53 protein-coding genes (2 of these 53 running past the window's edge) are annotated in these 57,671 nt (G+C 50.5%); all 53 read right to left on the bottom strand.

Features of this window, described 5'->3' with window-relative positions; translation table 11 throughout:
* Positions 1-80, bottom strand: the 5' end (the start) of a protein-coding gene (gene aroB / locus DXB70_RS05490; RefSeq protein WP_118672832.1) for a 3-dehydroquinate synthase. 1,030 nt of this gene lie to the left of the window's left edge; 80 of the gene's 1,110 nt are visible here — the first part of the coding sequence; the start codon lies at positions 78-80; its stop codon lies beyond the left edge, outside the window.
* A gap of 21 nt (positions 81-101) precedes the next feature.
* The gene (locus tag DXB70_RS05485) at positions 102-860 is read right to left on the bottom strand and encodes a YlmH/Sll1252 family protein (RefSeq protein ID WP_233430144.1); all 759 of its coding nucleotides are present in this window, start codon (positions 858-860) and stop codon (positions 102-104) included.
* A 149-nt stretch (positions 861-1,009) separates the two neighbouring features.
* Positions 1,010-1,519 carry a cell division protein SepF gene (locus DXB70_RS05480; protein ID WP_118672831.1) on the bottom strand — a complete coding sequence of 170 codons (510 nt, stop codon included), beginning with the start codon at positions 1,517-1,519 and terminating at the stop codon, positions 1,010-1,012.
* A 4-nt stretch (positions 1,520-1,523) separates the two neighbouring features.
* A complete protein-coding gene (locus tag DXB70_RS05475) occupies positions 1,524-2,222 on the bottom strand; it encodes a YggS family pyridoxal phosphate-dependent enzyme (RefSeq protein ID WP_118672830.1) in 699 nt (232 codons plus the stop codon).
* 41 nt (positions 2,223-2,263) lie between these two features.
* Positions 2,264-3,667, bottom strand: a complete 1,404-nt coding sequence (locus tag DXB70_RS05470) for an HlyD family efflux transporter periplasmic adaptor subunit (RefSeq protein ID WP_118672829.1) — start codon at positions 3,665-3,667, stop codon at positions 2,264-2,266.
* Between the two features lie 189 nt (positions 3,668-3,856).
* On the bottom strand, positions 3,857-4,420 hold the full coding sequence (locus DXB70_RS05465; protein WP_117795366.1) for a cupin domain-containing protein: 564 nt from the start codon (positions 4,418-4,420) through the stop codon (positions 3,857-3,859).
* Between the two features lie 45 nt (positions 4,421-4,465).
* The gene (locus DXB70_RS05460) at positions 4,466-5,647 is read right to left on the bottom strand and encodes a MalY/PatB family protein (protein WP_118672828.1); all 1,182 of its coding nucleotides are present in this window, start codon (positions 5,645-5,647) and stop codon (positions 4,466-4,468) included.
* A 332-nt stretch (positions 5,648-5,979) separates the two neighbouring features.
* Positions 5,980-6,954, bottom strand: a complete 975-nt coding sequence (locus DXB70_RS05455; RefSeq protein ID WP_118672827.1) for an oligopeptide/dipeptide ABC transporter ATP-binding protein — start codon at positions 6,952-6,954, stop codon at positions 5,980-5,982.
* Positions 6,938-8,029, bottom strand: a complete 1,092-nt coding sequence (locus DXB70_RS05450) for an ABC transporter ATP-binding protein (RefSeq protein WP_118293701.1) — start codon at positions 8,027-8,029, stop codon at positions 6,938-6,940. The genes DXB70_RS05455 and DXB70_RS05450 overlap by 17 nt, the downstream gene beginning before the upstream one ends.
* Positions 8,030-8,042: 13 nt before the next feature.
* On the bottom strand, positions 8,043-9,053 hold the full coding sequence (locus DXB70_RS05445) for an ABC transporter permease (RefSeq protein WP_227589504.1): 1,011 nt from the start codon (positions 9,051-9,053) through the stop codon (positions 8,043-8,045).
* Between the two features lie 8 nt (positions 9,054-9,061).
* Entirely contained in the window at positions 9,062-9,982 is a 921-nt protein-coding gene (locus DXB70_RS05440; RefSeq protein ID WP_117795360.1) for an ABC transporter permease, read from the bottom strand.
* Between the two features lie 194 nt (positions 9,983-10,176).
* On the bottom strand, positions 10,177-11,838 hold the full coding sequence (locus tag DXB70_RS05435; protein WP_118472331.1) for a peptide ABC transporter substrate-binding protein: 1,662 nt from the start codon (positions 11,836-11,838) through the stop codon (positions 10,177-10,179).
* Positions 11,839-11,862: 24 nt separating this feature from the next.
* Positions 11,863-12,924, bottom strand: coding sequence for a Xaa-Pro peptidase family protein (locus tag DXB70_RS05430; protein ID WP_118672826.1), 1,062 nt, complete (start codon positions 12,922-12,924; stop codon positions 11,863-11,865).
* A 2-nt stretch (positions 12,925-12,926) separates the two neighbouring features.
* Positions 12,927-14,168: an aminopeptidase P N-terminal domain-containing protein gene (locus DXB70_RS05425; protein ID WP_118672825.1), complete on the bottom strand. Its 1,242-nt coding sequence runs from the start codon at positions 14,166-14,168 to the stop codon at positions 12,927-12,929.
* A 411-nt stretch (positions 14,169-14,579) separates the two neighbouring features.
* The gene (locus DXB70_RS05420) at positions 14,580-14,999 is read right to left on the bottom strand and encodes a hypothetical protein (protein WP_022359521.1); all 420 of its coding nucleotides are present in this window, start codon (positions 14,997-14,999) and stop codon (positions 14,580-14,582) included.
* An 87-nt stretch (positions 15,000-15,086) separates the two neighbouring features.
* Positions 15,087-16,064, bottom strand: coding sequence for a serine hydrolase (locus DXB70_RS05415; RefSeq protein WP_181986192.1), 978 nt, complete (start codon positions 16,062-16,064; stop codon positions 15,087-15,089).
* Positions 16,061-16,456, bottom strand: coding sequence for a methylglyoxal synthase (locus DXB70_RS05410; protein WP_022359519.1), 396 nt, complete (start codon positions 16,454-16,456; stop codon positions 16,061-16,063). Before DXB70_RS05410 ends, DXB70_RS05415 begins: the two co-directional genes overlap by 4 nt.
* A gap of 82 nt (positions 16,457-16,538) precedes the next feature.
* Positions 16,539-17,615 carry an FtsW/RodA/SpoVE family cell cycle protein gene (locus DXB70_RS05405; RefSeq protein ID WP_347559592.1) on the bottom strand — a complete coding sequence of 359 codons (1,077 nt, stop codon included), beginning with the start codon at positions 17,613-17,615 and terminating at the stop codon, positions 16,539-16,541.
* Between the two features lie 28 nt (positions 17,616-17,643).
* On the bottom strand, positions 17,644-17,943 hold the full coding sequence (locus DXB70_RS05400; RefSeq protein ID WP_022359516.1) for a cell division topological specificity factor MinE: 300 nt from the start codon (positions 17,941-17,943) through the stop codon (positions 17,644-17,646).
* 11 nt (positions 17,944-17,954) lie between these two features.
* Positions 17,955-18,746, bottom strand: a complete 792-nt coding sequence (gene minD / locus DXB70_RS05395; protein WP_022359515.1) for a septum site-determining protein MinD — start codon at positions 18,744-18,746, stop codon at positions 17,955-17,957.
* An 84-nt stretch (positions 18,747-18,830) separates the two neighbouring features.
* On the bottom strand, positions 18,831-19,496 hold the full coding sequence (locus DXB70_RS05390; protein WP_118672823.1) for a septum site-determining protein MinC: 666 nt from the start codon (positions 19,494-19,496) through the stop codon (positions 18,831-18,833).
* A 14-nt stretch (positions 19,497-19,510) separates the two neighbouring features.
* Positions 19,511-22,411, bottom strand: coding sequence for a penicillin-binding transpeptidase domain-containing protein (locus DXB70_RS05385; RefSeq protein WP_118672822.1), 2,901 nt, complete (start codon positions 22,409-22,411; stop codon positions 19,511-19,513).
* Positions 22,404-22,922: a rod shape-determining protein MreD gene (mreD, locus tag DXB70_RS05380; protein WP_022359512.1), complete on the bottom strand. Its 519-nt coding sequence runs from the start codon at positions 22,920-22,922 to the stop codon at positions 22,404-22,406. The genes DXB70_RS05385 and mreD overlap by 8 nt, the downstream gene beginning before the upstream one ends.
* Positions 22,903-23,757, bottom strand: a complete 855-nt coding sequence (gene mreC / locus DXB70_RS05375; protein ID WP_106999850.1) for a rod shape-determining protein MreC — start codon at positions 23,755-23,757, stop codon at positions 22,903-22,905. The genes mreD and mreC overlap by 20 nt, the downstream gene beginning before the upstream one ends.
* On the bottom strand, positions 23,754-24,500 hold the full coding sequence (gene radC / locus DXB70_RS05370) for a DNA repair protein RadC (RefSeq protein ID WP_118472324.1): 747 nt from the start codon (positions 24,498-24,500) through the stop codon (positions 23,754-23,756). The genes mreC and radC overlap by 4 nt, the downstream gene beginning before the upstream one ends.
* A gap of 67 nt (positions 24,501-24,567) precedes the next feature.
* Positions 24,568-24,822, bottom strand: coding sequence for a DUF4321 domain-containing protein (locus DXB70_RS05365; RefSeq protein ID WP_106999848.1), 255 nt, complete (start codon positions 24,820-24,822; stop codon positions 24,568-24,570).
* 135 nt (positions 24,823-24,957) lie between these two features.
* Entirely contained in the window at positions 24,958-26,256 is a 1,299-nt protein-coding gene (locus DXB70_RS05360; protein ID WP_117795348.1) for a methionine gamma-lyase family protein, read from the bottom strand.
* Positions 26,257-26,497: 241 nt separating this feature from the next.
* Positions 26,498-27,481 carry a tRNA (adenosine(37)-N6)-dimethylallyltransferase MiaA gene (miaA, locus tag DXB70_RS05355; protein ID WP_118672821.1) on the bottom strand — a complete coding sequence of 328 codons (984 nt, stop codon included), beginning with the start codon at positions 27,479-27,481 and terminating at the stop codon, positions 26,498-26,500.
* A gap of 24 nt (positions 27,482-27,505) precedes the next feature.
* Positions 27,506-29,602 carry a DNA mismatch repair endonuclease MutL gene (mutL, locus tag DXB70_RS05350; protein WP_118672820.1) on the bottom strand — a complete coding sequence of 699 codons (2,097 nt, stop codon included), beginning with the start codon at positions 29,600-29,602 and terminating at the stop codon, positions 27,506-27,508.
* Between the two features lie 32 nt (positions 29,603-29,634).
* Entirely contained in the window at positions 29,635-32,277 is a 2,643-nt protein-coding gene (gene mutS, locus DXB70_RS05345; RefSeq protein WP_118672819.1) for a DNA mismatch repair protein MutS, read from the bottom strand.
* Positions 32,278-32,379: 102 nt separating this feature from the next.
* Positions 32,380-33,657 (bottom strand): L,D-transpeptidase family protein, encoded by a 1,278-nt coding sequence (locus DXB70_RS05340; RefSeq protein ID WP_118672818.1) that lies wholly within the window; start codon positions 33,655-33,657, stop codon positions 32,380-32,382.
* Between the two features lie 13 nt (positions 33,658-33,670).
* Complete coding sequence (miaB, locus tag DXB70_RS05335) at positions 33,671-35,038, bottom strand: tRNA (N6-isopentenyl adenosine(37)-C2)-methylthiotransferase MiaB (RefSeq protein WP_347559599.1); 1,368 nt, start codon at positions 35,036-35,038, stop codon at positions 33,671-33,673.
* Positions 35,039-35,450: 412 nt separating this feature from the next.
* Complete coding sequence (locus tag DXB70_RS05330) at positions 35,451-36,029, bottom strand: 5-formyltetrahydrofolate cyclo-ligase (protein WP_118637377.1); 579 nt, start codon at positions 36,027-36,029, stop codon at positions 35,451-35,453.
* Between the two features lie 16 nt (positions 36,030-36,045).
* Entirely contained in the window at positions 36,046-36,273 is a 228-nt protein-coding gene (locus DXB70_RS05325; RefSeq protein WP_022359502.1) for a DUF896 domain-containing protein, read from the bottom strand.
* Positions 36,254-37,936, bottom strand: coding sequence for an FAD-dependent protein (locus DXB70_RS05320; protein WP_118672816.1), 1,683 nt, complete (start codon positions 37,934-37,936; stop codon positions 36,254-36,256). Before DXB70_RS05320 ends, DXB70_RS05325 begins: the two co-directional genes overlap by 20 nt.
* Entirely contained in the window at positions 37,933-39,177 is a 1,245-nt protein-coding gene (locus tag DXB70_RS05315; protein WP_118672815.1) for an NAD(P)/FAD-dependent oxidoreductase, read from the bottom strand. Before DXB70_RS05315 ends, DXB70_RS05320 begins: the two co-directional genes overlap by 4 nt.
* Before the next feature lie 84 nt (positions 39,178-39,261).
* Positions 39,262-39,639, bottom strand: coding sequence for a hypothetical protein (locus tag DXB70_RS05310; RefSeq protein ID WP_118672814.1), 378 nt, complete (start codon positions 39,637-39,639; stop codon positions 39,262-39,264).
* A gap of 75 nt (positions 39,640-39,714) precedes the next feature.
* Complete coding sequence (locus DXB70_RS05305; RefSeq protein WP_243099907.1) at positions 39,715-41,526, bottom strand: polysaccharide biosynthesis protein; 1,812 nt, start codon at positions 41,524-41,526, stop codon at positions 39,715-39,717.
* Positions 41,507-42,631, bottom strand: coding sequence for a DUF3048 domain-containing protein (locus DXB70_RS05300; RefSeq protein ID WP_118672812.1), 1,125 nt, complete (start codon positions 42,629-42,631; stop codon positions 41,507-41,509). Before DXB70_RS05300 ends, DXB70_RS05305 begins: the two co-directional genes overlap by 20 nt.
* 82 nt (positions 42,632-42,713) lie before the next feature.
* Complete coding sequence (gene ybeY / locus DXB70_RS05295) at positions 42,714-43,211, bottom strand: rRNA maturation RNase YbeY (protein ID WP_022359625.1); 498 nt, start codon at positions 43,209-43,211, stop codon at positions 42,714-42,716.
* Positions 43,208-44,242, bottom strand: a complete 1,035-nt coding sequence (locus tag DXB70_RS05290) for a PhoH family protein (protein WP_233430141.1) — start codon at positions 44,240-44,242, stop codon at positions 43,208-43,210. The genes ybeY and DXB70_RS05290 overlap by 4 nt, the downstream gene beginning before the upstream one ends.
* Complete coding sequence (locus DXB70_RS05285; protein WP_182431287.1) at positions 44,217-45,506, bottom strand: sporulation protein YqfD; 1,290 nt, start codon at positions 45,504-45,506, stop codon at positions 44,217-44,219. Before DXB70_RS05285 ends, DXB70_RS05290 begins: the two co-directional genes overlap by 26 nt.
* Before the next feature lie 9 nt (positions 45,507-45,515).
* On the bottom strand, positions 45,516-45,788 hold the full coding sequence (locus DXB70_RS05280; protein ID WP_118293687.1) for a YabP/YqfC family sporulation protein: 273 nt from the start codon (positions 45,786-45,788) through the stop codon (positions 45,516-45,518).
* A 65-nt stretch (positions 45,789-45,853) separates the two neighbouring features.
* Positions 45,854-47,728 (bottom strand): DUF6020 family protein, encoded by a 1,875-nt coding sequence (locus tag DXB70_RS05275; protein ID WP_118672811.1) that lies wholly within the window; start codon positions 47,726-47,728, stop codon positions 45,854-45,856.
* A 97-nt stretch (positions 47,729-47,825) separates the two neighbouring features.
* Entirely contained in the window at positions 47,826-48,002 is a 177-nt protein-coding gene (rpsU, locus tag DXB70_RS05270; protein ID WP_003504099.1) for a 30S ribosomal protein S21, read from the bottom strand.
* Between the two features lie 137 nt (positions 48,003-48,139).
* On the bottom strand, positions 48,140-50,749 hold the full coding sequence (alaS, locus tag DXB70_RS05265; RefSeq protein WP_227589512.1) for an alanine--tRNA ligase: 2,610 nt from the start codon (positions 50,747-50,749) through the stop codon (positions 48,140-48,142).
* Positions 50,750-50,963: 214 nt separating this feature from the next.
* Positions 50,964-51,806, bottom strand: a complete 843-nt coding sequence (locus DXB70_RS05260) for a lysozyme inhibitor LprI family protein (RefSeq protein ID WP_118672810.1) — start codon at positions 51,804-51,806, stop codon at positions 50,964-50,966.
* 252 nt (positions 51,807-52,058) lie between these two features.
* Positions 52,059-52,532: a ribonuclease HI gene (gene rnhA, locus DXB70_RS05255; RefSeq protein WP_022359619.1), complete on the bottom strand. Its 474-nt coding sequence runs from the start codon at positions 52,530-52,532 to the stop codon at positions 52,059-52,061.
* Positions 52,533-52,565: 33 nt separating this feature from the next.
* Positions 52,566-54,173, bottom strand: a complete 1,608-nt coding sequence (locus DXB70_RS05250) for an MBL fold metallo-hydrolase (RefSeq protein WP_117795317.1) — start codon at positions 54,171-54,173, stop codon at positions 52,566-52,568.
* 208 nt (positions 54,174-54,381) lie between these two features.
* Positions 54,382-55,857 carry a stage IV sporulation protein A gene (gene spoIVA, locus DXB70_RS05245; protein ID WP_106999830.1) on the bottom strand — a complete coding sequence of 492 codons (1,476 nt, stop codon included), beginning with the start codon at positions 55,855-55,857 and terminating at the stop codon, positions 54,382-54,384.
* 94 nt (positions 55,858-55,951) lie between these two features.
* Positions 55,952-56,662, bottom strand: a complete 711-nt coding sequence (locus DXB70_RS05240) for an ABC transporter ATP-binding protein (protein WP_022359704.1) — start codon at positions 56,660-56,662, stop codon at positions 55,952-55,954.
* A gap of 13 nt (positions 56,663-56,675) precedes the next feature.
* Positions 56,676-57,434: an ABC transporter ATP-binding protein gene (locus tag DXB70_RS05235; RefSeq protein WP_118672809.1), complete on the bottom strand. Its 759-nt coding sequence runs from the start codon at positions 57,432-57,434 to the stop codon at positions 56,676-56,678.
* 3 nt (positions 57,435-57,437) lie between these two features.
* A protein-coding gene (locus DXB70_RS05230) for a branched-chain amino acid ABC transporter permease (RefSeq protein ID WP_118293682.1) crosses the window boundary here: on the bottom strand, positions 57,438-57,671 show its end. Its footprint extends 831 nt past the window's final position; the window shows 234 of its 1,065 coding nt (coding positions 832-1,065); the start codon falls outside the window, past its right edge; its stop codon occupies positions 57,438-57,440.

The following is a 57,671-nucleotide window of genomic DNA, read 5'->3' as shown; positions in this document are numbered from 1 at the left end:
GTCATCACAATATCATAGATCGGCTTCTCGTCCAGGTGAACGGTTACGCGATTCATTTTCTCATTCTTTACTGCTGTCATTTGTTTTCAGTCCTTTCTTTTTTACACATATTTATCCGCATAAACATACAGACGTCCCTTTTTCGACAATCCCCCGCTCCCGGCAAAGCGGAATTTTCCCATGCCGCGCACAGATACAATCTCGCCCTCTTTAAGCTGCACCGCCGGGGAAGTCACCTGTTTCCCGTCAATAAACACCTTTTCGCCCTCAATGAGCGGCAGTATCTTCGTGCGGGAGGATGAAAATACCATCGCGATCACACTGTCAAGACGCGGTGATGCAACGCTTCCACTCACGCGCTCCATCTTCGGTGTGATCGGCTCCGTCGCGTCCGCCTTGCGGCAGATCACTGAGGTGTGGCGCACCATCGTGAGTTCCTGGCAGAGATAATCCGCCATCTTTTCCTGGCAGAAGACGCAGCAGCCATTTTCCTTCATCAGAATATCCCCGATGCAGCTGCGCTCAATCCCCAGGTTCATGAGCGCCCCGAGATAATCCCGGTGCGTCAGCGCCTCACTGTAACGCAGGTTTGCCGGAATGACCTCCAACACGGCGATCGGAAGTCCAAACTCCTCATCGTCATACGAAGCCAGAAAACAAAGAAGTTTGCGCTCTGCGCCCTCAAAGCCGCCCGTCAGGCAAGTCCGCACCGGCGGCAGCGTCTTCTCGATCGAGTGAAAGATCGTCTGTTCATTTAACGACAAAAAGCCGGTACTTGTCTGTATATCGCGCTGATAACAGAGTCCGGCCAGTTCTATCATTCTCTTTTTTAAAAGTTGTTCTTCTTTTTCCTGCAGCATCGCGTGTTTCTACTCCTGTTCGAAAGTGCTTATATAAAGTGTGCTCCTGCCCGAAAAGCCTGTATACAATCAGAAATCACACAAATTTCCGATTGTATAATAAATACTCCCAGGTTCAGATATATAGCGAACCTGGGAGTATATCAGTATCAGAAGTGGAGATTCATCCCGGAAACATTCACGGAACCGTCTGCTAAGAGTTCGGGAAAGTCGCCGGACAGCTCAACCGATGACGGTGTCGCAATAAAAATGTAATTGGAAATCTTCTGGAGATTTCCATCCATCGAATAGGTCGCGCCACAGGTAAAATCAATGATACGCTGTGCAACCTCCATGTGGATTCCTTCCATATTTAAAACAACAGCTTTTCCAGCCAGCAGGTAATCGCAAATCTCTCTCGTATCCTCCATGGAAGTAGGTTTGATCAGAGATACTTCCATGCTGCGGCGCATCTGCACTACCTTGTTGTTAGAGGAACGTGGCAGAAAACGCGGCTTAGATTCCTCCTCGTGGCGGTAATCATCCACCTCTTCGTCCCTCTTGCCGAAAGAACGCTTCTTAATCACCGGTTTTTCTTCTTCGTAATCTTCCTCATCGAAGTAATCGTCATCATTCTCTGTGAGACGCATTGTATCCATTAATTTGTTCAGAATACTCATAACCCTATTTCTCTCCTATCTTTGCCCTGGTTCCAAAAATGCCCGTACCGACTCTTACCATAGTTGCACCTTCTTCAATCGCTGTCTGATAGTCTCCGGTCATTCCCATCGAAAGGACATTCATAGTAACATTATCAATGTTTTTCCGTTTCATGTCAACATATAATTCATATAATTTTTTAAAAACACCACGATTTTCTTCTGAATTCTCTACAAATGGTGCAATCGTCATAAGTCCCTGTATGTGGACATGCGGGTACTTTGCAATTTCGCGTGCCGCTTTCTCGACTTCTTCCGGGGCAAAACCAAATTTGGACTCTTCTCCGGCGACATTGACCTCCAGAAGAATAGAAACGTCCAGATCACGTTTGACCGCTTCTTTTTCGATCTGCTCTGCCAGTCCCACCGTATCGACGGAGTGAATCAGAACTACCTTGTCAATTACCTGACGGACTTTATTTTTCTGTAAATGTCCAATCATATGCCAGCGGATATCAGATGGCAGCTGCGGTTCCTTCTCCAGAATCTCCTGCACCTTGTTTTCGCCGAAATCTCTGGCGCCGGCATCATATGCCTCTTGAAGCATCGGCACCGGCTTTGTCTTACTGACCGCGATCAGCGTGACATCCTCCACCTTCCGTCCGCTCCGCTCGCAGGCGTTCCGTATATTCTGACGTACTTCTTCTAACTGTTCCTGAACCATATGTGATACACCTTCCTTATCTCTATATTTTGGAAATATCATTACTGATATACGATCTGGCCATCCGATACGGTGCTGGCATCCAACACGATATGGTCATAAACCGATAATCCATATTTGGTTCCTTTTTCTACAATGTAATATTCACCGCTATTTGCAAGTTCTTTCACCTGCTTGAACACCGCGTATCCCTTATTAATATTGTAAGCACCTGTCAGCTTTGCCGTCGGTCCTACCTGGAAGCGCTCGTTTGAATCCGGCTTCACCAGATAATCGCCGCTCTTTAACAGCCCATCGTCGCTCTTCTCGACATAATAATACTCATCGGTCGAGCTGTAAATCTCCGGCGTGACAAATTCAATCGACGCCTTTCCGCCTTCGCCGTAAACTTCTTTATTGAAGCCAGCCTCATCTTCAGTAGCGTTACCGCCCGTTGTCATATAATCAACTGGAATGGTATAAAATTCCTTCTCCATCACCGATGATACCGGAATTTTAAGTCCCTGCGTTTCCTCGCTGGAGATCTCGAAGTTCATAAAACGCTCGGATTCAAACTGGATCATGTAACGGTCCAGATCCAGGCGTCCATACAGATTGCCATCGGAACCGGTAAACATCGAATAATTCCCCCGGAATTTCATATCACTTCCCAACGGCTCGATCGTCAGTGTATCTTGATCGGCAAACTGCTCTTTATCCTTTTCATCCATCTGAAACACGATACTCCAGTTCTCCGATGTGATGATCTTGTACACCGGCGTGCCCGCCTCGATCAGTTCCCCAGCTCGTCCCACCTGCCGCGTATATTGACTCCGGTCAAACGAATCCGCCGTCACCTCCTCCGGCGCGACCCCCTCAAAAGAATCGGTCACATAGGAAATAATACCCGGCTGGGGCGCCGATATCTGTTTGTAATTGATACCCTGTGCCTGAAGCTGTGCATCCATATCGCCCAGCGCATTGAAATTCATATACTCTGCAACCGAAGCCTGCAAAGAATATTTGGCGTCGTAGACGCTTTCAAAGCGCTGATCGTTGTAGGATAAACAGAACGAACTGAGTTGTTTCTTCAAATCAGCCAGATTTTCTGCTGACAGGGACATCCCAGAGGACTGATTTTCTTCCAAAAATTTCCCCAGCTCGCCGGTCTCATCTAGCGAATAGACGCGCGATCCAGCGCCTGCCCGCTTTCCCTCGCGCACATAATAGTTGACGTACCCGGTCTGCGGTGCATTTTCCACTGTCTCATCCCGAAACAGGATTCCGTTGTATTCTTTATTATTTACAATACTTCCCTCGACGACCTCATAAAACTGGACGTGATCCCGCCTGAGATATGTATAGACACTGAAAGAAAGATAGACGAAAATCATGGCAAAAATGATCATGCCTACATTGATATTCAATGGCTTTCTGTAGCGTACAATTTTCTTGTTTTTGGCCATGCAGCTCTATCCTCCCTTTTCCCGATGTACTTCTCTGGCAGCTGTTTCTGCAGTTTCACAGTTACCAGACAAAAATCCACGCAAATTTGTCTACGGTCATGGACTTTTGCAATATTCTGTATAGCCCAACGTACAGCTTTTATTATACGAGTGAATTGTCCAAATTTCAAGATCAATTCATCCCGTCAATTATACAGAATCATCCATAATCTGCAGATGCCAGAAGGAGCGGCAGGGAGTATCGCCCGCATTCCGCATCGTGTGATAGAGATTCGGCTTGATATAGATCGAATCGCCCGGTCCTAAGAGATAAACCGTTCCATCCAGATTGACCTCCATCTTGCCTTCCAGAATGACTCCGACCTCCGCGTATGGATGCAGCCCCCAGGACGGCGGTGTATCTTTTGTCTCTGGATCATAGGTTGAAAACTCATAAATACCGCGTTTCTTTCCAAAATCCAGACGGCGGATTTGAAGCTTGTACTCATCATATTCATATAACTGCTGCTCTTCCTGGCGGATCAGGGTTCTCTCCTCGCCGGAAGGACTGAGCAGATCCCGGATCGAAATACCAAGCGCCACGCAGATGCGCTGCAGATTGTTCAGCGTCGGGCTTGCCTGGTTCCGCTCCAGATTGCTCAGATATCCCACTGACAGATCGGTAAACTGGGACAGCTTCTGGATCGTGATAGATTTACTCTTGCGAATCTCCTTGATCCGCTGTCCAATATTCTCCACTTCTTCAAATTCCATGCAATCCCTCCGAACGTTTTATTTTTACGGTTCTGCTATTATTCATTATGCGTTCCGTTTTTTCCATGCCGCCTCGATCTGATCGAGCGCCTGTGCAATCACACTGCGCGAACTGCCCAGATTAAAGCGCATAAATCCAGATCCCTGTTCACCCGAATGCGTGCCCGGATCCAGCCATACCTTCGCTTCATCCGAGAAGAATGCCATCAATTCATCATCCGTCATCCCCAGTTCACGGCAATCCAGCCACGCCAGATACGTTCCCTCCGGTTCTACCAGCTGAATCTGTGGCACACGGTTTTTACAGAAATCGCGCACCAGTGCCAGATTGCCAGCCAGATAGCCGATAAGCTGATCCAGCCATTCCCCGCCTCCTTCATACGCTGCACGGCAGGCGAACAATCCCAGACGGTTCATATTTTCTTGGCCAACATCCAGCAGCTCCGACCGGAATTTACGCCGCATCTCCGGATCCGGGATAAAGAGGTTTGATGTCGCTATGCCAGCCAGATTGAAGGTCTTGCTCGGCGCTGTACACATCATCGAATGAAGGCATGCTTCCTCTGAAATCGACGCATACGGAGTCTGCTCATGCCCCTGCCATACAAAATCGCCATGGATCTCGTCACTGATCACGTATACATGGTGGCGCAGGCAGATGTCAGCCAGTGCGGTCAGCTCTTCCCTCGTCCAGACACGGCCAACCGGATTGTGCGGATTGCATAAAATCATCAGTTTGACATGCTCATCCAGCACCTTCTGCTCCAGATCTTCCAGATCCATCTCATAATGTCCATCTTTTAAAACCAGCGGATTCTCCACCAGCGTCCGCTTATTGCGGAGGATCGCCCGGCTGAATGGATGGTAGACCGGCGGCTGGATCAACACCGCATCGCCCTCCTGGGTAAAAGCCCGCACTGCGATCGAGAGTGCAAACACGATACCTGGCGTGCAGGTCATCCACTCCGGCTGCAGAGTCAGATGATGGCGTTTCTGATACCACGCTGCCACCGCATCAAAGTACGACTCATCTGCCCGGCTGTAACCGAAAATCCCGTGATCTACTGCCTTTTTCAGCGCTTCAACCACGCTGTCCGGCGATCGAAAATCCATATCCGCCACCCAGAGCGGCAGAATATCATCCGCTTTCCCATTTTCTTTCTTAAAATCATGCTTGATCGACCAAGTATGGGTCCGATCGATCGGTGTATCAAAATCGTACTGCATAGAAAATCCACCTTTCTGTTATATATCGTTAAAATTTTCCAAATTCAGCCATAATTTTAAAAAAATTCTAACTAATATTTTACACCAGTCGGCGATCAATGTCTACAATTACTCCTTCAATTAGCCAAAAAACTAAGAAGCTGACGAGGACAGGGCGGTCTGGCTTTCAGCTTATCAAATTGTACGCATTTTGAGCACAGATGTCCGAATGAGGCAGATGTAAGTCCGCATCAGGCGAGCATCTGTAGCGAAAGCAAGCGAACAATGATAAGTCTGAGAAGCCAGGCTGTCCTGTCCCCGTCAGCTTCGACGCCTTCACGAATCTATTTAATTTACTTTACCATATGACAAGCCACAGAATGCCCCGGCGTCACTTCCCGGAGTTCCGGCAGCTTCGCCCTGCACTCCTCCGTCGCATACGGACATCTCTCGGCAAAACGGCAGCAGTCCTTCGGGTTGATCGGGCTTGGAATCTCGCCCTTAACCATGATACGCTTCTTCTCACGCACCAGCCTCGGATCCGCAACCGGAATCGAGGACAGAAGCACCTGCGTGTACGGATGCAGCGGATGTGCATACAGCTCTTCGGAATCGGCAAATTCAACCATCGTTCCCAGATACATAACGATAACACGGTCGGAAATGTATTTGACGACGCTCAAGTCATGTGCGATGAAGAGATAGGTCAGTCCCATTTCTTCCTGCAGTTCTTTTAACATATTTAAAACCTGCGCCTGGATCGAAACATCCAGTGCGGAGATTGGCTCGTCGCAGATTACAAACTCCGGTTCGACCGCTAATGCCCTGGCAATACCAATTCTCTGTTTCTGACCGCCGGAAAACTCATGTGGGAAACGGGACATATGGTCGCGGTTCAGACCGACGCGCTTCAGGATCGCCTCTACCTTCTGATCCACATCCTTGTCCGTCGCCAGTCCATGCAGTTTCATGCCGGAACCGATGATATCCTTGACCGTCATACGCGGGTTCAGGGAGGAATGTGGATTCTGGAAGATCATCTGCACATTCTTGCGGAATGCTTTTTCCTCTTCACGGGTGTATTTAAAAATATCTTTTCCTTTATAGGTGATCGTGCCTGCTGCCGGCTCATACAGCTTTACCAGGCACCGTCCCGTCGTGGACTTGCCGCATCCGCTCTCGCCTACCAGTCCCAACGTTTCCCCTTTATAAATCGTAAAATGCACGTGATCGACTGCTTTCAGCACCTTACCCCTGCCGACATTGAAATACTGGCAGAGATCGGTGACCTGAAACAAGGGTGTGCTCCTATCAATTCGTTTTGCCATGGTGTCCCCTCCGTTTCTCTTCCGGCAGTGCCGCAACATTTTTCTCTTCTTCCTGTTTCTGTGCCTCAGTAAGCCCCTTCATGATATCCACCTTCGGCGCATACTCATGCTGCAGCCAGCATGCACAGGTATGTTCGTCTGAAAGCCTGTGAAATTCCGGCTGTTCTTCATAACAGACCTTCATCGCAAACTCACAGCGCGCTGCAAACGGACATCCCTTCGGCGGTGCGAACAGATCCGGCGGCGTTCCGTCGATGGGCACCAGCTTCTGATTCTTGGAGGTATCCAGCGTAGCGATTGATTTGATAAGACCTGCCGTGTACGGATGTGCCGTCTCATAGAAGATCTCATCAACCGTTCCTTTTTCAGCCACCTTGCCGCCGTACATAACAAGCACGCGATCGCACATCTTGGCGATAACTCCGAGATCGTGGGTAATCAGGATAATCGAGGTGTTCATCTTATCGCGCAGTTCCTTCAGAAGATCCAGGATCTGTGCCTCGATTGTTACATCCAGCGAGGTCGTCGGCTCATCCGCGATGATGATGCTTGGCTTGCCAACCAGCGCGATTGCGATCATGACACGCTGTTTCATACCGCCGGACAGCTCATGCGGATACTGCTTATAACGGCGCTCCGGCTCATTAATGCCGACCAGACGCAGGATCTCCAGCGCCCGTTCCCTGACTTCTGCCCGGGTCATCCCCTTCCGTCCGACAAAGACCTCCTCGATCTGTTTTCCAACCGTCATGGTCGGGTTTAACGAGGTCATCGGATCCTGAAAGATAAATCCAATCTCCACACCGCGGATTTTCCGCATCTCGCGGTCTGTCTTGGTGATGATCTCCTCGCCTTTATACTTGATCGAACCGCCCTCAAAAAATCCCGGCGGCTCCGGGTTGAGCTTTAAAATGCACTGGGAGGTAACGCTCTTGCCGCATCCGCTCTCGCCTACGATTCCAAGAATCTCGCCTTCGCGTACATTAAAACTGACATCCCGGACGGATTTTACCACGCCGCCGTATGTATGGAACGAAAAGGTCAGATTCTTGATTTCCAATATATTTTTAGCCATTGTCTCCTACCTCCTATTCCGTTCCTCTCAGTCTCGGGTCAAATGCATCCCGCAGACCGTTTCCGAGCTGGTTGAGCGCCAGTACGGTTGTACAGATAAAGAATGCCGGCACGTACAGCATATGCGGCGCTGCCGTCATCATACGGGTTCCCTCTTTTGCCAGAACGCCCCAGCTTGCCTGCGGCGGGGAAATGCCGAGACCGATATAACTCAAGAACGCCTCCTGGAAGATGGCGCTCGGGATTGCCATTGTCAGGTTTGTGATCAGAAGACCCATGATATTCGGGATGATCTCACGCACGATGATTGTGAACGCCGACTCGCCCATGACGCGGGCTGCCAGTACGAAATCCTGCTCTTTCAAGCGGTATACTTCGCCTCTGGTAAAACGGCAGGTTCCCGTCCATCCAACAATAACCATTGCAATGATTAAGCTCTTAACGCCGGAACCTAATACTACCATAACCAAAATACAGACGATCAGGGATGGAATACCATAAATAACATCGATGATACGCATGACGATCATATCAAACTTGCCGCCATAATAGCCGCAGAAACCGCCCAGCACTGTACCAATTACAGTATTTAAAAGGGCTGCCAGAAGACCGATCGTCAAAGAAACACGCGCGCCCATCCAGACACGTACCCAGAGGTCACGCCCCAGAGAGTCGGTTCCCAGCCAATGAGCTGCTGAAATCCCCTTGCTCATCGAGTAGGCATCCTGCTGGTCAAATCCGTAGTGGCTGAACATCGGTGCAAAGATCGCTAACAGTCCATATGCAATCAACAGAATCAGACTGAAATATGCCGCCTTATTTGTCCGGATTCGTCTCCACGCCTCCTGCCAGAAGGTCAGGCTTGGTCGGGAGATCGATTCCATTTTTTCAATATTTTTACCTACCATCTCAAACTTGTCGCGGGTAATCGTGCGTCCATCTGTCAGGTTTTCGGATGTGCCTGCTGCTGCGCCGGAATTCTCAGAAGGCAGCACATTTCCATCTTTCATTTTCATCTCACCCATACTGCCACCTACTTTCCGCCGATCCGCACTCTCGGATCGATCACGCCATACAGAATATCAACTACCATGTTGCAGAATACCAGGAATGTGCCGTAAAACGCCGTCATGCCAAGGATCAGGGAGTAATCGTTGTTCTGCACACTCTCAACATAATATTTACCCATGCCGGGGATAGCAAACAGGGACTCGATAACAAATGTACCGGTCAGAACGGCTGCTACCGTCGGACCGAGGATCGTAACAACCGGCATGATCGCGTTTCGGATCTGATGCTTCCAGGTCACACGGAACTTGGAAATGCCCTTCGAGCGCGCCGTCTTGATGTAATCCTGCTGGACTACCTCCAGCATACTCGCACGCATGATACGCGAGACGGATGCCATCGTGTAGAATCCCAGTCCGATCGACGGCAGGATCGTGTAGGCGAAGCCCTTGTACTGCGCGATCGGGAACAGCCCCCATTTGACTGCAAAGAAATGCTGCAGCAGCGCGCCCATGATAAAGTCCGGGACACTTGTACCAAATACAGCTACAATCACAAAGATTAAATCAATTTTATTGCCACGGTTTAATGCAGAAATAATACCAAATACAAGACCAAAGGAAATCGCAAAACATAATGCGCGGATACCAAGGTCTGCCGAATACGGAAATGCGCCTGCTAACAGGTCATTGACGGTACGGCTCGGATATTTGGTAGAAAAACCGAAATTTCCATGAATCAGATTATTCAGATATGTCAGATACTGCTGGAGTAAAGGTTTATCGAATCCGTAGTAGGCACTTAAATTGGCCTTTGCGGTTGCTGACATTTTCGGATCATTGAAGGGTCCGCCCGGCATCAGCCTTGCCAGGAAAAATACAACGGATACGAGAACAAACACAGTCACAATGGATATTCCCACCCGCTTCAGTATATATTTTTTCATAGGTTCACGCTCCTTTAACTACGGGAACATCCCAAATCCGGTTGTTCCGGCCGCCGGTTACGGCTCATTCATCCGCCAGGCAGCCACCGGATATGTACTGCGCTTCAGAAATCCAGCCGCTTTGCCGGATCCTGAAGCGCAGGTGCTTCAATCATCTTCTAAGGTTTTTCAATATGTTTTGGATAGATGATGGATTAGTTTGTGATGTCCACATACATATAGTCATAGTTCAGTCCAACAAAGTATGCGCCCAGATTCTGTACACGGTCAGATACCATATACGGAACCTCTCTTAACTGAAGCGCTACCAGTGCGCCGTCTTCCAGGAGTGTCTTCTCTGCATTGAACAGATTGTCCATACGCTCTTTACCGGAAGTTGTCTTGGAAGCGTCGATGTACTTATCGTATTCATCACTGTGGTAATTTAAGTAGTTGTAGCCGGAGGTGCTGTACCAGAGCTCCAGGTAGCTGTACGGGTCAGAGTAATCCGGTGCCCAGCCGCTCATGATGATATCGTACTCATCACTGTCCGGAACCAGGAGTGCGTTTTTCGTTGCGTACGGAACCATGTTGATATCTACGTTGATACCCAGGTTGTTCTTCCACTGGTTTGCAACAACCTCTGCCTCTTTCTTCGCTGTGTCAGAATCGGATACAACCAGTTTCAGGGAAATATCAGAAGCACTGGAAAGACCTAATTCAGATAATGCCGTATCCAGATACTCTTTTGCCTTATCCATATCACCCTGAAGTGGGAATGCCTCTAACGGATACTCGGTGCCGTACTCGCCGTCCACGCCGCGAACCTGCGGAAGCACATATCTCTGGTTAGCCTGATATAAGCCATTGTGGGTCAGAAGAATGTACTCTTCACGGTTGACTGCGTAGTTCATCGCCAGACGCAGGTTCTTGTTTGCCAGATATTTATTCCGGTGATTCAGTGCCGCATAATCGTCTGCGCCGTTGTAGTAGGACTGTGTCTTGCCCTCATACTGCGCTGCCAGCTCGGTTGGAACCTCTGCCAGATCCAGCTCGCCTGCATCGAACATCGAAACAGCAGTAGTCTGATCGGCTACGGTCAGAATCTCAACGCCGTCCAGACTGATCTTTTCATTGTCATAGTAATCTGGATTCTTCGTCAGTTCTACCTTGCCGTTACTGTATTCACTTACAACGAACGGTCCATTGTAAACCTGTTTATCGGCACTTCCGCCGAACTCATTGCCATATTTCTCAACCAGGTCTTCACGTACCGGCATGAATGCACTCATGCTTGTCATGCTGACAAAGTAATCAGCCGGATTCTCAAGCGTAATCTCCAGGGTAAAGTCATCCAGTGCCTTGACTCCCAGTTCATCCACCGGAAGTTCACCCTCACTGACCTTGGCACCGTTCTTTAAAACAGCACCCAGATAGCTGGCAGGGCAGGCTGCTGCCGGATCGCAGAGACGCTTCATACCGTACTCATAATCCTTAGCCGTAACAGTCTGTCCATCACTCCACTTTGTATCCTGACGGAGTTTGAAAGTATATACGAGACCATCATCGCTGACTTCATAGCTCTCAGCGGTTGCCGGCTGAAGCTCGCCCTGTACGTTGCGGTACAGACCATCATAGATATGATAGGAGACGGTCGCGTCTGCTACGGAGTTTGTCTTATCAGGGTCAATCGTCGCGATATCCGCCGTGTTGGAATAACGGAAAATCTTTTCGCCCGCTGCTGCTCTCTGGGAACTGTCACTTCCCGATTCAGCTGCCTTCGTATCATCCACCGAAGCGCTCGGAGTGGAACAGCCCGCTACACTCGCTGCCATCAGTGCAGCTAATCCCAGTGCAAGTAGTTTGTTTTTTCTCATAATATTCCTCCTTGTCCTTTTTTATTAAAGCTCAATCAGTTCCTTGGTGGCGCTGATCAGGTTTTCATTGCCTGTCTCCGTGATGAGAAGCTGATCCTCGATGCGGATACCGCCCCATCCTGGAATATAGATACCCGGTTCCACGGTCATGACATTATTGGCATGCACAATATTTTTAGAAACAGGGCTCATAAATGGAATCTCATGGACAAACATGCCGACGCCGTGTCCGATTCCTGTGTAGTGATATGGAAAATACTCGGTCCCCTCGATGATCTTCGTGGATTCATAATATGCATCTGATGCCGAAACCCCGTCTTTTAAGAATCCTTCCACCGCGGCGACCATCTGCTGCTCAATCCTGTATACTTCCTTCTGCTTCGGCGTTGCGCGTCCGACTACCAGGGTACGCGTCATATCAGACAAATAACCGTGATACTGGCATCCATAATCCATCAGGACCAGATCGCCGTACTCAATCGCTTTCTGAGACGGGATTCCATGAAGCAGGGACGTTCTCGCACCGGAGATGAGGATATTGCCGTATGGCTGTGTATCCGCACCCTCCAGAACCATATAGAGGCTTAAACGCGCCGCCAGCTCTTTCTCGGTAATGCCGACCCGGATATCCTTCTGGATCTTTTCATATGCCCTTGAAGCAATATCACAGGAGATACGCAGGCACTCAATCTCTTCCGGCCTCTTGATGGAGCGGAACTCCTCAATGATACCGTCCGCCGGTACCAGCTCTGCTTTTACCTCCGACTGGAGATTCTGGTACTGTTCAACGGTCAGGTGGGATGCTTCATAGCCGATCGTCTTTGCTCCAACCTTTCCCGCCGCGTAGGCAAGTGCCTTTCCGATGGAACCATAGGTATCTCTCCAGTTCAAAATCGTGTAATCCGGGCACTCATAGGAAACCTGCTCGGTGTAGCGCGGATCTGTCAGAAAGAATTTTTCCTGCTCCGTGATAAAAAGCCAGGAATCTTCGCCGGTATAATGGCTGACATACTTTACATTGACCGGGCGGCTGATGAACATGCCATCCAGGTGCTCTTTCTGCATATACGCAAGTAACTGTTCCATGCTTACTCTCCTCCCATCACTGATTCTATTTCTTCTATCGTTCTGGGGATGGATGCTGTCAGATTCTCACAGCTATCCTCCGTTACCAGGCAGTTATCCTCGAGGCGGAAGCCGATGCCCCATTCCTCGCAGTAGATGCCGATATCCACGCAGAAAACCATACCCGGCTCTACGATATCGACATCGACCAGATCATGTGTGTCCCAGCCAACATGGTGGGCGCCGCCGTGCCAGATATATCTGCCGACATCCTCATACCGGTCACATAAGCCGATCGCTTTGAGCTGTTCGAAATTGTATTCCCTCGCCAGCCGATCCACGTCTGCCATCTTCATTCCCGGCCGGATGATGGAGAACATGTGCTGCGAGGTCCGGTATGCACATGTGTAAAGAAGTCGCTGCCGTTCGGAAAACTTTCCGTTGCACGGCCAGCCGCGCGATACATCATTGAAGAGGTGGTCGTACTGGGCGCCTACGTCGTTGAGAATCATATCGCCGTCCTTCGCCTGCCCTGTGTACTCATAATAGTGAATACAGAAATTATTGGCTCCCGCGGAAATGATACTCGGAAATGCCGGTGCAAGGCATCCGTGCTGCGCCAGTGCGTAGTCGAATTCAGCTTTATACTGGTATTCGTACATTCCCGGCTTTGATGCCTTCATCATCGCCAGAATGCCGTCCCTCGTAATCTTGACTGCCTCCCGCATCGCCTCGATCTCACACGGCTGCTTGATGGTGCGCTGGCGGCGTATCTGACGGGAAATATCCGTGAGTGTGGCTGCCGGGTACCACTTTCCAAGTCTCCGTGCCATCCGGATACTCTCGGTATCTGCATCCTCCGGATCGTGCCGGTACAGATCCATCGCAATCCGCTCAAACCGTCCGCTCCGCATCAGAAGTTTCAGACGGTTTTCCCACTCGCCGCTCGATGTGATCTGCGCGGCCCCGGATCGCGCCCTGGCCTCCTCCGGTGTGAACCGTTTCCCGGTCCACCGCTCTGCCAGCATATCCGGCGGAAGTATGTAAAGTGTTTCCTGTACCTCTTCTCCGTCTTTCTCTGCCATCAGGACTGTGTGTTCCTGCCCAATGCCGGTCAGATAGAGAAAACTCCGATCGGCATAAAACGGATAATTTTCATCGGCTGTCTTTCGGATGGAAGAACCGGAAAACAGGAGAAGCAGGGTGTGATCCGGAAGGCTGTCATACAGCCGCTGTCGGTTCCCTTGGTAAAATTCTGCATTCATAGTATTTTCCTTCCTGTCTTTTAAATGATTTCCGTATACTTTTGTATCTATCTCACAAATAGATGTATCGTAATCTTTTGTCTCCCGACACGTGTCATTATACCGTATAAATCAAAATTTTACAATTATTTTTCAGTATATTTTGTAATTTTTTCATTTAATGCAAAATTTCATATATATGATAGGAAATCCTTTCAATTTTGAAAAGAATGTAAAAGCATATCTATTTTTTTCCAAAGGTGGTACCTGCAAAAGAAGCATTTCAATGAAAATGTGGAAAGATGGTTTTGAGCCCAAACTAGAAAATTAGGAAAAAAAAGAGACCATCCAATTCTCCTTTTTCAGATGAATCGGACAGTCTCCTGTCTCCGCCCTGCGCTGACAGCTGCGGTTTCGTTCATTTTGAATCTCTTATAAAGATACTACAACACTTTCTTTCGCGCACTCTGGAAGATCGGCTGCATTCATGGATATGCTTAAAACGAATTTTACATGATATTTCTCACTGATGGTCTCCAGCGTCTTGTAGGTCTCTTCAATATCCGCTCCCTCGAGGCAGGCAAGTTTCAGGAAGCTGTCAAGATACATCTGCTCCAGATCGTGATCCTGGCAGATAATACCACAAATAAATCCGATAAATCCATCGCTGGTATCAATCGGATATTCCTGTACATTGATAAGGCGAATCTGGTTATTCAACTCATACATATGTTTGGAACTCTTATCCAGATAGACAACGGATCCCTTGGCTTCTTTGACAGCCGTGTTCGCCATATCGAGTAAATATTTAGTTTTTCCTTTTCCCTTTGCTCCTGCGATGATCTGAACCATAACAATCTCCTCCTTGAGTTTATTTAAGTTGTATGTAAAATCTTTTATTGTATAAATAATTATAGTATAAATTTATAAATATTGCAATCACTTATTTGAAATTTTAGTCAAAATTTCCGTCATATTGTCATAAAGTGACGGACGATTTGCAGATTTTAGCACAACCGATATATATTCCTTGCCATCGTCCCCATCGCTCGCCATGATCAGGCAGTAGCCAGCCGCCTGTGTGGTGCCGGTTTTGCCGCCTAAGACAGTCACTCCCTCCGGTGCCTCGCGGTCTCCCTTCAGATACCAGTTGCCCACCTTCCAGACCTGCTGTTTTGCGGCTCCATTTGCATCGGTATAATCAGCTGTATAAGACTGCGCGTTGATGATCTCACAAAACAGCGGCAGTTTAAGCGCCTCGTTGAAAATCAGATAGAGATCATATGCCGTTGTATAGTGGTCGGTGCTGTGCAGACCATTTGCATTGACAAAATGCGTGTGGGTCGCACCGAGTTCCTTCGCTTTCGCATTCATCTTCTCCACAAACGCATCCGTGCTTCCGGCGATATGATCCGCAATCGCATTGGCTGCATCGTTGCCGGACGGAATCATCAGTCCGTATAAAAGCTGCTCCAGCGTAAAGGTATCGCCCGGCTTGATGCCTGCCATCGAAGCGCCTGCCTCGTGGATCACGACGTCATCATTTGCCGTCACCGCATCGGAAAGATTGCCTTCCTCGATCGCGATGATCGCCGTCATTACCTTCGTGATGCTCGCCGGGTACATCTGGTCATAGATGTTCTTACCATATATAACGCTGGAGTCGGTCACATCAAACAATGCGCCCGCCTGCGCCGTCACCGCATCATCTGGAGCAATATCGCCGTCTGCAGATTCCGGTACGCAGAGAGAAGAGGCAAAAAAGGGCGCCAGCCCGGCACCTGCCGCTGGCGTCATCTGCGCTTCCCGTTCTTGAAATGAATATGCCTGTTCCAGACCGCGGGCACCACAGCCGGTCAGCATGCTGATACCGCAAAGCATCAGTGCACCCGCAAGTCCGATTGTCTGTTTTCTCATTTGTACATCTCCCGCCATTCCATATCGCCGCGGTCAAGCGCCTTAACGAGAAGCTCTGCCGTCGCCAGGTTTGTCGCCATCGGGATATTGTGAATATCACAGAGACGGACAACATCATTAACATCTGGCTCATGCGGCTTCGGCGCCAACGGATCGCGCAGGAAAATCAGCAGATCGATCTGATTGTGTTCGATCTGTGCGCCGAGCTGCTGGGAACCTCCCAGATGACCCGGCAGATATTTATGGAGGGTCAGATTCGTAACCTCCTCAATCAGGCGGCCTGTCGTTCCTGTCGCATAGAGTTCATGCTTGCTCAGGATGCCGCGATATGCGATACAGAAGTTCTGCATCAGTTTTTTCTTCGCATCATGTGCGATTAACCCGATATACATCTATACCTGCCTCCTTAATGATTCCTATTTTTCATAACCATAAAATTCAATTTCCATGCAGCTTCACAGTCCATGCATGTACTTACTGAACGGTTACGTTATTTCGTTGCAATCCAACATTGAGAACAACTCCCATTCCGATAAACATACTGAGCAGTGAACTAAGTCCGGAGCTTATGAAAGGAAGCGGAAGACCCGTGTTCGGGAAGATTCCCGTGGCTACCGCAATGTTGGCAAAACTCTGGAACGCCAGAAGCGCCGCCATGCCCGATGCAATCAGACGTCCAGCTGTGTCCTTTGCACGCGCCGCAATCCAGAGGCACTCATACACCAGCAGCGCATAGAGGGCAATGACCGCCACGCCGCCGACAAACCCAAGTTCCTCTCCGATAACAGCGAAGATAAAGTCTGTCTGTTCCTCCGAGAGGAAATTTCCATTCTTGACGGAGCTTAATGTGTTGTTAAAAAGCCCCTTGCCGCGTAGCTGCCCGGAGCCGATCGCCATCATGGAGTTATCCTGCTGACGGTTCAGATCCGTAAATTCACTGCTGCTGTGGAAAATCTTTCCCATGATACGCTGTGCCTGGTATTTCTGGAGAAACGGGATGAATCCCTGCAGCGACAGATAGATAAGCACCGCAAATCCAGGTACCCCGACCGCCACCGCACCGGCAATCCATTTGTAACTGATACCGGCTACATAAACCATGCACAGAATCATGAAGCAGATGACGATGGTGGTGGAAAGGTTCGGCTGTAAATATACCATGCCGACCGGAAGGACACAGATAAGCGCCGTCATCCCCAACGTCTTTGGCTCATTGATTTTCTCCCGGTTTCTGGAAAGAAAATTCGCCAGGATGAGGATCAGACCGATCTTTACAAACTCGGACGGCTGGATCTGAATCCCGCCGATCCGCAGCCAGCGGGTCGCGCCCTTGGTGGTACGTCCAAACAAAAGAACTGCCGCCAGCATTCCGGCACAGACCACATAGATAAGCGTGGTAAACCGGAAATACTGATGGTAATCAATCAAAGACAGAACCAGACAGATAATCAGGGATACAACCACTCCGATAATCTGTTTTATCACAGAGGAACGGTCCTGATTGCTGGCGCTCCCGACAACCAAAATGCCGAGAACACTCAGCAGAATCATATAAATGAGGGCTCGAAAGTTGTAATTTCTAAATTGGTAATCGAATATCATGCTGTAAATGGCTCCTTAAAGTAAGAACCGGTACCGACGCACAGACCGCCGGGAATACCTCCGCCGGCTGTTCTGAGGATGTCCTCAGAATCCGGAGTGTCACATCCCCCGGATCAATCTCCAGATAACGTGACACGCTCCTCAGGAAATCTGCGCGAATCAGATCCAGAAGTTCCGGCGAACAGCCCGCCCGATCGGCAGTCAGAAGGTGTTTTAAACGCTTTCTGGCTATCTCGCCGGAATTCTTTTTCGTAAACAGTTCTGCAATCAGAATCATAGCGTCCCCTCCTATGCACGTTTGAGGAAGCCGGATATCCGGGACCAGAAGCCCGGAGACGCATCAAGCTGTATAAATGGTACCGATTCTCCAAGTATTCGTTTGCATATGTTTAAATATGCCTGCCCGGCATATCCATTCATGCCGACCAGCGGTTCGCCCTGATTCGTGGATATAACGATATCCTCATCGTCCGGGACTGTGCCAATCACAGGGACAGACAGAATATCCATCACATCATCCACCGACATCATATCGCCCCGGCGCACCATATCGCTCCGGATCCGGTTGATGATCAGGTCCATACGCCCGACCCCGGATGCTTCTAAAAGTCCGATGATCCGGTCAGCATCCCTTATCGCGGATACCTCCGGTGTCGTGACAATCAGCGCCCGGTCCGCCCCGGCGATCGCATTGCGAAAGCCCTGCTCAATCCCGGCGGGACAGTCAAGCAGTATGTAATCAAACTCTTCTCTTAAGTCTTCTACTAATTTTATCATCTGCCCCGGACTCACGGACGACTTGTCCCGCGTCTGGGCGGAAGGTAATAAGAACAGGTCAGGATATCTTTTGTCTCGAATCAGCGCCTGCTTCATCCGGCAGTTTCCCTCGATCACATCGACCAGATTGTAGATAATCCGGTTTTCCAGTCCCATGACGACATCCAGGTTTCTCAGACCGATATCGGTGTCGATGAGAACCACCCGTTTGCCAAGCATGGCAAGCCCGGTGCCGACGTTCGCTGAGGTTGTCGTTTTGCCGACGCCTCCTTTTCCGGAAGTAATAACGATAACTTCGCTCATAGGAACATCCTCCTGTATTCTGTTTTACCATTTTATTCTACTCTAAAAAGTAGAATAATTCCAGTCTTAAATCCATTAAATACGCTAAATAAAATGAAAATAATCTAAAAAACTTTTTTTGACCGATTCTACGTCAATGTTTCCACCGGATACCGATGCAATCATCGGTCCGCGCCCCATCTTTTTACCCTGGCTGCGCGTTTTGGCTGTCAGATCAGCAATCCGAAGGTGCATCGGCGACATCTCCAGCGCGGTGATCACCGCGTCCTCACTTCCCGCCGCCCCAGCATGGGCGGAACCCGCCAGCGTGCCAAGAACGACGATATTGCCCCGTGCGCTGACACGCGCGCCGCGCTCCACATCCCCGATGATCACGATGCTCGCATCGGATTCCAGCAGATCGCCCCGGGATAAATTACCCTTATAAAATTGTCCCGTCCGGGCAGTCAGCTCCATCAGCCGCTCGGTCAGCGCCTTTTCACAGCGGGCGATGCGGTTAGCGTCAGTATCCAGCAGACAGAGAATCTCTATCTGGGAATTGGCGGTAATCGCATCCGTCACCTGCAGTTCCTCGATTGGGGTCAGTTCTCTCCCCTCCAGGGTCAGCGTCATCTGGGCGGATCCCCAGAATTTTTCACTTTCTTTAAACTTTTTCCCTACATCCTCCAGTAACTGTTCAAAGGGGGTGTTCGGATTCAGAATTACCGTCATACCGGACTTACATCCCTTTATTACTACGGAACTTTTCATAGTTCCATCACCTCTTAATCTCCATTGATTCGTTCATTGGACGCATCCAATGCTCCTGAATTCAGGATATCATCCAGACTCGCATAGCCATAGAAGTAACGATATACGTGTTTTGCCACCATCGCTGCATTCGAAGAAGAATATCCATTCGGGATACTGACCGTCACCGAAATTTCCGGATTCTCATACGGTGCAAACGAAATAAAGAACGCGTGGTTGCCCCGTTTCTGGGACTCCTGCGCCGTACCGGTCTTACCGGCCACGTGTACGTCCAGACCATCAAACACACGCTTGGTCGAACTGTTGGTAACTACCTGGCGCATACCTTGTTGGACTGCATCCCAGGTGCTTGTCTGGAAATCAAGGGTTGACGCCACAGCCGGCGAATAATCCTTGACCAGATTACCCTGGGAATCCGTCTCCTTATCAATCAAGCTCAGATCATAGACCGTGCCGCGGTTGGCAAGCGCCGTCACATAGCGGGCAAGCTGCACGCTCGCAAACTGGTGCGTACCCTGTCCCATACTGGAACGCTCCGGATCGGTATCACTGATAGACGGCGTCGCCTCCGAGATTTCAATACCCGAAGTCCGGTCCAAACCGAACATGGTCGCGTATTTTTTCAGCGTCTCCAGACCTTTCTCCGGTTTGTAGCTTCCATCTGCCTCTGTGGACAGGCGGTGCGCCACCTCCGAGGAGAAATAGTTACAGGAATTTTCGATGCCTCCCACGACATTTAACGGTCCGTGGAAGCCCGGATATTTCCAGCATCGGATCGGATTGCTGACTTCCTCATAAATACCGGTACAGTTAATCATATCAGAAAGCGTGATTGCCCCCTCTTCCAGACCTGCAATCGCCGTGATCGGCTTGAAGGTGGAGCCTGGTGCTTTCAGTGTCTGCGTCGCATTGTTTCGCAGCGGCAGCGACTGATCGGCATTTAGCTGGGCAAAATAGGTGCTGTCCGAAATCCGGTTGTTGTCATAGCTTGGATAAGATACCAGTGCCAGCACCTCGCCAGTCTTCGCGCTCGTCACGACACAGCTCGCCGTACACGGGTCAAGTGCCAGCTGCGCCGGTGTGATCTCAATATTGCGGATCTTATTCATCAGGAACTGGTACGCATATTCTTCCCCGCTGACACGCAGCAGGTTGACCTCATTCTCATCGTATGCAAGCACATTCTGGGAATAGAGCGCCATACAGAGCTCGCGCCCAGTCACAACATTGTTATTGATTAAATACTGATAAATCAGTTTCTCGAATGCCGGATCCTGTTCCAGATCGCGGAAACAGTCGTCCAGCAGTGCCGTGAAGACATCGTCCGCATTCGAATACCGGCTCTGGATGTCCAGCTTCGTCGTATCGATCCAGTTGTTGGCAATTCCATAATATAAGTATTCCCGCAGACTGATCGTACCGTTCTTCCACGCCTGATACATGTCACTGGACGTATCGATCGCATCACGCTGGACAATCGCCTTGTTGCTGGAAGAAAGATACGAATAGATATACTGCATATATGCCTGCATTTCCTCTGAAAGCGCGTTCATCGGCGTTGCATTTTCAGACTGCAGTTCGCCCCGCAGTTCCTGTTCAATCCGCACGCGTGAGCTCTCGTACTTCTGATAAATCTGCTGTTCCACATCGGATGCCTCTTCGGAAGCGAAATTGTCAATCGAGAGGACGTTGTTGTTGATCAGCTGGAAGTATGCCTTCTTGATCGGTATCTTAATACTGGAAGAATCGATATAAGCGATATCTTTCTCATCCTGGTTGACAATCGTCTTTAACAAGACGCCCGCCAGCTGCTTCTCCAGAATGTGGTAAATACCCTTCTGAAGGTTCAGATCGAGGGTCAGCCAGATATCGTTGCCTGCCACCGGTGCGACTTCCCCGGTCACGCTTAGGATTCTTCCGACGTTATCTACATATGCCGTCTGGGAACCTTTCTTACCCTTTAATTCCAGCTCCATCGAGGATTCGATGCCGGTACGGCCTACTACATCATTTAACTCATAGTCATCGTTGACCGCCTTTAACTCCTCCAGACGTTCGCTCGTTACTTTTCCCGTATATCCAATGATCGGCGCAAAGTAGAGGCTTTCATTGTACACACGGATCGTCGATTCCTGTATATTGACGCCCACCAGATCGGCTGCGTGCTCTAAAATGTCTGCAACGGTCTCATCGCTGATATCCGTCGCGATCGTTGTCGATTCGTACTTCTGGAACGCGGTAAAACGCATCGTGTAGCGGATGCCGACGATCTGCAGCGCCACCTCATCCGAAACATCGATCGGATTGCCGTCTTTGTCAAGCGGGCGCCCGTCCCGGTTCTTATCGTCACCGAGTGTCAGATGGTACTCCTTTTTCATCCGCTCCAGCAGATCTGGCGCTGAAATGTCGGACGGGTATTTTCCATCTGAATCGTCCATCTCATCCACATTTTTAAGACCATAATAATCACGCAGGAATCGCTTGCGTCCGGACTGTGTCTCGGAGGTATACACGACATTTCCATCGTGATCGAGCGTAAGCTCTAAACTGGTCTGTGCGCTCTCACCGTGTTTATTCAAGATCGATACCAGATCGTAGAGCATCGTGTTCCACTGTGCATCCGTCTTGTACGCACCGGTATCCTGTATGGTAACGTCGTATGCCAGTTCGTTGTACGCCAGCACATTGCCGTTCCGATCGTAGATATTACCCCGCGTGCTGGCAGTCTTTATGACTTTTTCCGTCATCGCTGTATATGCATCCTGATACTCTTCGCCCTTGATGATCTGCAGGTTGAACAACCGCATCACCAATGCGGACGACATCAGGCAGAACACAACCGCCAGGACAAAAAGCCGGGAGGTAATCACTTTTTTGAACCATTCTCGCAGATATTCTTTCAGGTCATCAAACAATGTTCGAATCTCTCCTTTGTTCCCATTCTTTCAGTTTCCGGTTGATAAAAAGGAAAAACCGGTATACGACAAGCGTCGTAACCGTGGTAAATATGATCTCCGGGATAATGATGGAGACCAGATAATGCCCAAAATTCAGACGATTCCGTATCAGGAACCGGAATACATAGATGTACAGGTTATAGATTAAATCACTTGCCAGACTCAAAAGCAGCGGCAGCGTGATGTAGTCTTCATAATAATACTTGTTGCAGATTCCACTGACATACCCCAGATTGATGAAAAACAGTGTATAAAAGCCAAATGGTCCACTGTAAAACAGATCCATAAAAAGACCTGCCACCAGCCCGTAGAACATCCCCCGCTCGCGCCCCTCAATGAAGCTGCACACAAACACCACAATCAGCAGCAGGTTCGGAGCCGAAGATAAGAAGGCGATCTGTGGGAACACGCAGATCTGGATCGTGAATGCCAGAATCAGCATGACAAGGTTAATCAGCAGCTTCCGCATTATTGTCGCCTCCATCCCCATTTTTCAGCTGGGTGATTACCAGTACCTCCTGCAGGTTATCAAAATCTGCAACCGGAATGATTGTACCGGATTTGGTTACGTTGTTGGCATCGGTCGTCAGCCCGGAGGCATAACCGATGAGAATGCCCGGCAGGAAAATATCACTGATGTTGGAGGTCACGATCTTGTCGCCCTCCTGGATATCTGCCTCTTTCTTGATATGGTCAAGTCCCAGCCGTCCATCCTGGTAAAGCGTCAGGTTGCCGGATACATTACAGGTATCGCCGGTCCGCAGGGACATGCCGCTGACGTTGCTGTCATCATCGATGATCGCGCGGACAGTTGCATAGTTTGCCCCGACATCGGTTACAATACCGACCAGTCCGCCGCCTGCCATGACGTTCATATCTTCCTGGATGCCATCGTCCGCTCCCTTGTCGATCCGGAATACCTGAAACCAGTTTCCAGAGTCCTTTGCAATGACACGGGCGGCTATTTTTTTATACTGCATATATTCCTGATCAAGCTGATACAGCTCTCTGAGACGGTCTAACTCGTAAAGCTCCGACTGCAAGCGGTTGTTCTCTTCCACCATCTGATCCAGACGCATCTGGAGATTTTTGTTCTCCTCCTGCGCCTCCCGCAGGGAGGAAAAATTTTCAAGCGCATTGTAGAGACCTGTGCCAATCGCGTTGACGCCTGACTGCAGCGGTACCAGAACAAAACCGACACCCGTCCGAAGCGGCATCAGAAAGCTTGATTTGATAGACGTTGCTGTAATCAGCACAAGACAGAAGGCTGACATACCTGCCAGAATATACTTGCTGTTTTTCATAATGATAGTATTCCCCGTTCTTTGAAACTAAAATAGGCTTGTTCGCCGATAATCACATGATCCAAAAGCCGGATTCCCAGCATAGCGCCCGCCTCCTGAATCCGGACGGTCGTCCGCCGATCCTCCGCACTGGGGGTAGGATCCCCGCTCGGATGATTATGTACTAAAACGATGCTGGCTGCATGATAGCGCAGCGCCTCGATAAATATCTCCCTCGGAGATGCCGGAGAGTGATTGAAGGTTCCCCGAAACAGCAGGATATCCCGAATTAGCTTCTGCTTCGTATTGAGGATCATCAGGTGCATCTCTTCCTGCTCTTTGTGACGCATTTCCTCCATATAAAAAGCGGCGATCGCCTCCGGCGCCGTAAACGCAGGCGCTTCTGAAAGCGTCAAGGTGCGCCAGATCCGCTGTGACAGTTCTCCCACACACAAAAGTTCGATTCCCTTGACTCTGCCGATTCCTTTCTGCTCCATCAGTTCTGGAAGAGTCAGATGCAAAAGCCCTAAAATCCCCGGCGGCTGCGCCTGCGCCAGAATCCGGGTTGCCAGAGAAAGTGCCGACTCCTGCCGGTTTCCGGTCCGGATAAGGATCGCTAAAAGCTCGGCGTCCGTCAGTGCCCCAACTCCCTCCCTCTCACATTTTTCGTAGGGGCGGTCTTTTTCAGGGATATCTTTCATGGTAAGACGCCATCCAGCGGTCGGTTCAGAACTTTTTACTGGTTTCTCTGTTTCTTTTTTCATTGATTGTCCTCCTGCGTGCCTCTCCTCTGCATACAGAAAGCCATTCCCGCCTGGAGGGATTCTTTGATTAAATCAGACGATATGCGATCAGTGCAATGACAACGCCGATGATGCTCGCCATCGTCACCCGGATTGACAGACCAAACGTGATAACCAGGATTCCTAAATCAAGAACAACCGGATCCATCAGACCAAAGGATTGTCCGTAATTCAGCCACGACAGTCCCCTGACGCCGGATGCCATATTTCCGATAAATCCACCTAACACAATCCCTGTCATCAGAAGCAGCAGCAGAATCCAGAAATTTTTTGCTCGATTCATGATACCGAATACCGTCCCTTTCTATAATCTTTATTATCTTAGCACAAACTGCCGGAATGTGTATAGGCAGTCCGGCAGATTTTTTTTTAAAGTTTTCTTAAAATTAATTACAAAATCATTCAAAAAACGTCATTTCTAGTCGATTTTGAGCTGCTCAGGTTTTACTATGCCTGCATCCAGAAGCTTCTGCAGGGACATTAAAATGCCTAACTTCGCATGGTACCAGGTCAGTCCGCCCTGGAAGAATACGCTGTACGGCGGTTTGATCGGACCATCCGCGGAAAGCTCTATCGAGGATCCCTGGATAAAGGCACCTGCTGCCATAATAACCTGGGAATCATACCCCGGCATATCCCACGGTTCCGGCGATACATAGCTGTCAACCGGCGCCGCCGCCTGAATGCCCTGGCAGAACGCAATAACACCCTCCGGTTTTCCAAACGTGATCGCCTGAATGATATCATAGCGCGGCTCCGTGCTGTTTGGAACCACATCAAAGCCCAGGCGCTCATAGACGTTTGCCGCAAAGATAGCTCCCTTTAATGCGCCGGATACAACGGTCGGTGCCAGGAAAAGTCCCTGGAAGAAGGACTGGTTGACGCCAAGACTGGCGCCGACCTCCCGTCCGAGTCCCGGAGAACCAAGGCGGTACGCTGCATTTTCGATGCACTGTCTGGTTCCGGCGATATAGCCGCCGATCGGCGCCAGTCCGCCGCCCGGGTTTTTAATCAGGGAACCGACTACCATGTCCGCACCGAGATCGCTCGGTTCGATCCGCTCAACGAATTCGCCATAGCAGTTGTCTACCATACAGATCACTTCCGGTTTGATGGATTTAACAAATGCAATCAGTTCACCGATCTGCTCTGCCGAGAGGGTTGGACGGGATGCGTATCCCTTGGAACGCTGGATGGTTACCAGTTTTGTCTTCTCGTTGATCGCCGCGCGGATGCCGTCGTAATCGAAGGTTCCGTCCGGCAGCAGGTCAACCTGACGGTATGAAATGCCGTACTCCCGCAGGGAACCGTTGGACTCGCGGATGCCGATCACTTCCTCCAGAGTATCATACGGTTTTCCCACCGGCGAAAGCAGCTCGTCGCCCGGGCGCAGGTTTCCGGCTAATGCCGTGTAGAGCGCGTGCGTTCCGCACACGATCTGCGGGCGCACCAGCGCGTCCTCAGTGTGGAATACATCCGCATATACCTGTTCCAGCGTCTCACGTCCGAGGTCGTTGTAACCATATCCGGTTGTACCGGAAAAATGAATATCGCTGACGCGGTTTTTCTGCATCGCAGCGATTACCTTTAACTGATTGTACTCTGCATTGCCATCGATCTCTGTGAAACGGTCTTCCAGAGCCGCTTCGATTCTGGCTCCATATTCAAGCACTTCTTTCGAAATACCGAGGTCGCCATACATTTTCTCTAACTCCATGGTGCTTCCTTTCCTGTTGTCGGTTATTCGTAACTGTTCAGTACCTTCACAGTCACGCGCAAAAATCCATTAAAAATTGCCTACGGCAATGGGATTTTTGCCTGCTGACCCATGTTTTCGTACGGTCAGCGCAGTAAATGCGCAGACCTACTGAACAGTTACGGTTATTCTATAATTCTTTTTTTGTTTCTTTAACTTTTCTTGATTTTTACAACTTATAATTTAGAGTGTTCCATCCATCTTATGAATCACACTCCATAATACCCGCTTCCGCCGCTAATTCCTGCAGAATATGTTCCAGCACGCGTTCCCAGTCATTATCAAATTCCGGCAAATATAAGAAACGCACGTCGCGTTCCCGCCGGAACCAGGTAAGCTGACGTTTCGCAAAATGGCGCGTATCGCGTTTCAGGATATTGACCGCTGTCTCCAATGACATTTCGCCATTTAAATATGCCAGAATTTCTTTATATCCAAGTCCCTGCATCGCCACTGAATCACGCCTGCAGCCCATCGCCTGCAGCTGCCTCACTTCCTCGACCAGTCCCTCTTCCATCATCTCATCGATCCGCTTCTCGATCCGCTCATAAAGAACCGTCCGATCGGTATTTAATACATAATAGAAGAAATGGTACGGTGAAGTCTTTGCCCGCTCCGCCTCATTGTGGGCAGAAATCTTCTCGCCCGTCTGCTCATAATATTCCAGCGCGCGGATCACACGTTTTACATTGTTTGCGTGGATCGCCTCCGCCGATTCTGGATCGACCGCCCGCAGGCGCTCATGCAGGACTTCCGCCCCCTGTTCGGCTGCCAGGCGTTCCATCTCCTCCCGAAACTGCGTATTTTCGTCGATCTGGGTGAAATCAATATCATTGAGCAGTGCCTGAATATAAAAGCCGGTTCCACCTGCCACGATCGGAATTTTTCCGCGGCTGTAAATATCTTCCGCCGCCGCGCGGGCAAGCGCCTGAAACCGCACGACATTGAAATCCTCAGTCGGCTCTAAAATATCGATCAGATGGTGCGGCACACCGTCCATCTCCTCCAGGCGTATCTTTGCCGTACCGATATCCATGTGGCGGTACACCTGCATCGAATCCGCGCTGATGATCTCGCCGCCGATCCGCCTGGCAAGCTGAATGGACAGCGCCGTTTTTCCGACTGCTGTCGGTCCGGTCAGGACAATCAGGGGCTTTTTTTCAGCCGCTTGTTCCAGATTTCCCATAAGACTTTCTCTCCTTTTAATGGGTTATACAATCCGTTTGAATTTCTTCTCCAACTCATATTTGCTCATCGATATGATCGTTGGGCGTCCATGTGGGCACGCATACGGATTTTTGAGTTCCAGAAGCTCATCAATCAGCTTGTCCGCTTCGGCAAATGATAATGTGTGATTGCCCTTGACCGCCGCCTTACACGACATCGTCGCCACACGCTCATTGATGAGATCCGGGGTTCCGCTTCCATTGCCCTCCGCCAGATCGTCGATCATCTCCATCAGAAGCTCGCGTTTTGCGACGGAAAAGAGGTTCGCCGGAACGGCACGCACCGCGTACTCCTTGCCGCCAAACGGCTCAATCTCAAATCCAATCGAGGTAAAATGTTCCATATACTGCTCTAATTTGAGCTGCTCACTGCTGTTGAGACTCAAAATGATCGGCGGATCGATCATCTGGGAGGTGTACTCCCTCTTTTGAAGGGATGCCATCGTCCGCTCATAGAGGATTTTCTCATGCGCCGCATGCTGATCAATGATGTACAGATTATCATGATACTCCACCAGCCAGTATGTGTCAAACAGCTGTCCAATCAGGCGGTGGTTCGCACGCGCCGGTTTGGTCAGGAGTTTATCTTCAAACAGATCCATCTGACGGGGCTTTTCAGATGGGGCGGACTGGGTCGATCCCGTTGAAACAGATGCAGGAGATGCAGTTTGCCCCGCTGAAGCTGAGATGGATTCGCTGGAAGGCGCTGACGTGGCCGGCTCTGGCAGATCTGACTCTGTATTAATTGAAACATTTTCAACTCTGCCGGTTGTGTCGGTTCTTCCAAACACTTCATCGAACTGCCCCGTTCCTGACACAGCCACATTTGATCCGCTGCCGGTTTCAGCCCCATATCCCGGCATATCTTCCGAGACCGACATCATTTCTGCCTGCGACGCTCCCAGACGTTTCGTCTCAAACGGTTCCGGATGTTCCTCACGGATACGGACCGGTTTTAAGGACGGACGGCTGCCCTGACTGCTTTCCATCTTTCTGGTTGGAAGCTCCGGCAGCACTCCCTTTTCCAGCCCCGGAATCTTCAGCTCTTTCTCTGCATTCTTCTCATTCTCCAGCGAAACCGCCGGAATCAGTTCCCGGTTAGCGAGTGCCATCGCGATCGTATGGTAGACCGTCCGGTAGATCTGTTCGCCGTCCCTGAAACGGATCTCCATCTTCGCCGGATGGACGTTGACGTCAATATACGACGGATCGATCGTAAATTGCAGCATCGTAAATGGATACTTGTGCTGCATCATGAACGGTTTATATGCGTCCTCGATCGCCTTTCCGATGATACTGCTCTTGATATAGCGTCCGTTGATGAAATAATTTTCATACGTGCGGTTGCCGCGCGCGATCAGCGGCTTACCGATGAAGCCGCCTACCCGGATCGGATCAGCTCCGGCATCCACCTCAATCAGGTTTGCCGTGATCTCGCGTCCAAAGACCGCATAAATTATATCTTTTAAGTTATGATTTCCAGAGGTATGGAGACGGCTCTGGTTGTTATTGATGAAACGGATGGAGATTTCCGGATGCGACAGGGCAATCTTTTCGACTAAATCTGCCACATGGGACCCTTCTGTCGCCGGCGTCTTTAAAAACTTCCGGCGTACCGGTGTATTGTAGAACAGATCTCTGGCGATAAAGGTCGTACCTTCCGGCGCACCGACCTCCTCCAGTCCCAGTTCCTCGCCGCCTTCGATGCGGTAACGGGAACCGCTGATCGAATCGTTTGTTTTCGTGATCAGTTCCACCTTCGCCACCGACGCGATCGACGCCAGCGCCTCGCCGCGGAACCCTAACGATGCCACCTGAAACAAATCCGACGCCGTCCGGATCTTGCTGGTCGCATGGCGCTTAAATGCCAGTGGGATCTCCTCGCGCACAATGCCGCTTCCGTTATCCGTCACCCGGATCGTCTGCAGACCGCCGCCCTGAATCTCCACCGTGATCGCCGTCGCCTTCGAATCGATCGCATTCTCCAAAAGCTCCTTGACAACCGACGCCGGCCGTTCAATGACCTCGCCGGCTGCAATCTGATTGATTGTATTGGAATCCAAGACCTGAATCGCAGCCATCTATCTCCTCCACATCCTTCCTAAACTCTTTTTTACTGGTGCATCCACCGGTTTTTCAGCTTCGCTTGCAGCTTATCTAATGTATTGAGCGCATCCAGCGGAGACATCCGGTTTACTTCCAGTTCCATGATCTCCTTGATGATATCGTCCTCATTGACCGTGTCAAAGATCGACATCTGCTGCAGATCTACCTCGTCCGGTTTTGCCACCTTTTTGCGCGTCTGGGTTCCCGGACCATTTTCTGCAATCTCCTTCGCACGCGCTGTAATGTCGGCATCGCTCAATTCTTCCACCAGTTCTTTTGCCCGATCGATGACCGGAGCCGGAACGCCTGCAAGCTTCGCCACCTGGATGCCGTAGCTCTTATCGGCGCCACCCTTCACGATTTTACGCAGGAAGACGATATCGTCGCCCTGTTCCTTGACCGCAATACAGTAGTTGTTGACGCCGCTTAAGGTTCCTTCCAGCTCTGTCAGTTCATGGTAATGTGTTGCAAACAGCGTCTTAGCACCCAGAATCTTCGTATTACTAATATACTCCACAACCGCCCAGGCGATCGAAAGGCCATCGAAGGTACTCGTACCGCGCCCGATCTCATCGAGAATCAGAAGGCTGTTTTTCGTCGCATTCCGCAGGATATTCGCAACCTCGGTCATCTCCACCATGAAGGTACTCTGACCGGATGCCAGATCGTCCGAAGCGCCCACACGGGTAAAAATACGGTCGCAGAGACCAATATCCGCCTCATCCGCCGGGACGAAGCTTCCGATCTGCGCCATCAGCGTGATCAGCGCCGTCTGACGCATATAAGTTGACTTACCAGCCATGTTCGGACCGGTAATGATCGAAATCCGGTTCTTTCCGTTGTCTAAATATGTGTCATTGGCGACAAACATCTCGCCGCCCATCATGCGCTCTACGACCGGATGACGTCCGTTTTTGATGCGGATGATGCCCTTTTCGTTGATATGAGGTTTCACGTAATTGTAACGCGTCGCCACCACCGACAGAGACGCCAGCACATCCGTCATCGCGATCGCACGGGCGGTACTCTGAATCCGGTTTACCTCGCCCGCGATCTGGTCGCGCACCTGGCAGAACAGATCATATTCCAGAGAAACCAGCTTGTCCTCGGCGCCGAGAATGATATCTTCCAGCTCTTTCAGCCGGTCGGTCGTATAGCGCTCTGCGTTTGTCAGGGTCTGTTTACGGATGAAATAATCCGGCACCAGATCCTTAAAGGAATTAGTCACCTCAAAATAGTAGCCAAATACCTTATTGAACTTGACTTTCAGGTTTTTGATGCCTGTCTTTTCACGCTCGCTCTGCTCTAACTGTGCCAGCCAGTCTTTTCCTTCTGTCTTTGCATGACGCAGACGGTCTGCCTCCTCATGGTAGCCTTCCTTGATGATGCCGCCCTCGCGCACCGTGATCGGCGGCTCTTCCACGATCGCCTTATCAATCAATTCCTTCAAATCTGCCAGCGGATCCAGAGCGGCTTCCAGGTTTTTAAGCAGCTCGCCTGAAAACTCCTTCAAAATCTGTTTGATATACGGAAGCATCGCCAGTGAATTGCCAAACGCGATGAGATCGCGCGGATTTGCCGTCCGGTAACTGATGCATCCGATCAGACGTTCGAGATCATAGATCGGATTCAGATATTCGCACAGCTCCTCACGGCTGATATAGTTCATGTTCAGCTCTTCGATCGCATTCTGGCGGCGCAGGATCTCCTCCCGGCTGATGAGCGGCTGCTCCACAAGTGTCCGCAGCATACGGGCGCCCATCGCCGTTTTCGTCTTATCAAGCACCCAGAGAAGTGTGCCTCGCTTCTGCTTTTCCCGGAGCGTCTCAGTAAGCTCCAGGTTCCGGCGCGTGGACGTATCCAGCATCATAAACTGTCCGGTCGTATAGACAGTCAGGCGCGTCAGGTGTTCCAGTGTATTTTTCTGCGTCTCATACAGATACTGCAGGACAGCACCCGCCGCGATCGCGCCCGTCTCATAGTCTGCCAGTCCCAACGCTTCCAGGTGCTCTACATGAAAATGTTCCCGCAGGATTCTCCGGCAGGAATCATCAGAAAAGAACCGATTTTCAAGTGCTGAGATCACGGCGTTTAACCGTACTTTCAAGTCCTCTAAATCGATTCCTGACATGTAAAAAGCCTCGTTGCAGATAAGCTCCGACGGCGAAAATTTATAAATTTCATCTAACAGACTGCGCTCGTTGCGAACCTCCGTCACAAGATAGTCGCCCGTGCTGACATCAACCGTCGAAACGCCGAATACACCGTCTATGTATACAATTCCCATCAGGTAATTGTTTTTTGATTCCTCCAGAACCTGTGAATTTGTCAGGGTTCCCGGCGTCACCACCCGGATTACCTCCCGCTTCACAAGTCCCTTTGCCTGTTTCGGATCCTCCATCTGCTCTGCGATGGCGACCTTATAGCCCTTCTGGACGAGACGGCTCAAATAACCCTCTACGGCATGATAAGGAACACCGCACATAGGCGCGCGTTCCTCCAGTCCGCAGTCTTTTCCAGTCAGGGTAAGTTCCAATTCTTTCGAAACAGTCTGGGCATCCTCAAAAAACATCTCATAGAAATCGCCAAGACGATAAAACAGAATACAGTCCGGATACTGTTTTTTCGTCTCCAGATAATGAGTCATCATTGGTGAAAGTGCCACAATTTACCTCTCTTCATCGCGATCCGCCCGTTTTCCGGCACTTCACTCATCTGAATGCCAGACCGGACAGACCGCTGTCGTTTTATTTTAGTTGAATTTCGGATCCGTCGGATCCCAGGTCTGCTGATCGGAGATCGGTACCAGCTCCGGCTTATCAAATGGAGATGCTACATTGGCATCCTCGTATACCTGTACAGTCGTTCCCAGATGGCAGTTATCATATACCCACTTGGAGTTTCCACAGGTCAGGCGTACACAGCCTAAAGAACGGGAAACACCCAGACCATTATAGCCGACGGTCAGAAGGTTATTCTCATTCGGGGTTGCGTATGTAATCGAATGGAACAGGAATCCCTGTGTGATACGGGTTGCATACTGGGTGTAAGTATCATTTACCATCAGTCTCCAGCGATATTTCTCCGGTGTCTTGAAAGTTCCAATCGGCGTATCATCACCGACGGAGGTCAGCATCGCTTTCACCGGAATAATATATCCGTTATTGCCGTCTTTTGCATAAACCGTCAGGCAGTTCAGTGTCTTATTTACCTTCAGGAGATAATCGGACTGCTTGCCAATCAGGCTGTCTACGTCCTGAACCAGACGACCGCATGAGTCAAAGTAGAACTTGTAACCATCGATATACTGCCAGCCGGTCTTTGCATAGCCATTTTCAAAATAATAACGTACAAAGTCATCGGAAAGCCAACCGTTATATACGCTTCCGTCCTCATTGAACATAACCGTTGCATTTTCTGCTACGCTCAGTCTGCTGGAAGCAGCTGATTTGTAGCGCAGTGCTGCACTCTGCGGACCTGCGCTTCCCTTCGGAACTAATACGACTTCAATAGAAAGGATCTTCTCGCCGATATCCACGGTACCAGCCACTTCGCCGTTCTTCGCATATCCCATCTTGCCCTGACCGCTGGATGTAACGCTATAGTAAACATCGTACATCTTCTCAGCCTGACCGGAAAGCTGAATCTGGATCGCCTCTACCCAGCTTCCGGAACCAACCACACCGGTCTGGATGCCGTCATGGTACCACCACAGATAACCGCCTGTGTTGGTATATGCACGGTAGGATACGCCGCCGATCCCCTCAAAGTTTTTCAAATTCATCGCAAATGCAGAAATATCGCCTTCCGCATTATACAGATAATTGACGCCGACATGAAGCGCCGTATTCTCATCCTGCTGTCCTGCTTCCTGGTTGAACTGCTCTGCCGATGTGGACGAACCGGCGTTTGGCATACCGACTGTACCATTTGCAATGTCATCTGCCGGTCCTGCGTATGCGACAGAAGCGCTTCCTGCCAGCATACAGGCTGACAGCAGAACCGTCAATCCTTTATAATGCTTTTTCATGAATTCATCCTCCTTAATCTACCAGGGATCCCATATAGTAAAAGCCCTTGGATTCCTCCAGATATACTTTAGCAATTTTACCGATCAGCTCTTTTCCACCTGGGAAATGAACGATTGTGTTATTGGACATACGTCCGGTCACCAGTCCCTCTACGTGGCTGTCCGGTTCCTCCACCAGAACCTCCTGCACTGTATGGACATCTCTTCCACAGACCTGTGCGGAGATCGCCTGTACCTCTGCGAGCAGACGGTCGAAACGTTCTTTGACAACTTCTTCTGGAACCTGATTTTCCATCGCTGCCGCCGGAGTTCCGGTGCGCTTCGAATAAATAAAGGTAAATGCGCTGTCGTAGCGGACTTTCCGCACAACCTCCAGTGTCTCCTCGAAATCTTCCTCCGTCTCTCCCGGGAATCCAACGATGATATCCGTCGTCAGGGAAATATCCGGTACCGCCTTGCGGATGCGCTCTGCCAGTTCCAGATACTGCTCTTTCGTGTAATGGCGGTTCATCTTCTTTAGGATCTCGCTGCTGCCCGACTGAAGCGGCAGATGCAGATGGCGGCAGATCTTCTTGGAAGATGCCATCACTTCGATCAGCTCATCCGACAGATCCTTCGGATGGGAGGTCATGAAACGGATCCGTTTAAGCCCCTCAATCCGCTCTACCCGGCGCAGAAGTTCTGCAAAGGTAATTGGAGATTCCAGGTTCTTTCCGTAGGAATTGACATTCTGCCCTAACAGCATGATCTCCACGACGCCGTTCTTAACCAGCTCTTCAATCTCACGGATGATGTCCTCCGGCGCACGGCTGCGCTCGCGTCCGCGCACATACGGGACGATGCAATAGCTGCAGAAATTGTTGCAGCCAAACATGATATTAACGCCAGACTTAAATGTATATTTGCGCTCCGACGGCAGATCCTCAACGATCTTATCAGTTCCTTTCCAGATATCGATGACCATCTTCCCCGTCTCAAAGCGCTGTTCCAGCAGCTCTGCCAGTTTATATACATTGTGCGTGCCGAAAATCAAGTCCACAAAGCGGTAGCTCTTCTTTAATTTCTCTACAACCTCCGGCTCCTGCATCATGCAGCCGCAGAGTGCGATCATCATATGCGGATTCTTTTTCTTGAGGCTGTGAAGATACCCTAAACGTCCATACACGCGCAGGTTCGCATTTTCACGGACTGTACATGTATTGTAGAGGACGAAATCCGATTCCTCACTGGTTCCTTCCACAAATCCTGCTTCCAGCAGAATACCGAGAAGCTTTTCTGAATCGTGTGCATTCATCTGACACCCGAACGTCGAGATAAAGCAGGTCAGCGGACGCCCCAGTTTGTCCGAAATCTCCTGTACCTTCTGGCGGCAGAGTGCCATATAATACTGCTGGCGATCCGGTTCCTGCTGCGGTATACCGCCCACCGGAATCTGACATTTGTCAGACACAAACACGCCTGCTGCGGATTCGGACGAATCGTTTGTATGTAAATCCATAAATTGTATTGCTCCTTACTATTCTTTCATTATCCTAATAATCCTAATATTTCATACATTAGATAATATTACTATATGGCGCTCATTTTCGCAAGTCCCATTCCTGCCAGAATCCTTTCCAGTTTCTTACAAAATATTCCGGTTCATGTATCTGGAAGCAAAAACAGAGTTTACCACACGGCTGCTCTGTTCCTGTATGCCTTTTCGGCTTTGAAAAAGAATGTGCCTTGGCAAATTCTCGCGCCGAGCGTGGTCGCTTGCGATATGTTTCTGCTTCGCGCGAGTGCGCCAGACATTACAAAACTTTAATTGTCTGCTCCGGTGTCACAATATATGCCATTTTTTTATCGTGCTTTTCGGTTTCAAATGCCGGAAACAACTGGAATCCATAGCAGATCCCCACCGCCATATGGTCCGGTTCTGCCGCAAAAAAGCGGTCATAATACCCCGCCCCATAACCGATGCGGTTTCCATCCTTGGAAAACCCTACGCCAGGCGTGATCACCAGCGCTTTCGGCGCATCTGCCTCCTGACATCCGTCCGCCGGTTCCGGGATGCCATATGCCCCTGTCACAAGCTGACACCGATCTGTGACATAGAAAAAACGCATCTCACGCCCAAACACCCGCGGCAGCGCCACCCGGCAGCCGCGTTTTAACAGCTCGTCAATCAAATATTCCGTACTTGCCTCACCGCGCACACTCGTATAGGCATACACTGCCGTCCCGGCTGATGGAAAGAAGGGGTGGAGACGTTCTAACAATGCCTCATCCCATCGTTGTTTTTCTTCTGGCAGCAGAGTCCCGCGTTTTTGAAGGACATATGCGCGAACCTCCTGTTTTGATATCTGCGATCCAGATGAATGAATAACCATCTCTTCTACCCTTCAATTAATTCTTCGTATCCGTAACGCCGCCGTATTTCTTACCCAGATCCGTAATAGAACCGTCTTTCTCTTTAATCAGTATCGAATTTAACTGTCCTCGCATATTTCCACGGATTGACTCAATGTACTCCTTCCGAAGCGCTGCCTGCTCTTTTTTCTCTTCTTCGGTCAATCCAACTGCCTGGCTCTTATGATATAACGTATTAATACGGTCAATTCTTTCCTGTTTCATCTATCATTTCTCCTCTTATAATGCTTGTTTTAATTTTGGGGATAGCATACTTCGCGATAATTGCCTCTGCCGTCTTCATCCCATCCATCGCCGCCGAGGTAATGCCGCCCGCATATCCAGCGCCCTCGCCGCATGGGTAAATGCCCGCGATCGTGCTGCTCTCCATCGTCGCGTGGTCACGCGGAATCCGCAGCGGCGAGGAGGTCCGGCTCTCTACTCCGGCAAAAACCGCATCCTCACGGTCAAAGCCATGAATCACATGTCCAAAATGTTCCATTCCCTCTAACATCGCTGCCGAAAGCGCTTCCGGCAGCACCTCCCGCAGATTTCCAAATGCAAACTGTCCTTCAAACTGTGGTGTCACTGCTCCAAATCCCGTTGAACTCCGGTTTTCCCGGAAATCTCCATAAAGCTGTACCGGGATTTTTCCGCCGCCGCAGCGGTATGCCGCTTCCTCCAGCTGACGCTGGAACGTTACGCCGCCAAGTGTGCCCGGCTGTGGAAAATCCTCCGGTGTAACGGTCACAATCAGGGCGCTGTTTGCGTTTGCACCGGCACGATCATGGTTGCTCATGCCGTTGATTGCCAGCCGTCCCGGCTCTGAGGATGCATCCACAACAAAGCCGCCCGGACACATACAGAAAGAATACACGCCCCTGCCTCCGGAGGTCTGTGCCGTCAGCTTATAGCTGGCAGCCCCCAGATTCCCGGCTTCTTCCCGTCCGTACTGGCTTAAGTTGATCTGCGTCTGTGGGTGCTGGATCCGCAGTCCCACCGCAAATGCCTTTGCCTGCATGTCGAGCGGTTTCTCTGCCAGCATCGCAAACGTATCGCGGGCGCTATGCCCGATCGCCAGCACCAGTGCCGATGCCGGAATCTCCTCCACCGTCCGTCCTGCCTCCGACGTGCCTTTACGGGCACTGACGCGGATGGAACACAAATGACCATTCTGTGTCTCAAAGTCCTCCAGACGGCAGCCAAACCGTACCTCACCGCCCAGACTCTCTATCTCACTTCGAATATTCTTTACCACCGTCCGCAGAACATCCGTTCCAACGTGCGGCTTGTTCACATAGGTAATCGTCGGATCCGCGCCCGCCTGCGCCAAGATTTTTAGCACTTCCTTATTCCGCCCAGATGGATCCTTGACCAGCGTATTCAGCTTTCCATCTGAAAACGTACCGGCACCGCCCTCGCCGAACTGCACATTGCACTCCGGATCCAGCGTTCCATCTGTCCAATAGCGTGCAACCGCCTTTGCACGGCTGTCCGCATCCAGCCCCCGTTCCAGAATAAGAGGGCGATATCCGGCACGCGCCAACATCAGACCACAAAACATACCTGCCGGACCAAAGCCCACGATTACCGGTCGTTCCCGAAGCGGCTCTATTCCCGGATCGGGCAGGCGGTACGCCTCTTCCTTTCGGATCTGCACATTTACACTGCGCGCACGTTTGACAATCGCCGCCTCTTTCCCTGCCACTGCAACATCTAATGCATATAAATAGTACAGATCTGGCTTTTTGCGCGCATCCAGAGACTGGCGCACCAGCTCCACCGACTGTATCTGATCTGCCGATACTCCCATCATTTTGGCAGTTTTCTTGCGAAGATCTGCCTCACTGTGGCTGACCGGCAGTTTTACCTGATTTACTCGTATCATTTATCTGACTCCCTTCCAGCACATTTTCCAGCTGCTGCACCGCTGCTCCACGCCCACTGGAGATTATAACCGCCGCAGATGCCATCGACATCCAGAATCTCCCCAGCAAAATATAATCCTTTTACCTTCTTCGATTCCATCGTCTGTGCGTCAACCTCCCGCACATCGACGCCGCCGCAGCAGATCTGTGCCTGTTCAAAGGAATTTGTACCGTTCACGCTGACCTCAAACCGGCAGAGCAGATCCCCCAGCGTCTGAATCTGTGCCTCTGTCAGGCTGCCAACCGTCCGATCTGGCCGGATTCCTGCCTGTTTTAAAAACAGAGCTGCCAGTTTTTTATGTATCCAGCCGGAAAAAAAGTCCTCCACCTGCCGTTCTTTCAGGCGCTCACTCCGCTCTTTTAATATCCGGCGTGTCTCCGTTTCCGGGCATTCCGGATAAAAATTGAGTACCGCCCGTACATCCTGTCCCTCATCGAGCGCGCGCGCCGCAAAGCGGCTGACCTGGAAAACCGGAATCCCCGAAATACCATAATCCGTAAGCTGCACCTCGCCCTTGTCCTCCGCCAGCTTTCTGCCATCGCTGTAGAGTATCACAGAGGCATCCGCGCGTACTCCGGCGAGCTGTTTAAAGAACTTTTCCGGGCAACGAAGCTGAACCAATGCCGGAAGCGGCTTGATGATATGGTGTCCCAGCCGTTTCGCCAGCTTATATCCGCTTCCATCCGAACCTGTACCCGGTGCCGCCTTGCTGCCGCACGCCAGAATCAGCGCCTCGCCCGAAAAGCTCCCCTGGGACGTCTTCACTTCAAACCGGTGTTTCGCATCTTCGCGCGGCGTGATCGAGAAAACTTCACATTCCGTCACCACCTGAACCGACTCCCGCGCAAGTCCCAGACGGAGTGCATCTAAAACAGCGCTTGCCTGCCCGGAATATGGATACAGATATCCGTCCCGTTCCCGCGTCAAAACGCCGAGATCCTCAAAATATTCCAGTGTCATCGGAAGCGTAAACGTCCCAAGCGCCTTCCATGGAAAATCCGGCTGACCACTGCGGTAGCAGAACGGCTCCTGCAAACGGTTTGAAAGGTTACAGCGTCCATTGCCGGTAGACAGGATCTTCTTGCCGACCCGGTCTTTATGTTCCAGCAGAACCACCTGTGCGCCCTCCCTGGCAGCAAAAATGGCAGCCGTCATTCCGGCTGCTCCTGCTCCCACTATGATTACTTTATTCTGACTCATCCCTATTTCCCTTCCTGACCGTTTGCTTCGTACCGTTCATACGCGGACTTTCTTCTTTGTTTTTTGACTGTATTATAATCACATCTAACTGCTGAAAGACTCCAGATAGTGAAACACATCCGTCATTGTGTCGAACCAGACTCCTTCCAGCAGTTTTTCCTGTTCTTCCACGGAAAATTCTGAGAGCGGCATATGGGTCTGGAAACAGATTTCGCCGCTTGTTCCGTCAAAGATAAGCAGCATCCCATCCTCCGCCGTCAGACAATAGCCGGATTGTTTCTCCGCCACTTCCGGTTCCGGGTTCAGAACCGCATTATTCTCCGGCATCCGCTCTGACTCATACACGCGCCCCGGTACCGGTTCCGCCCGCCGTGGACGGTACCACCAGAGCCCTGCCGCCAGAAGCAGAAGCATTGCAAAACAAAAAAGCGCCGCAAACAGTATTCCCTGATATTTTCTCATAATAAGGATACCTCCTGTTGTGTATCCTTATTATTCACTTTTTTCTAAATTTTAATCATAGCTAAATTTCTAACCCTACATCAGATGCAGCTTCCGGCAGATGCGTGTGAGTTTCCGTCCCATCGGCATCGAATACATCTCATCTTCCTCGATACAGTGCAGCTTGATAAGAAGCACGCCATATACCGCGACCGCCACAAGCACCGCCAGCAGCGTTCCCAGCACATTGCTGTGGATCACCAGCGTAACCCCACGGTACACGCCATATGCCGCCGCGCCCATAAATGCTGCGCTGATCGCCGGCAGCAGGAAGGTCTTGACCATTTCCTGGCGGTAACCGAGTGTGTTGCGGATCGCGATCGCATTTAAAATGCACATAAAGAGCGCAAATAAAATACTTGCAAATACCATACTGTAGATACCCATATTGAAGATCATCAGCATAATATACAGCGCAATCACGTGTAATGCTAACGAAATCAGGGCGTTCCGCACCGGAACATTCATCCGGTTTAGTCCCTGTAAGATTGCATTGGTAACCGTCGAAAGCGACAGGAAGATAACGGCTGAAGCGCCAATCATCATCATACGGATCGCTTCCGCATTGTTGCCGCCCCGGAATAACAGGTTATTGACCGGTGCTGAAAGTACCGTCAGCCCCACCGCCGACGGAATCGCAATCAGCATAGCAAACCGGATCGCAAGGGCTGTCTTCTCAATCGCCGCCTTTCGATCCTTACGCGCTATTGCACCGGACAGCGAAGGAATCAGCGACGAGGACAGTGAGTTCGCCATCGCAAGTGGGACGTGTACCAGCAGCATATATTTGTTGTTGTAGATACCCCAGAGGGCTAAAAACTCTTTGCCGCGTCCCAGCGACTCCATGCCGTGCGCCATGATACCGTTGTCAATAACCGAGTTAATATTGTAAACACCCGAGCTTACGATAACCGGAATAACGGTAAAGAAGAAGATTCTCGAAATCTGACGGTAGGAATCCACACTATCGCTCCGATCCTTGGCAATCCGCCGTTTTGCCGTCGGACGGTAGAGTAAAAACAATACCAGCACAAATAACAGGGCTGCAAACGCGCCGCTTCCTGTGCCGATCGTACCGCCTGCCGCGCCAAATGCCTGTGCATATCCATCTTTTCCATATACTTTCGCTGTATCCAGTCCCACCTTGAAAAGGACGCTGGCGGCCACTACACTGATAATCGCGTTGACCACCTGCTCCAGGATCTGGGAGATCGCCGTCGGAATCATCGTTCCATGCCCCTGGAAATAACCGCGCAGCACACCCAGATACGCCATGATCCAGATCGTTGGCGCAAGTGTGCGGAGTGCATACACGCAGAATGGCGTGTTAAACAAGGTTGTTGCAAAAAAACCTGCAAAATTCCAGGTAATAAAGCATGCCAGACCACCTACGACCGTCGCATAGACAAGCGCCGCCCGCAGAACACGGTTCATATTGCGGTACTGCCCTTTCGCAAGGCGGGCCGCTACCATCTTCGACACCGCCAGAGGCAGACTGTACGATGAAAGGATCAGCATGATATTATATACGTTGAATGCCGTCGAATAATATCCCATGCCCTCATCGCCGATGATATTCGTCATCGGGACGCGGTACAGAATACCGATCAGACGCACAATGATACCGGCAACTGCCAGGATCGTACCTTGAATGACAAAATTTTCTTTTCTCACCGGAACCGCTTCCGGCTTCCGGCTGCTTCCTGACCGGTTACGGCTTCTGCCCGCACTTTCCCGGCTGACTCCAGCTGCTTCTTCTCTACGTCCTGCCGTGCGCTGCCGGCTGATTATCTCTCTTTCTGTCTCTTCCCGCATTCCGGGTTTTCTTCTACTCCGTCTGTTCTCCATAGAATTCCGCCTTATCCATACGGTCATTCGGAAGGATGCAGACCCAGGTCTTGCCCGGATTCAGCTTGATTTCCTGACCGTCCATATCGTAATACTTTGTGACGCCGTAAGCGCCGTCTTTTTCCCAACGAATCAGAATGCCGTGTCCATTTGTAAAATAATACCCCATCGCCGGTGTATGGACATCAATATTCAGATATTCCGTCGGTTTATAATATTTCCACAAACAGTACTGGAAAATAATATTTTTAACCGCTATCTGTCCTTCATCTCCCATATGCGGACCGCCATACTGATACCGGTAGTACAGCCCGTCCTCCAGGTGATACTCAAACCAGGGATTGCTTAACTGATAACCTGGCACTACTTTGGCCGCTGCGATACCATCCTCAAAGCACACCGGCGCACTCTCCGGCGCAAAAGTATAATGCCCCTCATAGCTCTCCGGGTACGCATCCGCATAACCGCTCGCCTCGATCGCCTGGCGCAGCTTTGGTCCCGATGCATAGGCATTGTGCGGGGTCTTCCGATCCTTGGTCCGGAAATACGCAGATGCCCCATTGCCTTTGATTCCATCTAAATGTTCCATCTGCTCCAGATACGGAAGTGCAAACGTATTCTGCCCATAATGTGCATAGACCGCCTCAAATTCCCTTGCAAAAAAAGTATAGTATGGGCGGCAGCTCCGGACGGAACCGATCCGGTCCAGATCGTCATAGTCCTCTATCAGTGCCATATAGCGGTTCATGCTGCCTTCCACCGGTGCCTCATAGACCACTCCGGCATGGTTGATGCCATACTGCGGAAGCGCCGCCTTGTCATTGCTCATCATGATTGCGAGCGGACGGCGGTTCGCCTTTGCGACATCCGTCCATTCCCCGGTCAGATAACTCTGTATCTTCCCGTCTTTTTCGTAACGTCCCTCCGGCTCTGCTTCCAGCTGCGTTTCGGCCTCCGTCTCTGTATTTAAGGACAGCTCACGTGTCTCCTCCTGTGTCTCTGCTGCCGTTACCGATATTTCTTTGTGAGCCGAACAGCCTGACAGCCAGCAGACTGCCATCAGAGTCAGTGCCAGGGCCCTTATTTTCCAACTGCTTTTTTTCATTCCGTACTTCCCCCATCACATCCCCATATGCCTCATTTCCCAGATGGGCTCTCCCCTTTCCCTCCGGTTCTTTTCCCTGCTTTTAGCGCGTATACCCTTTGCCAGCCAGGATTTCCTCCTGTTTTTTCTCCATCACAAGGCGTTCGTCATCTTCCATATGATCGTAACCGCACAGGTGCAGCATACTGTGTGCCACCAGGAACGCCAGCTCGCGCTCCTTAGAATGACCGTATTTCTCCGCCTGCTCGTCTACCTTATCGATCGAGATCACGATATCGCCCAGAAGAAGTTCGCCCGTCTCCGGGTTAAAATAGTCCTCTGACTGCTCTTCCAACCGTTCAAAATCGGACGGCACATCGTAATCCCCCATCGGAAAAGAGAGGACGTCGGTTGCCCGGTCGATTCCTCGGAATTCCTTATTAATACGATGAATCTCCTCATCATTTGTCAGGACTACATTGACCTCCGCCTCATACGGGCATTTTTCATAATCGAGCGCCGCAACCACGATCTCCTCGATGATCGGACGGTAATCTATCTCCCACTCCCGCTCTGCTTCATATTCGATCTGGATTGTCATCTGTTCTTTCTTCCTCCATCTTTCCGGTCACGCGTCCCGGAACTATTTCTCCGGAAACCGCGGGACGCATCCGCATCTTTTTTCTCATACGCATCGTATGCCTCTACGATCTTCTGTACCAGCGGATGGCGGACTACGTCACTGCTGGTCAGATAGCAGAAACCAATATCGTCAATTTTCTTGAGTACATGAATCGCCGTATCCAGTCCGGACGTAGCTCCGGCAGGCAGATCCTTTTGCGACTGGTCGCCCGTCACGATTACCTTAGAACCAAAGCCGATACGTGTCAGGAACATCTTCATCTGTGCCGGGGTCGTATTCTGCGCCTCATCGAGAATGATGAACGCATTATCCAGGGTACGACCACGCATGTACGCAAGCGGCGCCACCTCAATCAAGCCCTTCTCAGAATTGTGCAGGTAACTTTCTGCCCCCATAATCTGATACAGCGCATCGTAAAGCGGACGCAGGTACGGATCGATCTTGCTCTGCAGATCGCCCGGCAGAAAACCCAGTTTTTCCCCCGCCTCGATCGCCGGACGCGTCAGGATGATCCGGCTTACCTCGCCACTCTTAAATGCCTGTATCGCCATCGACATCGCCAGATACGTTTTTCCGGTACCCGCCGGACCGATGCCAAATACAATCATCTTCTTGCGGATCAGGTCCACGTACTGTTTCTGTCCCATCGTCTTCGGTTTGACCGGCTTACCCGTGATCGTCCGGCAGATGATATCCTTATCGATCTCGAGAATCTGATCGTCCTTCTCCGTGAAGGACAGCGACAGGGCGTAATCAACATTCTGCTCGGTAATGGTATTGCCGCGCCTGGAAAGCTCTAACAGATTGTTGAACACACTCTTCGCCTGCCGGATCGTCTGCTCCGGACCGATGATTTTCAGCGCGCCGTCGCGTGTGATCATCGTCACGTGCAGCGTCCGCTCAATCTTTTTCAGATACGCGTCAAACTGTCCGCATACATTCCGCTCATGTTCCATCGGAATATCAATCATTGTCTCTATTATGCTCATTCCTTTGCTGTTCTCCTTGTGTCACAACTTGAATCGGCTCCTCCGTCTGAAGCCGTACCTCAAAATGGCAGACTCCGCCATTTATTAGTATTCTACCATCACTTGCCATAATATGTACACCTTTTTCGATCAATTTTTCTTCCGTCTCCTTTTGAAATGCCGCTGACAGCGCCGCAAGCTCTGGTTCTGTATACCTTTTTTCGCAGACAGACGTCTCCCGGTACTCACTCCACCCGACAGAAAGCGGCAGATAAAAATCAAGCGGGAGCCGCAATTTCCGGTACTCCGTCCGGATCGTCCAGGCAGGTTTCATCCGCCTGCTTCGTCTGAAAAAGCCCCACTGCTCCGCCATATCGAATGTATGTTCTATCATATCATAAAATTCTGGAATTTTCCAGTAAAATGTGTGTGTTCCTGCTTCCAAAGCAATTCCGTATCGTTTCTTTCCCGTTTCCGTCCGCATTTCCCTCCAGAGCGGAAGCTCCTTTCTCCCGACCCGCTCCCGGATCCCATATATATCCGCATCCGCCCGCACCCGGTAAGAGGAAATTTCTTCGCCTCCATCATCTGTGATCGGCACCGTTCCCGACACCAGAAGCTGCCCCTTTTCCACCGTATCTCCCGCCTGCACAAGCGGGATTCCGCTCCGGACGACTACCGACGTGATCCGCGCGTCGGATGCCGCCGCCAGATCGCACGCCTCGCCGGACTCCACTTCCTGACGGACCGGAACCTCGCTCTCCCGCAGGCGGATGAAAAGGCGCGTCCCATGCAGGCGCACCGACACCCAGGTGATATCTTCAAATGACTCCCGCAGTTCTTCCTCCAGCCTCGCACAGGAAATCCGCTTCTTGGGAATTCCCTCTTCAATCTGCAGCGTCTGGAGGTAATGATTCAGCTCACTTTCGGTATAACGCCGGTTTCCACTCCAGTCGATCTCCCAGACAAATTGTGCCAGAAACAATAATAACAGAAAAAAAAGGACGAAGCTGACCGCCCACCCTTTCCGTTTCCGGTTCCGCCAGAGAAACACCGGCAGCCCACGCTTTTCAACGATATGCAGACGGACTCCCGCTTTTCTTGCCAGTGGCGCACACCGCTTAAAATCGCGGATTTCCATATAAAACAGCAGATTTTCCTGCTCTTTTTTTACCTGCCAGACATTTAAACCTGCCAGCGTACAGAGATTCAGGAATCTCTCCGGGGAGGTGCCGCGCATGTTAAGCCGCACTATCCCATGTAGAAGGTGTCTTACCTTCGCCATACTCATTCCTCACAGCACCCCAAATTCGACAGACACAATCTGCCCCGTGACCCGCAGATTATCGCGGTCATAATACTCAATCGAAAGCCCCTTCCCCTTGATAGTAAGCCGGGTGTTCTTTCCCGTCAGCCGCAGCATTTCGTCGGAAAAAAAGAGAATGCTCCTGTAATTTTCTACCACAGCCGCCCGACTGCCGGTAAAATACAGAAGCATCTCTCCGAGAACGACGTCCTCCGGCAGATGAAGTGCCGAAACGATCGCTTTTTTCTGTCTGCCAAACAAGCGCCTACCGCCTATTTCATTGTTATTATCTAATATATGTAGGAAAGCAGAAACTATGCCGTTTACTATTTTCCCGTCAAACCCACTATCATTTCCAGCATCCGCGGCACACAGTAAATCAACGGCAATGCATACCGCAGGGAAACCACCGGTCCCAGCAGAAGTGTTCCCCAGCAGCCTAGCAGAAGCATCAGCGGAATGATCTCATACGCCCGGTGCTTCCAGACTGCAAATCCTGCCGCAAACAGCATCAGCCAGAACGGAAATGCCTGATTGAGAAGCACCGACAGCACCGGAACCGACTGGAATGCGGGTGTCAGTGTCGCCTCCCTCAACCAGTCCGAAAGCGCCTGAAAATGGCTGTTACGCGTGATATGCAGGATATTTAAATTACCTTCCAAGTATGCCCCATCGTATAAAATATAGCTGATCCAGTACTGGCTGTCTCCCATATACCAGTACCCCCAGTTCCCCATCAGAAATGAATCCAGATAAATACCCGGATGGCGCTTCCCGATTTCCGCCCAGGTCCGCACGAAACGTCCCATATCTGCCTGCATCACTTCCGTATGGAATCCATTTTTCACTGGATCCGCATTGACACGGACATACTCACTGAGCGCCTGCGGGTCAATCAGCGTCTCGATATATTCCTTTTCCTCCGGCGTCAATTTCTCCGGAACTTCATGATACATGCGCGCCAGCTGCTGCATCGGCACGCACAGCATCTCCCTCGCATCGCCCTTTCCCACGCCGAACGCCGTTGGAATCGGACCGGATAAAACATACCATAAAGCTGCCACCAGCAGAGATGCCCCGATAAACCAGTTTCTGCGATACACTTTTTTTCGTAAAAACAGGCAGACTGCCAAAACAAAAAACAGGAACACATAGATTCCCTGATTTCGGAACAGGCACATGAAAAACACACTCACAAAAAAGAGCAGCCAATCACCCGACTTTCCCACTTCTTTCCGAGAACCTGTTCCGTTCGGATTTTTCTCTTTATCCAGCTCTCTTTCTTTATCCAAATCCTCTTTCTTCTGGCACATTCCCCGCCAAAAATGCTCCGGATCCTCCGCCAGACAACATGCCGTATCAAATGCCAGCAGGAAAAATGCGCCAAAGAGCACATCCTTCGTCGTGACAAAGGAAAAGACCGTCAGATACGGATTCAGAATCCAGAACGTCCACGAAGCGACGCAGATCCATCGCGGTGCCCGCCGCGCTTTCATCCGGCACAGACACAGGGAAAAGACCGCACTCATAAAAAACGACTGCGACAGCGCATACAGCGCCATCCCTGCCTGATAGGTATGGAACAGACGCCCCGCAATCTTCATGCAGAGTCCCAGATATAGCGTGTGAATTAATGGATGGTGAGTTGTCAGCGGCAGTTTCCCATAAAACTGAAGGAGCTGCGCGGACGCATCGTAAGAATAAATGCCCGGATAAACCGCCAGAAAAACCGGAAGATAGACGCACCAGGAGAGAAACATCCATTTCAGCCATGTCCCCAAATCCGAATTTTTCGCTGCGCGCTGTTTCGATTCCCGTCCCTGGCTTTCCACATCGCGGCTGCTTCCCTGGTCTTCGCGGTCTTTCCCCCTCCGTGCTTGCGTCCGTTTCTGGTAACTGTTCACAGGCAGGAATTTTCCGAACTGAAAATCCCGTATCTCAGGCCAGCCACGCCCCAAAGCATCCAGTCCCACACAAATCGCCCAGACCATCACCGTCATACACACCACCCAGCCCGCCAACTGTCCCAAAAACTGACCCGCCGTCCGGTAAATCAGCTCATTGCGGCTGTATCGGATTCCCAGAAGAATCATCAGCCCCATCAAAACACCCAGCACAAGGCTGACTGCTGCCAGGCGCCGATCCGCAATATATTGTTTCAATCCCTTTCCCCGTCTCTCATTTTCCTGCTTCTCTCTCATGCCCCTCACTCCATCATCCGCCACATCGCATTTCTTCTCTTTCTCCTATTGCACAAAAAAGTCCTGGTTCATATGAAAACCAGGACTTTTGCGTTACTTAATTGTATTTGCGTTTTCTAGCAGCTTCGGATTTCTTTTTACGACGAACGCTCGGTTTCTCGTAATGCTCTCTTTTCCGAATCTCCTGCTGGATACCAGCCTTAGCACAGTTTCTTTTGAATCTGCGTAAAGCGCTGTCCAGACTCTCGTTATCTTTAACGATTACATTTGACATAGCTCACACCTAACCTCCCTCCAGTTGTGTAATAAGTGCATATTAATACAACTGTATGGGTATTTTTTTAGCACTAAAAAGATTATATCATAAAAAAATGATACGTCAACAACATTTTACATTTTTTTATGATTTTTTTATTTTACTTGCTCTGCTACTACTTCTGCCGCTTTTTCAAGGGCTGCTGCAATACCAGACGGATTCTTTCCGCCAGCCTGTGCCATGTTCGGACGGCCACCGCCGCCGCCGCCGACAAGACCTGCGATTGCTTTGATTAAGTTTCCAGCATGTGCACCCTTCTTCATCGCACCGTCAGTTACAGAAGCCATCAGGCTTACCTTGCCATCCAGAGTAGATGCAATCAGAACAACGCCGTCGCCCAGCTTCTCTTTCAGCTGATCGCCCAGATTACGCAGACCGTTCATGTCTACATCCTTAACCTCAACTGCCAGCAGCTTCACACCGTTTACATCCTGTACCTGGTTCATAACATCGCCCAGAGAGTCGTTCGCCAGCTTACTTTTTAACTTCTCATTCTCTGCGTGCAGAGTCTTGATCTCCTCTAACATGGACTCAATCTTGCTGCTCAGTGCCGCCGGAGTGGTCTTTGCCAGTTTTGCCGCCTCATGCAGCTCATTCTCTACCTCTTTGTAGTGGTTCATCAAACCGGTGGAGGTCAGCGCCTCGATACGGCGGACGCCTGCTGCAATACCAGCCTCAGAGAGAATCTTGAAGGATGCAATTGTGCCTGTGTTGGATACGTGTGTACCGCCGCAAAGCTCGGTGGAGAAATCCCCCATCTTGACAACACGGACTTTCTCGCCGTACTTCTCGCCAAACAGTGCCATCGCGCCCGTCTTCTTTGCCTCATCCAAGGACATAACATCGGTTACAACCGGCAGGGATGCTGCAATCTCATCATTTACAATCTTTTCAACCTTCTCTATCTCCTCTGGAGTCATCGCAGAGAAATGAGTAAAGTCAAAACGCAGACGGTCACGGGTTACCAGAGAACCAGCCTGCTCTACATGGCTACCAAGTACGGTACGCAGCGCTTTATGAAGCAGATGGGTTGCGGAATGGTTGCGGGAAGTCAGTTCACGGTTTTCCTTGTCAACCGACATGGTTACTTTTTCTCCCACCTCGAACATACCCTTTACTACAACACCGACATGACCGATCTTGCCACCCTGTAAATGAATGGTATCTTTTACTTCAAACACAGAGCCGTCCGGAGCGGTAATCTGACCGAAGTCACCCTCCTGACCACCCATGGTTCCGTAGAACGGGGTTTCCTTGGTGATAATTGTACCAGTCTGACCGTCAGTCAGTGCCTCTACAATCTCATCCTCGGTCGTCAGAACGGAAATCTCAGATTCCGCTGTCAGACGATCATAGCCGATAAACTCAGTTGTAATAGCCGGATCGATGGACTGGTATACCGTAACATCCGCGCCCATATAGTTAGTCGTCTTTCTCGCCGCTCTCGCCTGTTCTTTCTGGCGTTTCATCGCTGCGTTGAAGCCGTCCTCATCGATACCGAGGCTCTTCTCCTCGAGAATCTCACGGGTTAAGTCGATCGGGAATCCATACGTATCGTAGAGCTTGAATGCGTTGTCGCCGGACAGCACTTTCTCGCCCTTCTTGTTCATATCTTCTTCCATATCAGCAAGGATCGCAAGACCCTGATCAATGGTCCTGTTGAACTTATCCTCTTCCTCCGAAAGAACCTTGAAAATCATCGCGCTCTTCTCTTCCAGTTCCGGATAACCATCCTTGGAAAGGTCGATAACGGTGCGGGACAGAGCTGCTAAGAACTCACCCTCGATGCCAAGTTTTTTGCCATGGCGTGCTGCACGGCGCAGAAGGCGGCGCAGAACATATCCGCGTCCCTCGTTGGATGGCATAATGCCATCGGAAATCATGAAGGTGCAGGACTTGATATGATCCGCTACAATACGCAGAGAAATATCGGTCTCATGATCTTTCTGATATTCGGTATGTGCCAGCTCGCAGACACGGTCTAACAGAGCTTTGTTGGTATCAACCGTAAACAGGGAATCTACATCCTGTACAATCACTGCCAGACGCTCCAGACCCATTCCGGTATCAATGTTCTTGTGCTCCAGCTCGGTGTAGTTGCCGTGACCGTCGTTGTTAAACTGGGAGAATACATTGTTCCATACCTCCATGTAACGGTCACACTCGCAGCCTACCGTACATCCCGGTTTGCCGCAGCCGTATTTCTCACCGCGGTCATAGTAAATCTCAGAACACGGACCGCACGGACCAGCGCCATGCTCCCAGAAGTTATCCTCTCTGCCAAAGCGGAAAATACGCTCTGCCGGAATACCCATCTCTTTGTTCCAGATATCAAATGCCTCGTCATCGCTCTCGAACACAGACGGATAGAGGCGATCCGGATCAAGTCCGACAACCTCGGTTAAAAATTCCCAGGACCAGTGAATCGCTTCCTCTTTGAAATAATCACCGAAGGAGAAGTTGCCAAGCATCTCAAAAAAGGTACCATGACGGGCAGTCTTACCGATATTCTCGATATCGCCGGTACGAATACATTTCTGACAGGTACATACTCTTGTTCTCGGCGGAATCTCCTGACCCGTAAAATATGGCTTTAACGGAGCCATACCAGAGTTGATAAGCAGAAGGCTGTTATCATTATGCGGAACCAGAGAGAAACTCTTCATTGCCAGATGTCCCTTGCTCTCAAAAAAGTCTAAGAACATCTTTCTAAGTTCGTTCACACCGTATTTTTTCACGTTGCTTCCTCCTATAGTTACTTCTATTTAAGTAAAATTTTCCTCATTCTTTATATCCTATCATAGGAATTTACATTTCGCAAGAGGTTTATCGGTACAAAAAGTGTACAAAAAGTGTGTAAAAATGGGACCCTTACCGCAATTCTATATGCCGCAAAAGTCCCATTTTCTAATTTTTTCACTACTCTGCCGGAAGATACGATTCATACAAATCCAAAAGCTCATACGCCCGATCCCGCGTCGAATTTGCCAGCGACGCCGTGTACTCGACATTTTCCATCGTGCCGCCCTTGTAGCGCTCCGCCGCCTGTTTCGCCGCCGTATCACGTTCCCGGATCCATCTGCGTTCCCGACCACGCAGCGTGTCTGTCTCCTCGTCTGGAAGCACCGCCATGATTGCCTGATAAATCTGATTTAATTCGGCATCCCAGAGCCGGTACTCATACGCGACCGCCTCCCGCATCGCGTCGGTCGTATTCGCACTTTCCGAATTTTCCAGGTTTTGAATCGTATTCTCGATCTCGCCCAGCCGGTTCCGGTAATCTTCCGCTGTCCGGTCCGAGCCTGCACCTGTCCCGGAGGACGCGCCTCGCGCAGGAGATACAATTCCATTTTCAACCGGGGACACAACCGCCCCTGTATTCACAGAATGATCCGACTCATCGCCCGCGCTCTGCTTCTCTGCCGCCTTAGCAGCCGCCCGATTATCTGCACGTTTTTCCTTTTGTTCACCTAAAGACTGGACAGAAACATCTCCTTCCGCCTGCATACAGGCTCTATCTTCTGTCCCCACGCTTTCCGCATGCGCCATTTTTTTAGAAGATGGCTCCGGCGCATCCTCCGCCAGACCATTTTCCGCTGCTTCCGCCGCAAATGGTTCCGCCTCATACATCGCCTCCGGTCCGACCGTCAGGCTTCTCTCACTTCCCGCCTGCTCCCGGATATAACGCCGCGTTGCCGCCGTCGTCACAATCCCCAGCACCAGAATCAGACCGAGGGCAGCGATCATTCCTTTATTTTTCAAATTACTCTCAACCGCCTTTGCTATTCCTGTTCACTTGATAATTTTAAAATAGCACATTTAAGACGGTTTGAAAATAGATGATCGAAAGATGTAAACATATCGTAAGGGTTGTTATAGTAACTGCTCATAGGTAGGAATTTTCTGAACTGAAAATTCCGTACAATACAGTTCCGGATGCAGATTTTGCCGATTTGGAATGCGAAGCATCGGCAAAATCCTGTTACTGGGCACACATGTGTGAGCTGTAACGAGCTATACCCCCGGATCCACCATCAGCTCGTCCCCATCCGCCGCCGAAGTAGCCAAAAAGTCACATCTCTCATTCTCCGGATGCCCATTATGCCCCTTCACCCAGAAAAACGAAATCTGATGGGGTTCCTTGGCAGCGAGCAGGCGCTTCCATAGATCTACATTCTTAACCTCCTCATTTTTGCCGCGTTTCCAGCCCTTTTTGATCCAACCCTCGATCCAGTGCTGGTTAAAAGCGTTGACGAGATACTGGGAATCTGAATAGAGTTCGATCTCGCAGGGGCGGTTGAGCGCCTCGAGACCGGCGATAGCTGCCATCAGCTCCATACGGTTGTTCGTAGTTCGTTTGTAGCCGCCGGAAATCTCTTTCGTGTGCAGTTTTCCTGCCGGATCTACATAGTGAATGACGGTTCCAAATCCGCCCGGACCATCTGGATTACCGCGGGCGGCGCCGTCTGTGTATATAGTTACTTTCAAGTCAGAAATCTCCTTTATGTCTATTATTGAAGCTTAGCGGTCCCACTTATCGCAGAGCGAGTTGATCTGGTCGGCAAAACGTGCCAAATCTTTGTTCGCCCCGCCCTCGTTATGCATAACAACACGGCGCAGGCGGTCGCAGGCTGCCAGCAGGCGGGCAAATACACCAGCCGCTTTCTTCGTTGCTTCGTTCACTGCCGGTTTCTGAATCGGAATACCCTTCGTAACAGTCACGAAGCATCCCTCTTTCAGGTCGTAGGAACTGCCGGAGAACGGAGCCATCGCATTGATGCCGTAAGTTTCCTTGACCGTCTCTGCAAATGCATCGCACACTGTGTCATCGCCGTGTACCACGAAGACCTGGGACGGTTTTTCCATAAAACTGCCAACCCACTCCAAAAGCCCGGTCTCGTCCGCATGGCCGCTGATGCCCTCGATCTTCTCGATCCGTGCTTTGACCTCGATCGACTCACCGAACAGCTTCACTTCCTCGCGTCCCTCAATAATGCTGCGTCCCAGTGTGCCGACTGCCTGATAGCCAGCAAACAAAATCGTACACTCCGGTCTCCAGAGGTTGTGTTTCAGATGATGGCGGATACGGCCCGCATCACACATGCCGGCTGCCGAGATGATAACCTTCGGTTCCTCGTTAAAGTTGATTGCAACGGAATCGCTGCTGGTGATCGAGAGATGCAGACCCGGGAAAGAAATCGGATTGATGCCCTTTTTTACCAGCTCCTTCGTCTCCTCATTGTAGCAATCCATCATATTGTCCTTGAACACGCCGGTCGCTTCCACCGCCATCGGGCTGTCTAAGTAAACCGGAAATACGCCGTGCCCGGTTACAAGGTTTTTCTCCTTGATAATACGGATGTAATTCAACACTTCCTGCGTTCTGCCGACCGCAAATGCCGGGATCACGACATTGCCGCCCTTATCCAGCGTCTCCTGAATCACGCGGGCAAATTCTTCCACGTGATCGCCTGTATTCTTGTGGAACCGACCGCCGTAAGTGCTCTCCATGACAACATAATCCGCCTGACGGATGTACTGCGGGCTGCGGATGAGCGGCTTGTTTTTGTTACCGATATCACCTGAAAATACAATCTTCTTGGAACAATCGTCTTCCTTCATCCAGATCTCGATCGAAGCCGAACCAAGCAGATGTCCCACATCGACAAACCGAATCTCCAGATTGTCATTCAGACGGATAATCTCATTGTAATTGCAGGGGACAAAGTGATGCAGTACCCCTTCTGCATCGTTCATCGTGTAAATCGGTGTCACCTCCGGTTTTCCGGCACGCATGGCTTTCCGGTTTTTCCACTCCGCTTCTGACTCCTGGATATGGGCGCAATCTTTCAGCATGATATCACACAGATCGCAGGTCGCGCGCGTCGCCATAATCTGTCCGCGGAATCCCCTCGCATAGATAAGTGGAAGCAATCCCACATGATCGATATGGGCGTGCGTCACCAACACATAGTCCACATCCGAATACGGAATCGGAAGTTCTGCATTTTCATACTTGTTGATCCCCTGTTCCATACCGCAGTCAATCAGAATATTCAGCCCGCATGCCTCCAGAAAATGACAGCTGCCTGTAACCTCATGATCCGCACCGATAAATGTAAGCCTCATAAAATCAGCCCCCTGTTCTGTCGTTTATGTTTCCGCATACCCCTTGCGGAAAGTGTTTTTGCTATTAGCTTCATTATAACTGATTTCTGACAATTTTGCAATTTCCCCGATAAAGTTTCGATAAAATTTTCATAAAATCACCTTATCTGTCCCACATTCCCATTCCAGACAACGCACCATTTTCCCAACAAGAGCCAGACCTATTCTATTATATAATAATACAGATCATCCCCCCATTGCTGTCATTGATGATTTTCTGCAGCGTATCCTGCAGCTTCACCTGGCAGTCCTCAGTGAGCTGGGAGATCTTCGCCTGAATCCCATCATCGACGATCTGGGCGATTGATTTTCCAAAAATATTGGTTTCCCAGATGCCTTCCTCACCTTTTCCAGCATTCTCCCGGATGTATCGGATCAAATCCTCTGCCTGCTGTTCATTTCCCACAATCGGCGCGATCTCAGTCTCAATCTGCGCCTTGATGAGATTGATGGACGGCGCCTGCGCTTTCATTTTGACTCCATATTTATTGCCGTGGCGCACCACCTGCGGCTCATCGAGAACGATCTCCCCGCGTTCCGGCGTGACAACCCCATAGCCCTTCTTGCGTGCCTGCGTGAGCGCCACGGATGCCTTTTCATACTCGCTCTGCATCGACGCCAACCGCTTCAAGGTCTGCATCAGCTGGTACTCGCCCTCGATCGGCATTCCCACATACTCGCTGAGGATCTGATAATAATGTCCGTCGTCCAGCTCGACCACCGCCTGAACGCTGCCATCATCCATTTTCATTGATACAATCCGGATCCGGCGGATCGCTTCCCCGGTTTCCTCCGGCAGCGCCAACGCCACATCGCGCATATGTACCGTCCGATCCATCATCCCCCGGACTGCCTGTATGACCTCCGATTTAAGCCAATGGCTGTTTGGCAGAATCTCCAGCCATTTCGGAATCGAAAAATCGATCTCCGTGACCGGGAATTCCAGAAGCACCTGCCCCAGAATCTCCCGGATATCCTCGGCGCGCAGCTGCTCACAGTTGACTGGGAGCACCTGCACCTCATATTTTTCGGTCATCCGGGCTGCCAGCGCCCGCGTCTCCTCCGAATATGGTTTCTGCGAGTTTAAAAGCACCAGAAACGGCTTTCCCAGTTTTTTCAGTTCCTGCACGGTCTTCTCTTCCGCCGGAACATAATTCTCCCGTTTCAACTCCCCGAAACTGCCGTCCGCCGTAACCACAAGCCCGATCGTCGAATGATCCGTGATGACCTTGCGCGTTCCCAGCTCGGCTGCCGCTGTAAATGGGATCTCCTCCTCATACCACGGCGTCCGCACCATGCGTTCTTTCTCGTTTTCAATATGACCGGCAGCGCCCTCCACCATGAAACCGACGCAGTCGATCAGGCGGACCCGCACCTCCACACCGTCCCCAAGCGAGAGCTTTGCCGCCTCTTTAGGGATAAATTTCGGTTCCGTTGTCATGATCGTTTTCCCCGCCGAAGACTGGGGAAGTTCATCCCGGGCGCGCTCGCGGGCATGGACATCTTCCAGCCCCGGAAGGACGAGAAGTTCCATAAAGCGCTTAATAAAGGTCGATTTCCCTGTCCGAACCGGACCAACCACCCCAATATAGATCTCGCCGCCGGTTCGCGCCTGGATATCGCTGTATACATTAAAATGATCCATAAAAATACCCCCTTGGTCTGCTGATACAATGTATTCAGACCATAAGGGGGTTATGAATATTCCCATTTGGAAAGCTCCGGCTCACAGAACATTTTTATTCGCTCAGATAAGCCTTCTTCACTCTCTCATTATTCATCAGTTCTTTCGCATCACCGCTCAGAACGATATTGCCCGTCTCAAGCACATATGCTTTGTTGGAAATGGAGAGCGCTTTTTTCGCATTCTGCTCGACCAGAAGAACAGTCACGCCGTCCTTGTTGATTTCCTGGATAATATCGAAAATCTCATTAACATAGAGTGGGGACAGACCCATCGACGGCTCGTCGAGAACGATCAGGCGCGGGTGGCTCATGAGGGCGCGTCCCATCGCAAGCATCTGCTGCTCGCCGCCGGACAAAGTTCCGGCAAGCTGGTTCTTGCGCTCTTTCAGACGCGGGAAACGCTTGTAAATCATTTCGATCGTATCTTCAATTTCCTTCTTGTCATTTCTCGTATACGCACCCATTTTCAGGTTCTGGAGAACCGTCAGGGAAGCGAACACACGGCGCCCCTCCGGCACGTGGGCGATTCCCATTGATACCAGCTTATAGCCCGGTACATGGGTAATATCCGTTCCCTCAAATGTGATATTGCCTGCCTTGGACGGCAGCAGACCCGTGATCGTGTGAAGCGTCGTCGTCTTTCCGGCTCCGTTGGCACCGATCAGCGCTACCACATCGCCCTGTTCTACCTCAAAGGAAATTCCCTTGAGTGCCTGTATCACACCATAATATACCTGTAAATCTTTTACTTCCAGCATTGACATACGAAACTTCCCCCTATTCTCCCAGATATGCTTTGATAACTTCTGGATTGCTGAGTACTTCGCTGGTCGGTCCCTCTGCCAGCATATGACCGAAGTTTAAGACCGTCAGGCGCTCGCAGATACCGGAGACCAGCTTCATATCATGCTCAATGAGAAGTACGGTCATATCAAAATGATCGCGCACGAAACGGATCGTCTTCATCAGCTCTGCCGTCTCATTCGGGTTCATGCCGGCTGCCGGCTCGTCAAGAAGCAGAAGCTTCGGCTCGGTCGCCAGCGCTCTGGCGATCTCCAGCTTTCTCTGCTTGCCGTATGGGAGGTTCGATGCCTTATAATCAAACTCTTTGTCGAGGTCAAACACCTTCAAAAGCTCCATTGCGCGCTCATCCATCTCTTTCTCAACCTTGTAATAGGACGGAAGACGCAGAATGCCGCTCAGCGTAGAATATTTATGATGGTTGTGAAGACCAACCTTTACATTGTCAAGCACACTCAGCTCCTTGAACAGACGGATATTCTGGAAGGTTCTCGCGATGCCTGCCTGATTGATCTGGATTGCCTTGTGACCGGTAATGTCCTTTCCATCCAGCAGAATCCATCCACCATCCGGCTTGTACACGCCCGTCAAAAGGTTGAAAATAGTCGTTTTACCAGCGCCGTTCGGTCCGATCAAACCGTAGAGCTGTCCTTTTTCTATCGTGATGCTGAAATCATCGACCGCTTTCAGACCGCCAAAAGAAATACTTAAATTTTTTACATCCAGCATTGCCATGATTTACGCCTCCCCTTCTGTCTTCTTTTTCCGGAATGATGAAAAGATGCGCTCGCGGACCTCGATCGCCTTCGGGCTGGAGGTCAAAAGCATCATTGCAATCAGGACGACCGCGTAAATCAGCATACGGTAATTATTGAGGCTTCGAAGCATCTCCGGAAGCAGGGTTAAGATAACCGCCGCGATCATGGAACCACGGATATTTCCGATGCCGCCCAGAACCACAAATACAAGGAT

Origin of the sequence: Clostridium sp. OM05-5BH (assembly GCF_003481505.1) — a bacterium.
Taxonomy (GTDB): domain Bacteria; phylum Bacillota; class Clostridia; order Lachnospirales; family Lachnospiraceae; genus Otoolea; species Otoolea fessa.
Note: the sequence above shows the minus strand (reverse complement) of the source record. Positions and strands in the feature narration are given on the sequence as shown.

Coding starts and splice junctions, on each gene's coding strand:
- DXB70_RS05485 (WP_233430144.1), bottom strand. CDS start 860: ATGCTGCAGGAAAAAGAAGAACAACTTTTAAAAAAGAGAATGATAGAA.
- DXB70_RS05480 (WP_118672831.1), bottom strand. CDS start 1,519: ATGAGTATTCTGAACAAATTAATGGATACAATGCGTCTCACAGAGAAT.
- DXB70_RS05475 (WP_118672830.1), bottom strand. CDS start 2,222: ATGGTTCAGGAACAGTTAGAAGAAGTACGTCAGAATATACGGAACGCC.
- DXB70_RS05470 (WP_118672829.1), bottom strand. CDS start 3,667: ATGGCCAAAAACAAGAAAATTGTACGCTACAGAAAGCCATTGAATATC.
- DXB70_RS05465 (WP_117795366.1), bottom strand. CDS start 4,420: ATGGAATTTGAAGAAGTGGAGAATATTGGACAGCGGATCAAGGAGATT.
- DXB70_RS05460 (WP_118672828.1), bottom strand. CDS start 5,647: ATGCAGTACGATTTTGATACACCGATCGATCGGACCCATACTTGGTCG.
- DXB70_RS05455 (WP_118672827.1), bottom strand. CDS start 6,954: ATGGCAAAACGAATTGATAGGAGCACACCCTTGTTTCAGGTCACCGAT.
- DXB70_RS05450 (WP_118293701.1), bottom strand. CDS start 8,029: ATGGCTAAAAATATATTGGAAATCAAGAATCTGACCTTTTCGTTCCAT.
- DXB70_RS05445 (WP_227589504.1), bottom strand. CDS start 9,053: ATGGGTGAGATGAAAATGAAAGATGGAAATGTGCTGCCTTCTGAGAAT.
- DXB70_RS05440 (WP_117795360.1), bottom strand. CDS start 9,982: ATGAAAAAATATATACTGAAGCGGGTGGGAATATCCATTGTGACTGTG.
- DXB70_RS05435 (WP_118472331.1), bottom strand. CDS start 11,838: ATGAGAAAAAACAAACTACTTGCACTGGGATTAGCTGCACTGATGGCA.
- DXB70_RS05430 (WP_118672826.1), bottom strand. CDS start 12,924: ATGGAACAGTTACTTGCGTATATGCAGAAAGAGCACCTGGATGGCATG.
- DXB70_RS05425 (WP_118672825.1), bottom strand. CDS start 14,168: ATGAATGCAGAATTTTACCAAGGGAACCGACAGCGGCTGTATGACAGC.
- DXB70_RS05420 (WP_022359521.1), bottom strand. CDS start 14,999: ATGGTTCAGATCATCGCAGGAGCAAAGGGAAAAGGAAAAACTAAATAT.
- DXB70_RS05415 (WP_181986192.1), bottom strand. CDS start 16,064: ATGAGAAAACAGACAATCGGACTTGCGGGTGCACTGATGCTTTGCGGT.
- DXB70_RS05410 (WP_022359519.1), bottom strand. CDS start 16,456: ATGTATATCGGGTTAATCGCACATGATGCGAAGAAAAAACTGATGCAG.
- DXB70_RS05405 (WP_347559592.1), bottom strand. CDS start 17,615: ATGATTCTGCTGAGTGTTCTCGGCATTTTGGTTGTCGGGAGCGCCAGC.
- DXB70_RS05400 (WP_022359516.1), bottom strand. CDS start 17,943: ATGATTCTGATTGCAGAACTGTTTACGAAAAAGAATTCCGGCGAGATA.
- minD (WP_022359515.1), bottom strand. CDS start 18,746: ATGAGCGAAGTTATCGTTATTACTTCCGGAAAAGGAGGCGTCGGCAAA.
- DXB70_RS05390 (WP_118672823.1), bottom strand. CDS start 19,496: ATGAAAAGTTCCGTAGTAATAAAGGGATGTAAGTCCGGTATGACGGTA.
- mreD (WP_022359512.1), bottom strand. CDS start 22,922: ATGCGGAAGCTGCTGATTAACCTTGTCATGCTGATTCTGGCATTCACG.
- mreC (WP_106999850.1), bottom strand. CDS start 23,757: ATGAAAAACAGCAAGTATATTCTGGCAGGTATGTCAGCCTTCTGTCTT.
- radC (WP_118472324.1), bottom strand. CDS start 24,500: ATGAAAAAAGAAACAGAGAAACCAGTAAAAAGTTCTGAACCGACCGCT.
- DXB70_RS05365 (WP_106999848.1), bottom strand. CDS start 24,822: ATGAATCGAGCAAAAAATTTCTGGATTCTGCTGCTGCTTCTGATGACA.
- DXB70_RS05360 (WP_117795348.1), bottom strand. CDS start 26,256: ATGGAGTTAGAGAAAATGTATGGCGACCTCGGTATTTCGAAAGAAGTG.
- miaA (WP_118672821.1), bottom strand. CDS start 27,481: ATGGGAAATCTGGAACAAGCGGCTGAAAAAAAGCCCCTGATTGTCCTG.
- mutL (WP_118672820.1), bottom strand. CDS start 29,602: ATGGCTGCGATTCAGGTCTTGGATTCCAATACAATCAATCAGATTGCA.
- mutS (WP_118672819.1), bottom strand. CDS start 32,277: ATGATGACTCATTATCTGGAGACGAAAAAACAGTATCCGGACTGTATT.
- DXB70_RS05340 (WP_118672818.1), bottom strand. CDS start 33,657: ATGAAAAAGCATTATAAAGGATTGACGGTTCTGCTGTCAGCCTGTATG.
- miaB (WP_347559599.1), bottom strand. CDS start 35,038: ATGGCACTCTGCCGCCAGAAGGTACAGGAGATTTCGGACAAACTGGGG.
- DXB70_RS05330 (WP_118637377.1), bottom strand. CDS start 36,029: ATGGTTATTCATTCATCTGGATCGCAGATATCAAAACAGGAGGTTCGC.
- DXB70_RS05325 (WP_022359502.1), bottom strand. CDS start 36,273: ATGAAACAGGAAAGAATTGACCGTATTAATACGTTATATCATAAGAGC.
- DXB70_RS05320 (WP_118672816.1), bottom strand. CDS start 37,936: ATGATACGAGTAAATCAGGTAAAACTGCCGGTCAGCCACAGTGAGGCA.
- DXB70_RS05315 (WP_118672815.1), bottom strand. CDS start 39,177: ATGAGTCAGAATAAAGTAATCATAGTGGGAGCAGGAGCAGCCGGAATG.
- DXB70_RS05310 (WP_118672814.1), bottom strand. CDS start 39,639: ATGAGAAAATATCAGGGAATACTGTTTGCGGCGCTTTTTTGTTTTGCA.
- DXB70_RS05305 (WP_243099907.1), bottom strand. CDS start 41,526: ATGGAGAACAGACGGAGTAGAAGAAAACCCGGAATGCGGGAAGAGACA.
- DXB70_RS05300 (WP_118672812.1), bottom strand. CDS start 42,631: ATGAAAAAAAGCAGTTGGAAAATAAGGGCCCTGGCACTGACTCTGATG.
- ybeY (WP_022359625.1), bottom strand. CDS start 43,211: ATGACAATCCAGATCGAATATGAAGCAGAGCGGGAGTGGGAGATAGAT.
- DXB70_RS05290 (WP_233430141.1), bottom strand. CDS start 44,242: ATGAGCATAATAGAGACAATGATTGATATTCCGATGGAACATGAGCGG.
- DXB70_RS05285 (WP_182431287.1), bottom strand. CDS start 45,506: ATGGCGAAGGTAAGACACCTTCTACATGGGATAGTGCGGCTTAACATG.
- DXB70_RS05275 (WP_118672811.1), bottom strand. CDS start 47,728: ATGAGAGAGAAGCAGGAAAATGAGAGACGGGGAAAGGGATTGAAACAA.
- rpsU (WP_003504099.1), bottom strand. CDS start 48,002: ATGTCAAATGTAATCGTTAAAGATAACGAGAGTCTGGACAGCGCTTTA.
- alaS (WP_227589512.1), bottom strand. CDS start 50,749: ATGTTCTTAGACTTTTTTGAGAGCAAGGGACATCTGGCAATGAAGAGT.
- DXB70_RS05250 (WP_117795317.1), bottom strand. CDS start 54,173: ATGAGGCTTACATTTATCGGTGCGGATCATGAGGTTACAGGCAGCTGT.
- spoIVA (WP_106999830.1), bottom strand. CDS start 55,857: ATGGATCATTTTAATGTATACAGCGATATCCAGGCGCGAACCGGCGGC.
- DXB70_RS05240 (WP_022359704.1), bottom strand. CDS start 56,662: ATGTCAATGCTGGAAGTAAAAGATTTACAGGTATATTATGGTGTGATA.
- DXB70_RS05235 (WP_118672809.1), bottom strand. CDS start 57,434: ATGGCAATGCTGGATGTAAAAAATTTAAGTATTTCTTTTGGCGGTCTG.